This window comes from Allomuricauda sp. CP2A (genome assembly GCF_001683915.1).
GTDB lineage: Bacteria > Bacteroidota > Bacteroidia > Flavobacteriales > Flavobacteriaceae > Flagellimonas.
This window is the reverse complement of sequence record NZ_LXTT01000165.1, coordinates 1-51,120: the sequence shown is the minus strand read 5'-3', so window position 1 is coordinate 51,120 and position 51,120 is coordinate 1. Positions and strand designations below refer to the sequence as shown.

General features: G+C 43.9%; 46 protein-coding genes and 1 tRNA gene. 30 read left to right on the top strand and 17 right to left on the bottom strand.

Going from position 1 to position 51,120, the window contains the following annotated elements:
* Positions 1-112: 112 nt before the first annotated feature.
* A complete protein-coding gene (locus tag A7D14_RS18575; protein WP_067037817.1) occupies positions 113-484 on the top strand; it encodes an SPOR domain-containing protein in 372 nt (123 codons plus the stop codon).
* A 58-nt stretch (positions 485-542) separates the two neighbouring features.
* Here the strand turns inward: A7D14_RS18575 and infB are convergent, their stop codons facing one another.
* Genes infB through rimP form a run of 3 tightly spaced genes read right to left on the bottom strand, consistent with a single transcriptional unit; the run spans position 543 to position 5,001 of the window.
* Positions 543-3,251, bottom strand: coding sequence for a translation initiation factor IF-2 (gene infB / locus A7D14_RS18570; RefSeq protein ID WP_067037815.1), 2,709 nt, complete (start codon positions 3,249-3,251; stop codon positions 543-545).
* Positions 3,252-3,293: 42 nt separating this feature from the next.
* The gene (gene nusA, locus A7D14_RS18565) at positions 3,294-4,526 is read right to left on the bottom strand and encodes a transcription termination factor NusA (RefSeq protein ID WP_067037813.1); all 1,233 of its coding nucleotides are present in this window, start codon (positions 4,524-4,526) and stop codon (positions 3,294-3,296) included.
* 13 nt (positions 4,527-4,539) lie between these two features.
* Positions 4,540-5,001, bottom strand: a complete 462-nt coding sequence (gene rimP / locus A7D14_RS18560; RefSeq protein ID WP_067037811.1) for a ribosome assembly cofactor RimP — start codon at positions 4,999-5,001, stop codon at positions 4,540-4,542.
* A gap of 418 nt (positions 5,002-5,419) precedes the next feature.
* Here rimP and A7D14_RS18555 point away from each other — a divergent pair, with 418 nt between their 5' ends.
* Both A7D14_RS18555 and A7D14_RS18550 read left to right on the top strand, forming a co-directional pair.
* Entirely contained in the window at positions 5,420-8,851 is a 3,432-nt protein-coding gene (locus A7D14_RS18555) for a PA14 domain-containing protein (protein ID WP_067037809.1), read from the top strand.
* A gap of 175 nt (positions 8,852-9,026) precedes the next feature.
* Entirely contained in the window at positions 9,027-10,037 is a 1,011-nt protein-coding gene (locus tag A7D14_RS18550; protein WP_218058562.1) for a TolB family protein, read from the top strand.
* A 70-nt stretch (positions 10,038-10,107) separates the two neighbouring features.
* Here the strand turns inward: A7D14_RS18550 and A7D14_RS18545 are convergent.
* Positions 10,108-10,179: transfer RNA gene (locus A7D14_RS18545), tRNA-Gln, on the bottom strand.
* 168 nt (positions 10,180-10,347) lie between these two features.
* Between A7D14_RS18545 and A7D14_RS18540 the strand changes: the two genes are divergently transcribed.
* Positions 10,348-13,686, top strand: coding sequence for a DUF2723 domain-containing protein (locus A7D14_RS18540; RefSeq protein WP_067037807.1), 3,339 nt, complete (start codon positions 10,348-10,350; stop codon positions 13,684-13,686).
* Between the two features lie 25 nt (positions 13,687-13,711).
* Here A7D14_RS18540 and A7D14_RS18535 read toward each other — a convergent pair whose 3' ends face one another.
* Positions 13,712-14,008: a thioredoxin family protein gene (locus tag A7D14_RS18535; protein ID WP_036382448.1), complete on the bottom strand. Its 297-nt coding sequence runs from the start codon at positions 14,006-14,008 to the stop codon at positions 13,712-13,714.
* A gap of 113 nt (positions 14,009-14,121) precedes the next feature.
* A complete protein-coding gene (locus A7D14_RS18530) occupies positions 14,122-15,378 on the bottom strand; it encodes a hypothetical protein (protein ID WP_067037805.1) in 1,257 nt (418 codons plus the stop codon).
* A gap of 144 nt (positions 15,379-15,522) precedes the next feature.
* Here A7D14_RS18530 and A7D14_RS18525 point away from each other — a divergent pair, with 144 nt between their 5' ends.
* Both A7D14_RS18525 and A7D14_RS18520 read left to right on the top strand, forming a co-directional pair.
* On the top strand, positions 15,523-16,827 hold the full coding sequence (locus A7D14_RS18525) for a family 16 glycoside hydrolase (protein WP_067037803.1): 1,305 nt from the start codon (positions 15,523-15,525) through the stop codon (positions 16,825-16,827).
* Positions 16,828-16,948: 121 nt separating this feature from the next.
* Positions 16,949-17,416, top strand: a complete 468-nt coding sequence (locus A7D14_RS18520) for a CBS domain-containing protein (RefSeq protein ID WP_067037802.1) — start codon at positions 16,949-16,951, stop codon at positions 17,414-17,416.
* 36 nt (positions 17,417-17,452) lie between these two features.
* Here A7D14_RS18520 and A7D14_RS18515 read toward each other — a convergent pair whose 3' ends face one another.
* Entirely contained in the window at positions 17,453-18,688 is a 1,236-nt protein-coding gene (locus A7D14_RS18515; RefSeq protein ID WP_067037800.1) for a metallophosphoesterase, read from the bottom strand.
* Between the two features lie 54 nt (positions 18,689-18,742).
* Entirely contained in the window at positions 18,743-19,462 is a 720-nt protein-coding gene (locus tag A7D14_RS18510; RefSeq protein ID WP_067037827.1) for a copper homeostasis protein CutC, read from the bottom strand.
* A gap of 41 nt (positions 19,463-19,503) precedes the next feature.
* Between A7D14_RS18510 and A7D14_RS18505 the strand changes: the two genes are divergently transcribed.
* The 6 genes from A7D14_RS18505 (at position 19,504) to A7D14_RS18480 (ending at position 25,252) form a co-directional block, all read left to right on the top strand.
* On the top strand, positions 19,504-20,496 hold the full coding sequence (locus tag A7D14_RS18505) for an isoaspartyl peptidase/L-asparaginase family protein (RefSeq protein WP_067037798.1): 993 nt from the start codon (positions 19,504-19,506) through the stop codon (positions 20,494-20,496).
* A 172-nt stretch (positions 20,497-20,668) separates the two neighbouring features.
* Positions 20,669-23,503 carry a DNA polymerase I gene (gene polA / locus A7D14_RS18500; RefSeq protein ID WP_067037796.1) on the top strand — a complete coding sequence of 945 codons (2,835 nt, stop codon included), beginning with the start codon at positions 20,669-20,671 and terminating at the stop codon, positions 23,501-23,503.
* 93 nt (positions 23,504-23,596) lie between these two features.
* Entirely contained in the window at positions 23,597-23,842 is a 246-nt protein-coding gene (locus A7D14_RS18495) for a type II toxin-antitoxin system ParD family antitoxin (RefSeq protein WP_067037825.1), read from the top strand.
* Positions 23,829-24,116 (top strand): type II toxin-antitoxin system RelE/ParE family toxin, encoded by a 288-nt coding sequence (locus A7D14_RS18490; RefSeq protein WP_067037794.1) that lies wholly within the window; start codon positions 23,829-23,831, stop codon positions 24,114-24,116. Before A7D14_RS18495 ends, A7D14_RS18490 begins: the two co-directional genes overlap by 14 nt.
* 76 nt (positions 24,117-24,192) lie before the next feature.
* On the top strand, positions 24,193-24,519 hold the full coding sequence (locus tag A7D14_RS18485) for a DMT family transporter (protein ID WP_067037792.1): 327 nt from the start codon (positions 24,193-24,195) through the stop codon (positions 24,517-24,519).
* A 139-nt stretch (positions 24,520-24,658) separates the two neighbouring features.
* Positions 24,659-25,252: an SET domain-containing protein gene (locus A7D14_RS18480; RefSeq protein ID WP_067037790.1), complete on the top strand. Its 594-nt coding sequence runs from the start codon at positions 24,659-24,661 to the stop codon at positions 25,250-25,252.
* A gap of 75 nt (positions 25,253-25,327) precedes the next feature.
* On the opposite strand, the gene A7D14_RS18475 is transcribed toward A7D14_RS18480, so the two are convergent.
* Positions 25,328-25,891: a hypothetical protein gene (locus A7D14_RS18475; protein WP_067037788.1), complete on the bottom strand. Its 564-nt coding sequence runs from the start codon at positions 25,889-25,891 to the stop codon at positions 25,328-25,330.
* 218 nt (positions 25,892-26,109) lie between these two features.
* On the opposite strand from A7D14_RS18475, the gene A7D14_RS18470 reads away from it, so the two are divergent.
* Positions 26,110-26,859 carry a sulfite exporter TauE/SafE family protein gene (locus A7D14_RS18470; protein ID WP_067037786.1) on the top strand — a complete coding sequence of 250 codons (750 nt, stop codon included), beginning with the start codon at positions 26,110-26,112 and terminating at the stop codon, positions 26,857-26,859.
* On the opposite strand, the gene A7D14_RS18465 is transcribed toward A7D14_RS18470, so the two are convergent.
* Positions 26,844-27,290 (bottom strand): MarR family winged helix-turn-helix transcriptional regulator, encoded by a 447-nt coding sequence (locus A7D14_RS18465; protein WP_067037784.1) that lies wholly within the window; start codon positions 27,288-27,290, stop codon positions 26,844-26,846. The genes A7D14_RS18470 and A7D14_RS18465 overlap by 16 nt on opposite strands.
* Positions 27,291-27,467: 177 nt before the next feature.
* On the opposite strand from A7D14_RS18465, the gene hppD reads away from it, so the two are divergent.
* The 7 genes from hppD to hisC all read left to right on the top strand — a co-directional run bounded on the left by hppD (position 27,468) and on the right by hisC (position 33,870).
* Positions 27,468-28,601, top strand: coding sequence for a 4-hydroxyphenylpyruvate dioxygenase (gene hppD / locus A7D14_RS18460; RefSeq protein ID WP_067037782.1), 1,134 nt, complete (start codon positions 27,468-27,470; stop codon positions 28,599-28,601).
* Positions 28,602-28,663: 62 nt separating this feature from the next.
* A complete protein-coding gene (locus A7D14_RS18455; protein WP_067037823.1) occupies positions 28,664-29,821 on the top strand; it encodes a homogentisate 1,2-dioxygenase in 1,158 nt (385 codons plus the stop codon).
* A 128-nt stretch (positions 29,822-29,949) separates the two neighbouring features.
* A complete protein-coding gene (gene fahA / locus A7D14_RS18450; protein WP_067037821.1) occupies positions 29,950-31,170 on the top strand; it encodes a fumarylacetoacetase in 1,221 nt (406 codons plus the stop codon).
* Between the two features lie 122 nt (positions 31,171-31,292).
* A complete protein-coding gene (locus A7D14_RS18445; protein WP_067037780.1) occupies positions 31,293-32,162 on the top strand; it encodes a flavin reductase family protein in 870 nt (289 codons plus the stop codon).
* An 86-nt stretch (positions 32,163-32,248) separates the two neighbouring features.
* Positions 32,249-32,473: a type II toxin-antitoxin system ParD family antitoxin gene (locus A7D14_RS18440; protein ID WP_067037778.1), complete on the top strand. Its 225-nt coding sequence runs from the start codon at positions 32,249-32,251 to the stop codon at positions 32,471-32,473.
* Positions 32,470-32,766, top strand: a complete 297-nt coding sequence (locus tag A7D14_RS18435; RefSeq protein ID WP_067037776.1) for a type II toxin-antitoxin system RelE/ParE family toxin — start codon at positions 32,470-32,472, stop codon at positions 32,764-32,766. Before A7D14_RS18440 ends, A7D14_RS18435 begins: the two co-directional genes overlap by 4 nt.
* Before the next feature lie 6 nt (positions 32,767-32,772).
* On the top strand, positions 32,773-33,870 hold the full coding sequence (gene hisC, locus A7D14_RS18430) for a histidinol-phosphate transaminase (protein WP_067037774.1): 1,098 nt from the start codon (positions 32,773-32,775) through the stop codon (positions 33,868-33,870).
* Positions 33,871-33,875: 5 nt separating this feature from the next.
* On the opposite strand, the gene A7D14_RS18425 is transcribed toward hisC, so the two are convergent.
* Both A7D14_RS18425 and A7D14_RS18420 read right to left on the bottom strand, forming a co-directional pair.
* Positions 33,876-34,337 carry a lipocalin family protein gene (locus tag A7D14_RS18425; RefSeq protein WP_067037771.1) on the bottom strand — a complete coding sequence of 154 codons (462 nt, stop codon included), beginning with the start codon at positions 34,335-34,337 and terminating at the stop codon, positions 33,876-33,878.
* A 69-nt stretch (positions 34,338-34,406) separates the two neighbouring features.
* Positions 34,407-36,965: a DUF5916 domain-containing protein gene (locus A7D14_RS18420; protein ID WP_141673445.1), complete on the bottom strand. Its 2,559-nt coding sequence runs from the start codon at positions 36,963-36,965 to the stop codon at positions 34,407-34,409.
* Positions 36,966-37,304: 339 nt separating this feature from the next.
* Here A7D14_RS18420 and rplM point away from each other — a divergent pair, with 339 nt between their 5' ends.
* The 10 genes from rplM (at position 37,305) to A7D14_RS18370 (ending at position 47,989) form a co-directional block, all read left to right on the top strand.
* Complete coding sequence (gene rplM / locus A7D14_RS18415; protein ID WP_067037769.1) at positions 37,305-37,760, top strand: 50S ribosomal protein L13; 456 nt, start codon at positions 37,305-37,307, stop codon at positions 37,758-37,760.
* Complete coding sequence (gene rpsI, locus A7D14_RS18410) at positions 37,761-38,147, top strand: 30S ribosomal protein S9 (RefSeq protein WP_067037768.1); 387 nt, start codon at positions 37,761-37,763, stop codon at positions 38,145-38,147.
* A gap of 214 nt (positions 38,148-38,361) precedes the next feature.
* Complete coding sequence (rpsB, locus tag A7D14_RS18405; RefSeq protein WP_067037766.1) at positions 38,362-39,540, top strand: 30S ribosomal protein S2; 1,179 nt, start codon at positions 38,362-38,364, stop codon at positions 39,538-39,540.
* Between the two features lie 75 nt (positions 39,541-39,615).
* The gene (gene tsf / locus A7D14_RS18400) at positions 39,616-40,440 is read left to right on the top strand and encodes a translation elongation factor Ts (protein ID WP_067037764.1); all 825 of its coding nucleotides are present in this window, start codon (positions 39,616-39,618) and stop codon (positions 40,438-40,440) included.
* Between the two features lie 144 nt (positions 40,441-40,584).
* The gene (gene pyrH, locus A7D14_RS18395; RefSeq protein WP_067037762.1) at positions 40,585-41,292 is read left to right on the top strand and encodes a UMP kinase; all 708 of its coding nucleotides are present in this window, start codon (positions 40,585-40,587) and stop codon (positions 41,290-41,292) included.
* A gap of 41 nt (positions 41,293-41,333) precedes the next feature.
* Positions 41,334-41,888 carry a ribosome recycling factor gene (gene frr, locus A7D14_RS18390; RefSeq protein ID WP_067037760.1) on the top strand — a complete coding sequence of 185 codons (555 nt, stop codon included), beginning with the start codon at positions 41,334-41,336 and terminating at the stop codon, positions 41,886-41,888.
* A gap of 74 nt (positions 41,889-41,962) precedes the next feature.
* A complete protein-coding gene (locus A7D14_RS18385) occupies positions 41,963-44,359 on the top strand; it encodes an efflux RND transporter permease subunit (RefSeq protein ID WP_067037758.1) in 2,397 nt (798 codons plus the stop codon).
* A gap of 90 nt (positions 44,360-44,449) precedes the next feature.
* Entirely contained in the window at positions 44,450-45,883 is a 1,434-nt protein-coding gene (asnS, locus tag A7D14_RS18380) for an asparagine--tRNA ligase (protein ID WP_067037756.1), read from the top strand.
* A gap of 46 nt (positions 45,884-45,929) precedes the next feature.
* Positions 45,930-47,387 carry an RNA polymerase factor sigma-54 gene (rpoN, locus tag A7D14_RS18375; protein ID WP_067037754.1) on the top strand — a complete coding sequence of 486 codons (1,458 nt, stop codon included), beginning with the start codon at positions 45,930-45,932 and terminating at the stop codon, positions 47,385-47,387.
* The gene (locus A7D14_RS18370; protein WP_067037752.1) at positions 47,387-47,989 is read left to right on the top strand and encodes a hypothetical protein; all 603 of its coding nucleotides are present in this window, start codon (positions 47,387-47,389) and stop codon (positions 47,987-47,989) included. Before rpoN ends, A7D14_RS18370 begins: the two co-directional genes overlap by 1 nt.
* Here A7D14_RS18370 and A7D14_RS18365 read toward each other — a convergent pair.
* From A7D14_RS18365 to A7D14_RS18345, 5 genes are all read right to left on the bottom strand, one after another.
* A complete protein-coding gene (locus A7D14_RS18365; RefSeq protein WP_067037750.1) occupies positions 47,984-48,691 on the bottom strand; it encodes a porin family protein in 708 nt (235 codons plus the stop codon). The genes A7D14_RS18370 and A7D14_RS18365 overlap by 6 nt on opposite strands.
* A gap of 71 nt (positions 48,692-48,762) precedes the next feature.
* Positions 48,763-49,245, bottom strand: a complete 483-nt coding sequence (locus A7D14_RS18360) for an ExbD/TolR family protein (protein ID WP_067037748.1) — start codon at positions 49,243-49,245, stop codon at positions 48,763-48,765.
* 14 nt (positions 49,246-49,259) lie between these two features.
* The gene (locus A7D14_RS18355) at positions 49,260-49,865 is read right to left on the bottom strand and encodes an ExbD/TolR family protein (protein ID WP_067037746.1); all 606 of its coding nucleotides are present in this window, start codon (positions 49,863-49,865) and stop codon (positions 49,260-49,262) included.
* 12 nt (positions 49,866-49,877) lie between these two features.
* Positions 49,878-50,330, bottom strand: coding sequence for a hypothetical protein (locus A7D14_RS18350; protein WP_067037744.1), 453 nt, complete (start codon positions 50,328-50,330; stop codon positions 49,878-49,880).
* Between the two features lie 26 nt (positions 50,331-50,356).
* Positions 50,357-51,085, bottom strand: a complete 729-nt coding sequence (locus A7D14_RS18345) for a MotA/TolQ/ExbB proton channel family protein (RefSeq protein WP_067037742.1) — start codon at positions 51,083-51,085, stop codon at positions 50,357-50,359.
* Positions 51,086-51,120 lie beyond the last annotated feature (35 nt).

Below are 51,120 nucleotides of genomic sequence, written 5' to 3'. Positions count from 1 at the left end.
AAGGTATTGATAACATCTAATTTATAAAGATTCTAAATAATAGGCAATTCACTGGTTTAGAACTTAAAGAATTACATTTGTGATAAATAAAATGAAATAATATCGGAATCTCATGAAAACTCCCGTATTTGTTGTATTTCTGACAGGCTTGGCCTTTCAACTTTCAGCACAGGAAGGCACGGTTGCCATACAACAGGATCCCAAAATAGACCAACTGGTAAAGCTGTATACCGAGGTCAATTCCAAAGCGGAATTTTACCAAATCCAGGTTGGTTTTGGCACTTATCAAAGGGCACAAGATTTAAAGGACCAGGTTGATATTGATTTCCCCGGATGGTATTCCAAAATTGAATTTGAATCCCCTACCTACAGGGTAAGATTGGGCAAGTTCAGAACAAAACTGGAAGCGGAACGGAAGTATCTGGAGGTCCGGAAAAAATACCCTGATGCCATGCTTTTAAAACCTGAAGCAGATTCCAAATAATAAAAAATCCCGCTTTTGCGGGATTTTTTATGTTCAATCAATATCTCTTTGATTTCAATTACAGCTTTTTCTTCACTGCTACTTCCTGGAAGGCTTCTACGATATCTCCTTCCCTGATGTCGTTGTAATTTTTGACCTGTAGTCCACAGTCGTATCCTTTGGATACTTCCTTCACATCATCCTTAAATCGTTTTAAGGAGGCCAACTCCCCGGTATAGATGACCACACCATCACGAATAAGTCGTATCTGGGAATTTCTGAAAACCTTACCACTGGTTACCATACAACCTGCAATGGTTCCAATCTTGGAAATCTTGAAGGTTTCCCTGATTTCAGCAGTACCGGTAATTTCCTCTTTTATTTCAGGAGAAAGCATACCTTCCATGGCATCCTTCAGGTCATTGATGGCATCATAGATAATGGAGTACATTCTGATATCAATTTCCTCCTTGTCCGCAATGGTACGGGCATTGCCCATTGGCCTAACATTAAAGCCAATGATGATTGCATCAGACGCACTGGCCAACAACACATCGGATTCCGTAATGGCTCCCACTCCTTTATGAATAATGTTCACCTGGATTTCATCCGTGGACAATTTCTGGAAGGAATCTGTCAAGGCCTCCACAGAACCATCCACATCACCTTTAAGAATAATGTTCAACTCTTGGAAATCACCCAAAGCGATTCTTCGGCCAATTTCATCCAGCGTAATATGTCGTTGTGTGCGAACGGATTGTTCCCGTTGCAATTGGGAACGTTTAGCAGCAATTTGTTTTGCCTCACGTTCGTCTTCAAGCACGTTGAATCGATCACCCGCCTGAGGTGCGCCATCCAATCCCAATATTGAAATTGGTGTGGAAGGACCAGCACTCTGTACATTCTTACCGCGTTCATCCTGCATGGCCTTAACTTTACCACTACAGGTTCCCGCCAATACATAATCTCCAATTTTCAGGGTACCACTTTGCACCAATATTGTGGAGACATAACCTCGCCCTTTGTCCAAAAAGGCTTCCACTACGGTACCTGCGGCCAATCTATCAGGGTTTGCCTGCAATTCAAGTAATTCTGCCTCAAGCAACACTTTTTCAAGCAATTCCTTTACGCCTTGACCGGTTTTGGCCGAAATATCATGGGATTGGATCTTACCACCCCAATCTTCCACCAAAAGGTTCATTTGGGCAAGACCTTCTTTGATCTTATCTGGATTGGCTGTTTGTTTATCCACTTTGTTAATGGCAAAAACAATGGGAACTCCTGCCGCCTGGGCATGACTGATGGCTTCCTTGGTCTGTGGCATAATATCATCATCCGCTGCAATAACAACAATGGCTATATCGGTAACTTGTGCACCACGGGCCCGCATTGCGGTAAAAGCCTCGTGACCTGGAGTATCTAGGAAGGTGATTTTTTGTCCATCCTCCAAACTAACGCCATAGGCTCCGATGTGCTGGGTAATCCCACCGCTTTCACCTGCAATCACATTTTCCTTCCGGATATAATCCAGCAAAGAGGTCTTACCGTGGTCAACGTGTCCCATAACCGTAACGATGGGCGCCCTTGGTTTCAAATCTTCTGGGACATCCTCTTCTTCGTGTATGGTTTCTTCTATTTCTGCGGTAATGAATTCCACTTCATAGCCAAACTCATCGGCAACTATGGAAAGGGTCTCGGCATCCAAACGTTGGTTCATGGTAACCATGATCCCCAAGGACATGCACGCCGATATAATTTGTGTGGTGGACACATTCATCAAGGTAGCCAATTCGTTCACGGTCACAAACTCGGTGACCTTGAGGATTTTGCTTTCCAGCTCCTGTTGTTCCAGATCCTTTTCGGTCTGTTGGCGGTGCTGGTCCCTTTTTTCCCTTCGGTATTTGGCCCCTTTGCCCTTACTGGATTTTCCTTGGAGTTTTTCCAAGGTTTCCCGTACCTGTTTTTGTACTTCTTCCTCAGTAGGCTCTACCTTGGGTGCCGAAGTTCGCTGCCCTCTTCTTCCCTGGCCGCTCGCCCCTCTGCTGGGACGTCCGTTTCCAGATTGGGGACCATTTTTAACGATACGCCTTCTGCGCTTTTTCCGATCAGAACTGCTATCGGAAGATGACGCACTGGGCTTTTGTTGTTCTTCCTTCTTTTTCTTCGGCTTATTGAATTGGGAAAGGTCAATTTTATCACCGGTAATCTTGGGTCCGCTCAGCTTTTTATACTGGGTCTTTATGGTACCGGATTCTTCAGAACCCTCCTCCTTTTCAGGTTGTTCTTCGGCTTTTGGCTGTTTGACCTCCTCTACTTTTTCGGGTTTGGGCTCGGCTTTTGGGGTTTTAGGCTCTTCGGCCTTAGGTTCCTCCGCCTTTTGTTCAGGTTGTTCAGGTTCCTCAGCTTTTGGAGTTTCCGGCTTTTTGTCCAGATCGATCTTACCTACCGTTTTTGGTCCCGAAAGCTCTGCTTTGGCTTTGATTACTTGTTGTTCGGCATTCTTTTTTTCCCTGGCCAGTCTACGCTCCTCCTGCTCCTGTTCCATTTGGATTCTGATAGCCTCCTTTTCCTTCCGCTTTTCCTCGCTGACTTCTTTGGAAGCTACCTTTTTGCTTTTATCCGTTTGAAACTCATCCAACAGGACTTGATACACTTCATCTGTGATCTTTGTGGTAGGGCGGGCCTCTACCTCATGTCCTACGGATGTGAGATAATCCACTGCCCGATCTAGTGAAATGTTCAATTCCCTGAGAACTTTATTAAGTCGTATTGTTGGGTTTCCTGCCATAAATTGTCTTACTTGCCCTAAATTTCGCTGCTAATATATAGTTTAATCTTCAAACTCTTCCTTGAGGATGCGAACGACTTCTTGGACAGTTTCCTCTTCCAAATCGGTTCGCTTCACCAAGTCACTTACATCTTGTTCCAAAACGCTACGTGCGGTATCCAATCCTATTTTCTTGAATTCCTCGATCACCCAGCTTTCTATTTCATCCGAAAACTCGGTCAATTCCACATCTTCCTCAACGCCTTCACGGAACACATCTATCTCATAACCAGTTAATTGGCCGGCCAATCGAATATTGTGCCCACCTCTGCCTATAGCCTTGGAAACTTCCTCTGGCTTTAGGTAAACCTGGGCTGTTTTTTTCTCGTCGTTCAACTTAACGGACGATACCCTTGCCGGGCTCAATGCCCGTGTCACCATCAATTGCGGATTGTTGGTCCAGTTGATGACATCAATATTTTCATTGCCCAATTCACGGACAATTCCATGGATACGTGACCCTTTCATTCCCACACAGGCCCCTACGGGATCAATTCTATCATCGTAGGAGTCCACTGCCACTTTTGCTTTTTCACCAGGAATACGGACGGCCTTCTTGATGGTAATCAAACCATCAAACACCTCTGGAATTTCCTGAAAGAACAATTGTTCCAAGAAAACAGGTGAAGTCCTGGACATAATGATCGTGGGCTTGTTTCCTTTCAGCTCCACACTCTCAATGATCCCCCTAACATTGTCACCCTTACGGAAAAAGTCAGATGGAATCTGTTTTTCCTTGGGCAGGATGATCTCATTCCCCTCATCGTCCAACAAAATAATGGCTTTGTGGCGAATGTGGTGCACCTCAGCAGTATAAATTTCACCTTCCAAGTCCTTAAATTGCTTGTAGATGGTGGTATTGTCATGCTCATGGATTTTGGATATCAGGTTTTGGCGCAATGCCAAAATGGCCCTTCTGCCCAAATCAATCAATTTCACCTCTTCGGAAACATCCTCACCCACCTCAAAGTCGGGCTCAATTTTCCTGGCCTCTGACAATGAGATTTCTTCATTGGGTTCCTCAACCTGTCCATCTTCCACAACAACCCGGTTTCTCCAAATCTCCAAATCCCCTTTATCTGGGTTGATGATGATATCAAAGTTATCATCGGAACCAAATTTTTTCTTGAGTGCATTTCGGAACACATCTTCCAAAATGGCCATAAGGGTCACCCTGTCAATAAACTTATCGTCCTTAAACTCCGAAAAGGATTCGATGAGCGCTAGGTTTTCCATTTTTCAACTACAATTAAAATTTTAATATAACTTTTGCTTCTTGTATGTCAGAAAATGCAATTTCCTGCTTCTTCTGTACGGTAACTTTTCCTTTACCCACTGGTTTGGGCTCACGTGCCTTCCACTCCAAGGTAATACTATTTTCCGAGGCCTGGATCAAGGTCCCTTCCAATTTCTCGGCCTCTGTCCTAACCTTTAATTTTCTTCCAATGTTCTTGTTGTACTGACGGGGCAACAGCAATGGCGAGGTGGCTCCGGCCGAGGTTACTTCCAATGAAAAATCCTCGTCCTCACGGTCCAAATTGTGCTCAATGGCCCTACTGATGTCCATACAGTCCTGCAGGTTGACACCTGTATCCCCATCCAAAACCACTTTGATGCTGTTATCGCCACCCACTGTAAAATCAATCAGAAACAAGGATGGATGCACTTCCAATGCCTTGTCCAACAACGACTTTACTTTCTCCTTAAACATAAGAAATATCCTTTACTATGTTTTTAAAAGATTCCGCTTTTCAGCAGAATTAGTTCAACATTTGATTTTTTGCCAAAAAGGCCCAAAAAATAAAGTTTCACTAATAAAAGAGGGGACCTAAGTCCCCTCATGAATACTTTTTATATCCGTTCAGTGGCGCAAATATACGATAATTAATACTGTTTGTGCAACCTAACCCCCAACAAAACACATTTTGCATCAGTATTTTAACAAAAACCCACATGGTTCAATTCCTGATAGAGGCCACAGACAGACCGTTCACGGGAAATTTGCCTAGATTGCCCCTGTAGGAAACACTAGGAATCAGGGGGTAAACATCCCTAATTACCCATTTCACAACAATTATTTTCTACTGGGCCCATCAAAACTAGTTTTGTAAAGTAAATCAACATGAATTATGGGCACAACCTCGTCCTTCAAGGTGGAAATAAAGCAATCTTTGAATGGTCTCATGGTACTTTTGGGATTTTTCCTGATGGGAACTTCACTCACTTTTTCCCAAACCACGATTTGGAGCGAAAACTTCAACAGCTATTCAAATGGAACAGAGAACGGAACAGCATCCGGACCTTCTGCCACTAGTTGGACCACAACCTTAACGGGTGATGTTTGGGTACAGGGCAACCGTATTGAAGCCAACAATTTGGGCACCGAAGGGGTTTGGCAGACCAATGCCATAAACATCTACGGATATACCAGTGTACGTTTTAGCTTGGATGTCGCCACCATGTCCAACACCAGCCAATTTGAACAAGGCCAAGATTATTTAATAGGCGAATATCGTATTGATGGGGCCGGACCTTGGACAGAGTTTGAAAACGCTTCAGGAGATTCCAGCCCATCTGATCCTTTAGATCCATCTTATACGGTAAACCTACCTTCTGCAGGGTCAACCCTTGAAATCAGAATACGTTTTTACAACACTGCGGGCAACGAATATTATTACATAGACAATATTTTGGTTGAAGGCACCCTTCCCTTTTGTTCGGGAGAGGTGGACTTTGAGTTTTATGACAGTGTCCCTGGCGGCAACTCTGTGGACAATATCCCAACAACTGGCGCATTGGGAACTGGAACATACACCAGTTTTGATGTGGATGCCCTTCAAAACCAAGAAGACCCCGGTGATACGGACAGCTTCAGTATTCGATATGATGGGTATATCCAGATCAATACCGCTGGATCATATACCTTTTACACCTCTTCGGATGATGGATCTAAACTCTACATTGATGGAAACCAAATTGTCAGCAATGACGGGCTTCATGGTACACAAGAAAGATCTGGAACAACAACCTTGACCACGGGCCTACATGATATTCGGGTCCTTTTCTTTGAAAATGGAGGAGGCGAAAATTTACGGGTGCAATACCAAGGGCCTTCCATCTCCAAACAGGACATTCCCTTTTCCGTACTCTATTCCAATTGCAGTGCTCCCGTAGCCGACTTGGATGGCGATGGCATTGAAGACAGTGTGGATGTTGATGATGACAACGATGGCATCCTGGATACCGATGAATGTGGAGGATTGGGAGGCAACTATGTGCTGACGGCAACAAACCTTAGGCATTTTAGTAATGACAGCAACGCAGAAGGAAGTCCCGGCACTACCTTTGCGGCCAATCCCATAACTTATCCCGGTAATAGCTCAAGATTATTGCTCGAATTTCCAGAAGCAATTCCGGTTGGAACTGATGTCAGTGTTTTTCTCGGAGCTGACCCGGCGGTAACTGACACAGACATTCAAATACAACGTACCAACTCATCAGGAACCTCCAGTAGCTGGTTGGCATCTGCCAATAACACCACTCCTGGTTCCATACGGGAAGTAACCTTCACGGTTTCAGGAAGTAGTTTGCAATACATCCGCATCGAAGCATGGCAGACTGGGGCAAGAGTATACGGTGCCACCTACGGTGGCTCTGTGGATTGTACAACCGTGGACACCGACAGTGATGGCGTTCCCAATTACCAAGATTTGGACAGTGATGGCGATGGCATACCCGACAATGTGGAAGCCCAAACCTCACTGGGATATACGGCACCGTCCGGTAACGATTCAGACAATGACGGTCTGGACGATGCTTACGAAACCAGTGGCATTGCGTATGTGGATACCGATGGTGATGGCACTCCCGACTTTATGGACACCGACAGTGACGATGATGGCACAAGCGACACCAGTGAAGCGGCATTGACCCTTTCTGGAACCGATAGTGATGGAGATGGCCTGGACAATAGTATAGACACTACCACGGGTTATGACGATCCGGGAGGTACTATTGACAATCCGTTGAATGCCAATGGAGGGTCACTCATACTGCCAGATTCTGACAGTGATGTGGCCTCTGGGGGCGACCTTGATTTTAGGGACGACGTGGTCAATGCCGATCAACCGCCTTCAATTACCGCGAGCGGAGATCAGATATTCTGTCCCGGCAATGCCATTGCCATTGCGGAAAGTGTATCCATCACAGACCCAGACGACACCACTTTGGATGCCGTTTACATCCAAATTACATCAAACTACGATAACCCAGGGGACCTTTTGACCTTAACAGGAACCCATCCCAACATCACATCGAGCTGGGACGTTTCCGAAGGAAGATTGACCTTGACAGGCCCAACAACCTTGGCCGAATTTGAAACGGCAATTGCCGCAGTTGAATTCCAAACCACAGCAACAGTGACTTCTGGGGACACCCGATCATTTTCAATTGTTTTGAACGAGGCCAACTACCTCGCCTCCACAGGTCATTATTATGAATATGTGCCCTCATTGGGCATTACTTGGACCAACGCACGTGATGCTGCCGCATTGCGAACTTTTTATGGACTGCAAGGCTATTTGGCCACCATTTCCGTACAAGATGAGTCCGACCTTTTGGGATCTCAGGCCCCCGGAGCAGGTTGGATCGGTGCCAGTGATGCCGCCTTGGAAGGCGATTGGTACTGGGTAACCGGGCCCGAGGCCGGGACATTGTTCTGGCGGGGAACTGCTGCAGGCACGGCCTTTGGTTACGAATTTTGGAACGGCGGTGAGCCCAACCAAAGTGGCGATGAAGATTACGCACACATTACCGCACCGGGGGTAGGTTTGCCGGGGTCATGGAACGACCTTTCAAACACCGGTGCAGCCAGTGGAGATTATCAACCTAAAGGATATTTGGTGGAATACGGAGGTATGCCGGGAGACCCATCCTATCCAGACCTAGCGGCCACCACAACCCTTACGGTTGACCCAACAGCACCTACGGCCAGTGCTCCCGCACCCGTGACCGTGTATTGTACTGCGGATATTCCAGCTGCTGATGTTTCCGTTATCACCGATGAAGCGGACAATTGCGACCCAAGTCCTTCGGTTACTTTTATCAGTGATGTAAGTGATGGGGGCAGCAATCCTGAAATCATTACCCGCACCTATAGGGTCACCGACGCCGCGGGCAATACCTTGGATGTGGAGCAGACCATCACCGTAAGCCCATTTACCATATCAACACAGCCCAGCAATCAAAACATTGTAGTGGGCAACAACGGAATTTTTTCAGTGACCACAAATGGCGCGGACACCTATCAATGGGAAGTGAGTACCAATGGCGGCAGTTCTTTTGCGCCCTTGGTCGACGGAGCCGATTATTCCGGCACCCAAACCGCCAACCTTACGGTGACCAGTCCGGACATGGATAAAAATGGCTATATCTATCGCGTACAGGTTTCCAATTCAGGGTCCACCTGTGGTGATTTAACCTCCAATGAAGCCACCTTGAACCTCACCATTGGAACCGTGATCACCAACCGAAGAATTACCTACAGGGTAAATAAAAATTGACTTTAACAAACAACCCAACCAATACCTAAAGGAAGCCCTGCAGATTTGCAGGGCTTTTTTTGGCCCACCTCTTATTTAATGTGGTTGCTGTTTTCACTTTGAATTTATGGTACATTTGAGGGGAAGTGTATTTACATAAAAAACAGCCCATTATGTTGGTTGCAAGCCATTTTGGGTGTATATGGATGTGTTTTGTAGCCATCCAACTAAATTAGTAATAAGCAAAAACCAAGTCAAACCAATAGATAAAGTCATTATGTCACAAATCTCCACAATCATTCATATTGAAAAAAAATACATCTTTCTTCTGCCATTTTCATTAATCATGCTTTTAAGTGCTTGTAATACTAAAAAACAGAATGTAAAGAACAATGATTTATCAACAGAAGAAAATCTTTATTTGGGGCAAGAACCACCTGGATTAATGCCTGAGCCTTTCGCTCCTGGAATGGTAACATCAGAAGATTGGGAGGTTAGTGGTGTCTTTACACCTGACCTGAAAGAATTTTATTTTATTCGATTGGATGCAAACAGGGAAAAACAGGAAATGGTGGCTTTTAAAAACAAGGATGGCCAATGGCATGAAACAGTGATAGCTCCCCGCAGAGGACAGCCTTTTTTCTCTTCAGATGGTAAGACCATGTATTTGAGCAGCCAATACAGGAAACGTACAGAAACTGGTGACTGGTCAGAAATGGAAGCCCTTTCTTCTCCCTTTGATGAGTTACCAACTATGCGTCTTTCCGTGTCGGACAATGGGACGTATTTTTTTGATGAGTTTAAACCGGATTTTACAGGTGATATTTGGTATTCGCGATTGATCGATGGAAAACACGAAGAACCAAAACGCCTTACCCATACCATCAATAACGGTAAAAGCTTCCACCCGTTTATCGCTCCAGATGAGTCCTACCTTATATTTGATAGTGAAAGAGAGGGTGGATATGGGGATTCCGACATTTATATCAGCTTTCGTGAGCAGGACGGTTCATGGGGCAATCCCATTAATTTAGGGGACAAAATAAATACGCAAGCTTGGGAAGCTTGTGCCAGTGTGACACCAGATGGAAAATACCTTTTTTTCAATAGAACCGTGGGCCCCGTCAAGTATGAAAATGATGATTATGAAAATGTAGATATCTTTTGGGTGGACGCTCAAGTGATTGAAAACCTAAAGCACAAATGAAATGTCCAACCCAAACCTTGACTTTTGCGCATAAAAAACCCCGTAAATTACGGGGTTAAAGGGTTTCCTGTTGGCCTACAAGGACTCGAACCTTGAACGACTGAACCAAAATCAGCTGTGTTACCAATTACACCATAGGCCAGTACCACATTTGAGCGTGCAAATTTATAACAAACTTTGGTTTCGACAAATATTTTGACAAGATTACACGCTATTTTTACATCCTTTGCTGTTAAAGCTTTTTCAAAAAGGGTCAACCTTCTCTCTGATATTTACTAAATTCGCCCCAACTTGGTTAACAACCATCTCTATGTTTGCAAAAGACTTCAAAAAATGGGACACCATCCTTGGGTGGGTTTCCTTCGCCATAGCATTTATTGTATACGCTATAACCGTTGAACCCACCGGAAGTTTTTGGGATGCCGGGGAATACATTTCAACCTCTGCAAAACTGCAAGTAGGGCACCCTCCGGGAGCTCCCCTATTACAGATGATCGGTGCCTTTTTTGCCATGTTCGCTTTTGGGGACCCCTCAAAAATTGCACTCATGGTCAATGCCGTATCCGTGGTTTCCAGTGCCTTTGCCGTTCTCTTCACGTTTTGGACCATCACCAATTTGGTTCAAAAAATGATTGCCAAGGACAAAACCATTACCAATAGCAAGGCCATTGCCATCTTGGGCAGCGGTCTGGTCGGTGCGTTGGCCTTTACCTTTTCAGACAGTTTTTGGTTCAACGCCGTGGAAACCGAAGTGTATGCCATGGCCAGTCTCATCATGGCACTTTTGCTTTGGTTGGGCCTTAAATGGACAGACAATCTGGACGACCCAAGGGGACATCGCTGGCTTTTGCTCATCTGCTTTTTGGTGGGACTAACCTTTGGAATCCAGTTTATGGGCTTTTTGGCCATTCCATCCATTGGACTGTTGTACTACTTCAAAAAGTATAAAAACACCACCGTAAAGAATTTTCTTTTGGCCAACATTGTTGTAATTGCATTTTTAATATTGGTCTATAAGTTCTCACTCACCTATGTTTTGGAACTTTTTGGTTGGAGCGAGGTGTTTTTCATCAATGAAATTGGACTGCCCTTCAATTCAGGGACCATCATTATGGGGCTGCTTTTTATTGCCGCCTTTTATTTTGGGCTTCGCTACACCCGAAAAAACAACTACTACTCGGCCAATACCATTGTGCTTTGTATGATGTTTGTTTTCCTTGGTTTCTCTTCCTGGTTGATGCTGCCCATCCGCGCCAATGCCAAAACCGTGGTCAATGAAAACAACCCAGCAGATGCCCGGGCTCTTTTGGCCTATTACAACAGGGAACAATATCCCGGGGTGGAAAGTCCGGTCTATGGCGCCTATTATTCAGATACGTTTGCCCCTGCCGGGGAGGATAAGGATGACAGCCCCAAATATGAAAAAGATCTGAAGCTTGGGAAATATGTCATCGTAAACCACTATAAAGATGCCATTCAAGGTCCCAATAAAAAGCATGTGGGCGTTCTTCCCCGAATGTGGAGCGACCAACATGCCGAAAACTATATGCGCTATTTTGGCCCCTTGGACTTCCGTATAAAATCAGAATATATTTCCAACAATGAGCTGAGGGATGCCGTTAACCAATTTAAGACCGCCTACTCCCAAGGTGAGTTGAATACCGACCAATATATTCGGTTTTTGCGTGAATTTGGGGAGTATATTGAGGTGGAACCTCCAACAGTTTGGCAAAACATAAAATACCTCTTTGAATTCCAATTTGGGTATATGTACATGCGGTACTTTATGTGGAATTTTGTAGGCAGACAGAACGATGTCCAAGGAAGATATGACGAAAACGGACATTGGCTGAGCGGCATTGGTTTTATGGACAGCCTTAGATTGGGCAGCCAGAAAAACCTTCCCAGCGATTGGGAAAACAACAAAGGAAGAAATACCTATTTCTTCCTGCCCCTGCTCTTGGGGATCATTGGTATTGTTTTCCAGATTTCCAAGAACCCCAAACACTTTTGGGTGCTGTTCGTCTTTTTCATGTTCACCGGGCTCGCCATTCAATTTTATACCAACCCCTATATCTTTCAGCCCCGGGAACGGGATTATTCGCTGGTGGGGTCCTTTTACATTTTCTGCATTTGGATCGGTATTGGGGTATATGGATTGTTCGATGAGTTCAAAAAACTCATTGCGCCCAAGATAGCTGCCCCGGTCATCGCCACCCTATGTTTGTTGGCCGTACCACTATTGATGGGCTTCCAGAACTGGGATGATCATGACCGATCAGATCGGTATACGGCTCCAGCAACCGCAAAGGCCTATTTGGATTCCTGTCAAGAAGATGCAGGTGCCATTTTGTTCACCATTGGCGACAACGACACCTTCCCTTTATGGTACGTTCAGGAAATTGAGCAGTACCGAACCGATGTCCGAATAGTCAATACCAGTCTCTTTGCAACGGATTGGTACATTGACCAAATGAAACGAAAGGCTTACGAAAGTGACCCGATTCCCTCACAACTCACCCACGACAAATACCGATACGGTACCCGGGATGCCATTTATTACCGAGGCATTACGGACAGTCGGTGGAGCATCCAAGATTTTATGAACTGGGTGGGAAGCGATAAACCCCAGACCAAGTTTGGACATCTTTTGGAAAGCCAAGGGGCCGATATAAGTCAATACCCCCAAAGCACCTTGGACATTATTTATTACCCCACCAACAAGATCCGTATTCCAGTCAATAAAAAGAATGTGCTGGAAAGTGGATTGGTCAAGGAAAAGGATTCCGCTTTGATCGTGGATTATATCGATATTGACCTTCCGCAGAGCGTATTGCCCAAAAACAGGATATTGATGTTGGATCTTATTGCCAACAACGACTGGAAACGTCCTATCTATTTTTCAGGAGGAAGTTTTGACAGTGCCGAATATATTTGGATGAAAGACTACCTTCAATTGGACGGTCTGGCCTATAAATTGGTCCCCATTAAGACAGAAAATCAGAATTCCTTTGAAATGGGCCGTATTGATAGTGATTTGATGTACGAGATTGTCAAGGATTGGGATTGGGGCAATTCCGGAAGTGAGGACATCTATCACGATCCCCAAACCCGTTCACAAGGATTGTCGTTCCGAAGTAATTTGGCCCGCCTGATGGAGCAGCTGATCAACGAAAACAAAATTGACAAGGCCAAGGATGTCATCAATATTGCCATGACCAACATGCCCGTGGATTACTATGGATTTTACGCCTTTGTGGAACCCTTTGTTGATGGCTATTACAAAGTGGGCGAGACGGAAAAGGCCCGTGCTCTATTTGAAAAACTTAAAAAAGTGTACCAAGAGCATTTGGAATATTATGCCAATGCCCCTTTGGATGAGCAATATGAAAAAATAGACGATATTTTATCCGATATGCAGGCCTATCGCAGGAATATTGATATTCTTATTGAAAATCAAGACCAAGACTTGGCGGAGTCAGAAACGATTATTTTCAATGAGTATATTGATAAGTTCTCACAATTTGTGGGAGAAGAGGAAGAAGAGGCATTGGAAGAACCCATTCTTGAACCCAACCCTGATCTGGAAGATTCCATTCCTTTGGATACCATGGAAGCGGTTCAGGACGGAGCCCAGATAGAACCATAAAAAAAGCGAGGTGGGAACCCTCGCTTTAAATATATTCGTTCAAGATGCCGATCAGTGTATTGGCGTCCTGTTCGCCGCTCTGTCGCCAGACCATTTCGCCTTTTTTATAAATCATTAATGTGGGCAATCCCTTGATCCGAAGTGCTTGGGAAAGCTCTTTGTTCTTGTCCACATCAATCTTTATTACTTTTCCCTTATCGCCAAGAGCTGCTGCTACGTCGCGCAAAACAGGGTGCATGGAGGTGGATTGTTCGTTCCACTCTGCATAAAAATCCAACAATACCGGGACTTTTAAATCTATGAGTTCACCAAACTTAGACATGTATTCTCTGGTTTACAGCCAAAAGTAAGAAAAAATGTGAATGTTTTTATAGCAAGACAGTGCTTTACCTATACTGGAAGCAAAAATTTAAGTCTAGCATTTTTTTCTCAGGATTAAAAATCATCTTGGAAAACGGCTTCGTTACTTTCGTTGGTAAGTTGAACAAAGTCAATCGAGCCTGTTCCTTCAAACACATACGCCAGTCCCATAATATCTCCCAAATCTTCCAGGTAGTGTTCGGTATAAGCCTCTTGTCCGTTCAAAAAGATAGTGGCTTTTTTATCCCTCACCTGTATTTCCAAATCGTTCCAATCGTAAAGGTCGGTTCCCAATTTTGAAAGATTGTTGTCCTTTCCAGATTTGTAGATCTCACCTAACTTGTAGCTGGCACCCGTTTCACAACCAGTTCTGGCAAGTGCAACCGAGAATATATGCTCTGTGGTAATTATAATCACATTCACCCACGGACAATTGGATTCCATTACCCGGTCGAGTTTTATTTTTGTTTTGAAGCCAAAGTTATTGGAAGAAACCCCATAATCATCACTATGTGAAATACGTGACATAAAATAACGAGACGTATCCAGTTTTCGCTTTTTCAGCAGTTCCATGGGCAGATGCAATCTTCCCTCTGCTATAAATGTCTCGCCTTTAAAATCAATAAACCTATCGTCAGCCTCACTGTAATAGACATGGGGCTCCCAACCATCGCTGATAATATGCACGGCTTGGGTGGCAACAACATCAGTGTTGGCAATCAATCTGGCACGGTGGTAACCGCTTTCGTAATAGGTGGAAGCGTAAACCTTTTTTTTAGGGTCAATTTTTTCCTTACGCCACCCATTCCATGATTGTTGGATAAAAAAACTATCGGCCTCAACATGGCTAAGGTCATATTCGAATATAAAAGTATTTGGGACGCCTTTAGCAACCGTTTTGTCCGCACTAAAGCTCACGGGGCCATCAATTTTTACGGTAGAAGCTCCACTTTTTCCAAAGGAAAATACAGCAACCACCATAATGATCACCGCAACTGATGCGGCCAAATAAAGTGGCAATCGGTTTTTTTGCGGACCCTTTTCCTCTTCAATCTTCGCTTTTTGATGTTGAATTTTAAAATCTTGCCAGTTTTTATATCCAAGCACCTCAACAAGGGCATTCAAGGTTGCGACTTGTGGCTGGGTTTTATAATTGCCTTTCCATACTCGTTTCAATGTGGACAGACTAATGTAATACCCCGTGTTTTCCTCAATATATAAAGAAAGTTGCTCCAAATCCTTTTGGGTATAGCCATGCCCATTGCCAAAGGAAAACTTCTCTTCCAGCAATTTTTTGCAGAACTCGATATGGTCGTTTTTAATCCCTGCCATTTAATGGTTCAAGATATTAATATTAGCCCAAAATCGTTCGCTTTTTAGCAGATGACCGAATTTTGAACTCGATTTGGATGGCTTTTGCTTGCCCATCAAGCTTGGTTTAGAGGTAGTTTTGGTTTCAATCAAAAAGCAATTACAATGAAATCATTAAAAGCCGTTACTTCGCAAATCATCCTATTCACCTTTTCGTTTGCCGTATTTGGACAAGCTTATCAGGATCTTGACAAACCGAATAGTTGGGAAATCCATAATAGAAAAGTCTCATTCGATAATGGGGTTATTCATTTGGATAATAATCCTGGGGATGGCATTTTATGGTTAAAAGGCTCCGACTTCCAAAATGGAACGATTGAACTCGACATCAAGGGGAAAAATCAGCCCGGAGCAAGCTTTGTGGGAGTGGCGTTTAACGGAAAGAACCATTCGATTTACGATGCCATATACTTTAGACCGTTCAATTTCAGCAATCCCGACAAAAAGGAGCACATGGTTCAATACATTGCCATGCCCCATTTAAATTGGAAAAGATTACGAGATGGTCATCCCGGAAAGTACGAAACTTCCATTGCCCCCGCTCCAAACCCTAATAATTGGTTCCATGTGAAGTTGAAAATCAATTATCCGAGGGTAGAAGTATATGTAAACCATTCAGAAACCCCAACATTTACCGTAAATGAACAAATCAATGTAAGTGGGCACGGAAAAATAGGACTTTGGGTAGGTGAAAACAGCGAAGGATGGTTCAAGAACATTTCCATCAAAGAAAACAATATGGATCCTTTTACCCATATATTAGTGGATGTAGGCCATGACCAAGTGTTCTGGAACGACCCAAAATCCATGAACATTGAAAATGAGAAAATTGGAAGGGTTTATATGATGACCGAAGAATTATATAAGACCTCGAAAGAAATCAATGCTGTAGTAGACTATGCAAAGGAGGAAATAAATTCCGACATTTTAACAGACAAGGATATTCTATTCATTCATATTCCCAAAAAAGGTTATACAGAAAATGAGGTCAAGGCCATACACGAATTTATTGATAAAGGCGGAAGTCTTTTTATAGTTATGGACAGCGACTATTGGTCATCATTAGGCGAGACCAATGTAAATGAGATAATTGCGCCCTACGGCATTCAGTACGGAGATGCGATACCCGACAAATTACCTGGAGGGCACACCATAAAAGGAGAAATACACGACAACCCTTTAAAAATATCCTACCACGAAGCCAGAAAGGTTTTGGGCGGCAAACCTTTTTGCTATGGCGATGAATTGGGGAAAGGTTATCCTTTCGGAACCTATACAACGACCAAGAAAGGTGGAAAAATAGTGGTAATGGGCGAAGCTATGGTCTCCCTTTATATGAGCAGTTGGGAAGGCGTGGACGATTACCAATGCCAAGAATTTATGCAAGATGTGTTCAACTGGCTTAAATAGTGCCCAATAATACTTTTTTGACCATTGTACACCCACATTCCAAAAGCAGTTAATTTACAATTTTTATGATTTTAAGTCACTGAAATTCAGTATATTTAATAAAGAGTTTAAAAAATTGGATATGGGAATCAAAAATTATATAGAACCAAAAGTAAAACAAATACCAAAAGAAATACCGCTTAAAGTGAGTGATTATATGACTCGGGACTTAATCACCTTCAGGCCAGACCAATCTATAGAGGAGGTCATCGAAGCTTTGATACGGCATAAAATTTCAGGAGGCCCGGTCGTTAACGAAAACAACGAATTGATAGGAATTATTTCAGAAGGGGACTGTATAAAGCACATTAGTGACAGTAGGTATTACAATTTGCCTATGGAGCACAGCAAGGTAGAACTTCGAATGATTAAAAATGTAGAGACCATAGATGGCAATATGAACATCTTTGATGCGGCAAAAATGTTCCTCGAAGTCAGAAGACGCCGTTTCCCTATTTTGGAAGACGGAAAACTTGTTGGTCAAATATCCCAAAAAGACATCCTAAAAGCTACGATGGGAATAAAGGGCCAAAACTGGAAAAAATTGTAAACCGTCAAACACTTCCTGTAAACCCGAAAATCGGATTTACGCCGCCATCCCCTTTTTCTTCAAGGTAATCACCGAAATCTCGGGCCAGATTCCAAATCGGCCTGGGTAGCCGATAAATCCGAACCCGCGGTTTACATTGATGAACTGATCTAACTCCTTATAAATGCCCGCCCAATATTTGTAGCGCCACTTAACAGGGCTCCATTTAACCCAGCCAGGAATCTCAACCCCAAACTGCATGCCGTGGGTATGCCCGCTCAAGGTCAGGTGAAAATGGTAATCATCATGCAGCACCACATCTTCCCAATGCGAGGGGTCATGGCTCAACAATATTTTAAAATCGTCCTTATGGATCCCTTCCTTGGCCTTTTCAAGATCGCCCGCTTTTTTAAAGCCTCCCCGACCCCAGTTTTCCACACCGAGCAAGGCAATTTTCTGACCATCTTTTTCCAAATAGCGGTTGGAATTTAGCATAAGATCAAAGCCCATCTCCTGTTGCAGGGTTTTAAGGTCTTCCAAATTTTGGTGCTTGGCCTCCTCCGTTTCCCAAGTGGCATAATCGCCATAATCATGGTTCCCCAAAATGCTGAACACCCCATCCTTGGCCTCCAAACGGGAAAAAACCTCTTTCCATGGTTTAAGTTCCTCTGAACGATTGTTGACGATGTCCCCAGTAAAGAAAATCACATCACTTTGTTGTTCGTTGACCAGATTAACCCCGTATTCAACCTTTTTATAATCATCAAAACTACCGCTGTGCACATCGGAAATCTGCGTGATCCGATAATTGTGGAAGGCATCGGGCAGGTCATCAAACTCCAGCTCGTACTTCAATACCTGATAATTGTATTTTCCGCGGTACATGCCATACAACAAAGCCCCAAAAGGCAATGCCGCCAAGCCCAGGGCAATACCACTTACAAAAGTTCTTCGCGAAGGGAAATAGCCTCCATCAGGATTGGAAACCCCTGCCACTTTATTGTAACCAAAGCCTATCAATCGCACAATGTCTTCCAACAAAAGGAAGAACCCCAACACCAAGGCCAACAAAAAGAAAGCGGCAAAAATGCTTCCGGCAATAGCTGCGGTGCCCTTGAACCCGTCTCCGGGGTCATAGGTGATTACTTTAACGGTCAAAAAAACCAGGGCACCCAAAAACAATGCAATGTAGGTCCAGTGCATCAATGGACTTTTGAACAACGTGCGGAATGCTTGAAAACCATAAACGGCCAGCACAACATACAGGATTGCCAAAACAATAAATCGGGACATACAATTTTTTTACAAAATTAGTGCTAATATGCTATTATGCAGGACTTTTTAGTATTATTTAACGGCTTCCACAACAGATTTCAAGATAGCTACGTCTGAAATTGCAACTTGATCTTCCACCAAATGTTTTGCTGAATTCATGCTGATTTTCCCTTCCAATTTCATCGAATTCCCAAAGGAAGTACCCGAACAATGGATGGCAACTAGTCCGCCATCCTTAAACTTTGCTGCATTATTGGGATTGATGCCGCCACCTGCCATGATCGTCATGGAAGTCTGTTTTTGCCATTCCTTCAGTGCTTCAATTCCTTTTTCTGCGGATGGATGCCCTCCCGAGGTTAAAATGGTATCCACACCAATGTTTTCCAATTCATGTATTGCCTTGGTAGGCTCAGCCACCCAATCAAATGCCCGGTGAAACGTAAAATGAAAAGGCTTGGCCAGGCCTACCAATTCTTGGGTGCGTTTCACACCCACCGAAAAATCATGTGTCAAAATTCCAGTGACAATACCATCGACACCCAACTCCCTACAGGTCAATATATCAGCTTTCATCACCTCAAATTCTGCACTGGAATAGGTAAAATGTCCACTTCGTGGACGAACAAGGACATGCACAGGAATATCCAACTCCTTTTTTACCAATTTTATCAGGCCCATTGAAGGGGTTATCCCCCCGACCCCAAGCTCGGAACAAAGTTCAATCCGATCTGCTCCAGCGCTCTGTGCATTTAATGCCGATTCGAGGGAATTGGCACAAACTTCTACAAGCATATTGCTATATTTATCACCCTTAAAAGTAAACATCCCTTTCCATGAAGCGACGCAAATTTCTCAAAAATTCCAGCCTTACCACGGTTGGAATTGTATCGGCCTCAGCCCTAGCCTCCTGCAAGACAGAAAACAAACCACAAGAAACCGTTATGGCATCAACAAAACCCATTAAACCCATTGTGGTCTGTACATGGAATTTTGGCAATGCCACCAGCAAGGCCTGGGATGTGCTGAGGAAAGGGGGAAACGCCTTGGATGCCGTAGAACAAGGGGTGATGGTGGAAGAAGCTGATGAGACCAACGAAACCGTGGGCAAGGGTGGTCGCCCAGACCGCGATGGCAACGTCACTTTGGATGCCTGCATCATGGATAAGGATGGCAATTGCGGTTCCGTGGTATACCTTCAGAACATTGTGCATCCCGTTTCGGTGGCCCGAAAAGTAATGGAAGAGACCCCCCATATCCTTTTGGCGGGCAAGGGCGCTGAAAAATTCGCCTACGAACAAGGCTTTAAAAAAGAGGATCTATTGACCGAAAGTACTCGCAAACAATACCAAGAGTGGCTAAAAACTTCCAAATACGAGACCACCATCAACATAGAAAACCACGATACCATTGGCATGCTGGCCATTGATGAAAACGGGGACATTGCCGGGGCATGTACCACCAGTGGGATGGCCTACAAAGTGGCGGGTCGTGTTGGGGACTCCCCCATTATTGGTGCCGGATTATATGTGGACAATGAAGTGGGCGGTGCTACTGCTACCGGTGTGGGCGAGGAAGTCATCCGTACTGTGGGGAGTTTTTTGATTGTGGAATTGATGCGGCAAGGCAAAAGTCCGCAAGAAGCCTGTGAAGAAGGCGTAAAACGCATCATGAAGAAAAATGAGGGCCGTGAAGATTTCCAAATCGGGTTTTTGGCCATCAACAAAAATGGGGAAACGGGCGGGTATTGTGTCCATCCCGGATTTACGTATCGGGAATATAGCGAAAATGGACACGAGAACCGGGAAGTGAAGAGTTTTTACAATTAGACTCTAGACCGCTACGCTGATAGATGCTAGACCCAAGACCGTTGCACTGATGGACAAAAGAACCAAGACGTCTTTATTCTTGGCTCTTTATTCTAGGTTCTTTTGAACAGCAATTCGTACTTTTAGTCCCCTTCATTGTTTATTGAACATTGTTAACTGACAACCGAATACCATGTCTGAACAAAAACGACTTTTCCTGCTAGACGCCTACGCCTTGATTTTCCGTGGGTATTATGCCTTGATAAAGAATCCACGAATCAATTCCAAAGGAATGGACACCTCCGCCATAATGGGGTTTGTGAATTCCCTTTTTGATGTCATCAAACGGGAACAACCCGACCATTTGGCCGTCGCCTTTGACAAGGGGGGCAGTGTGGAACGCACCGAGCTTTTTGAAGCGTACAAGGCCAACAGGGATGAGACCCCGGATGCCATCCGGATTGCCGTTCCCTATATTCAACAGATTTTAAACGCCATGAAAATCCCCATTGTGGAATTGGAAGGCTACGAGGCCGATGACCTTATCGGGACGATAGCCAAACAAGCGGAAAAAGAGAATTATAAGGTCTTTATGGTGACTCCCGATAAAGATTTTGGGCAATTGGTGAGCGAAAATATTTTTATGTACCGCCCCGCCCGAATGGGCAACGGAATAGAAATTTGGGGGATTCCTGAAGTTCAAAAACGCTTTGGTGTGGAACGCCCAGAGCAGGTTATTGACTACTTGGGCATGATGGGCGATGCCAGCGATAATATTCCCGGCCTACCTGGTGTGGGCGACAAGACCGCCAAAAAATTTCTGGAGCAATTTGGCTCATTGGAAGGTCTCTTGAGCAATACGGATCAGCTCAAGGGGAAAATGAAGGAAAAGGTGGAGGAAAATGCCGAATTGGGGCGACTTTCACGCCAATTGGCCGAGATCAAAACCGATTGCGAGGTCACTTTCCATGCCGAGGATTATGAAATGTGCCCTCCCGATGCCGAAGAAGTACAAAAAATCTTTGAAGAACTCGAATTCCGAAGGTTGAAGGAACAGTTCATCAAAATATTTTCAGGTGAGGCGGAAGCCACCACCCAAGTGACCAGTACCGAAACGGCCAAACAAGAGGCCAAAGTGGCCGGAAGCGGTCAGTTTACCCTTTTTGGGGGCGACCCTACCGAGGCTGCGGCGACGATCAAGGATGTAAGCGGCAGAAAGACCATTGCCGATGTCACTCACTTTTACCAAATGATTCAGAATGGTTTGGGCATGGAACTGTTCTTGGAAAATTTGATGAAGCAAACCTCGGTCTGTTTTGATACCGAGACCACGTCCATCAATCCCCTGGAAGCTGAACTGGTGGGCATTGCCTTTAGCTGGGGTGTTGGAAAGGGCTTTTATGTTCCTTTTCCCGAAGGGAAAAATGATGCCATGCCGCTGATTGAAAAATTGCGGCCCTTCTTTGAATCCGAAGAGATCGAAAAAATCGGGCAGAACTTAAAGTACGATATCAAGGTAATGCTCAACTACGGGGTGGAGGTCAAGGGCAAACTCTTTGATACCATGTTGGCCCATTACCTCATCAACCCCGATATGCGCCACGGCATGGACGTTCTTGCCGAAACCTACCTTAACTATACCCCGGTTTCCATCACGGAACTTATCGGCAAAAAGGGAAAGAACCAATTGAACATGCGGCAGGTGCCTTTGGACAAACAGACCGAATATGCGGTGGAGGATGCCGATGTCACTTATCAATTGGCGCAAAAGTTCAGGCCAGAGTTAAAAGAAGCAAAAACCGATAAACTTTTTGAGGAAATTGAAGTGCCACTGCTCCGTGTTTTGGCCGACATGGAACGGGAGGGCATCAACCTGAATGAGGATTATTTGAAGGAGCTCTCCATCCAACTGGATAAGGATATCAAAGATCTGGAGCAAAAAATTTATACGAATGCCGGGGAGGAATTCAACATAGCTTCGCCCAAACAGTTAGGCGACATCCTCTTTGGAAAGTTGAACTTGGTTGACAAGCCCAAAAAGACCAAAACAGGACAGTATTCCACTTCGGAGGATGTGCTTTCCTATTTGGCCAAGGATCATGAAATCATAAGAAATGTATTGGATTACCGCGGATTGACCAAACTAAAGAGCACCTATGTGGATGCCCTGCCCAACGAGGTGCAAAAACACAGTGGTCGGGTGCACACAGACTATATGCAGACCGTGGCCGCCACAGGTCGATTGAGTAGCAATAATCCCAATCTGCAGAACATCCCCATCCGAACCGAACGGGGCAGACAGGTGCGGAAAGCCTTTATCCCACGGGATGAAAACTACGTTTTGCTGGCGGCGGATTACTCCCAGATAGAACTGCGCATTATTGCGGCATTGAGCGAGGAGGACACCATGATCTCCGCTTTTAAAAATGGGGAGGACATTCACGCTTCCACGGCATCCAAAGTATTTAATGTGCCGATTGACGAAGTGACCCGCGAGCAACGGAGCAATGCCAAAACGGTGAACTTTGGAATCATTTACGGGGTGTCGGCCTTTGGGTTGAGCAACCAAACGGATTTAAGCCGTACTGAAGCCAAGGAACTCATCGATACGTATTACAAAACTTACCCGAAATTGCGCAACTACATCAGCGAGCAGATTGATTTTGCCCGCGAGCACGGCTATGTGCAGACCATTTTGGGGCGTCGCCGCTATTTAAAGGACATCAATGCAGGCAACCAGGTGGTGCGTGGCGCTGCGGAACGCAACGCGGTTAATGCGCCCATTCAGGGAAGTGCCGCGGACATCATCAAAATTGCGATGATCAACATCCATAAAAAGCTTTCCGAAGGAAAATACAAGACCAAAATGCTGTTGCAGGTACATGATGAATTGGTGTTTGATTGCTACAAACCGGAACTGGAGGAAATGAAGGAACTCATTAAATCCGAAATGGAAAACGCCTATAAACTTTCTGTGCCGTTGGATGTGGAAGTGGGTATTGGGGAGAATTGGTTGGAGGCGCATTGATGTTTGATTATTGATAAATAAATCCTCAGATACCACAGACAGCCTCCAAATTGATTCATTTTTGATGTATATTTGCACCAATTAATGGTTGTTATGGCAAGACAGAGCATTTCCCTTACAGAACCCAATGATGAATGGTTAAAATCCCAAGTGGACAGCAAAGAATATTCCAGCAAAAGCGAATTGGTAAACGACCTTATCCGGCAGGCACGGAACCAACAGGCACAATTCGACTGGATACGGGGCAAACTCACCAAGGCCGAAAACAGCGGGTTCACTACGGATAGCAAGGATGAGATTTTAAAGCAATCCAAATCCTCTTTGGGTGGCCCAGTATAGATTAAGCAACGAGGCCAAGGAAGATTTGATTCGCATTCACCACTATGGCGTTGTAAAATTTGGCATGGCACAGGCCGACACCTATTTTCATGCTTTTTTTGAACATTTTGATCGAATTGCCCAAAACCCCTTTTCCTTTGAAACCGTAGATCATATCAAAAAAGGGTATAGGCGTTGTGTCTGTGGTTCGGACAGTATATTTTTTAGATTGAACGATGATATTGTTGAAATCATGGCCATTGTGGGAAGGCAGGATTGGGGCAACATCCTCTAAATACATGAAATTCCTAGTGATCAACCATCTTTAATCCATGGACATTAAACTCGCCAAAACCCTATTTTAGTATCACATGAACTGGATCGTATTGATTATTGCCGGATTGTTTGAAGTTGCGTTTGCCTTCTGTCTGGGAAAAGCAAAAGAGACCACCGGGACCGAAATGTACCTATGGTACGCCGGGTTTCTGGTGACGCTTACCCTGAGCATGGCCCTTTTGATAAAGGCCACCCAAACTTTGCCCATAGGCACGGCCTATGCCGTTTGGACAGGAATAGGTGCGGTTGGGACCGTTCTGGTCGGGATTTTTGCATTCAATGAACCGACCACTTTTTTGCGATTGTTCTTCCTATCGACCTTGGTCATCTCCATTGTGGGGCTTAAAATTGTAACGCATTAAAAGAGACCGCTTAACGGATTATTTTTCAATTTTTTCATTGGTTGGGACAGCACTTTTGCAGACAATTTGCCCCCAAAAAATTCCTTCAAAACCAATCCAACTATTTTATACCTTCAATTAAAAATTCAATAGGTATATAATGATTCATCCCGATACGGAATTACGCTTTATCAGCAGTGAAATGGGTTATGGCGTGGTGGCCACCCAATTCATTCCCGCCGGCACCATTACATGGGTGCTGGACAAGTTGGACCGCGAGTTCACTTCCATGGAAGTACAGCAAATGGACCCAACGTACCAGACAATTTTGGAAACCTATTGTTTCCGGAACAACATGGGCAACTATGTCCTCTGCTGGGACCATAGCCGCTTTGTCAACCACAGTTTCAACTCCAATTGCATGAGCACGGCCTACGATTTTGAAATTGCCATTCGCAATATCTATCCCGGAGAGCAATTGACCGACGATTATGGCTACCTGAACATCTCCGAGCCCTTTATGGCTGTTGACGAGGGCACCTCCAGAAAAATTGTGTATCCAGACGATTTGCTGAAATATCACGGTGTCTGGGACAACAAAGTCAAAAAGGTCTTTGGCAACATCACCAAATTGCAACAACCCCTACGCCCCCTTTTTAAGAAAGAATTATGGGAGAAAATTGAGGGTATTGCAAAGGGCAAAGAGGAACTGGATTCCATCCTCACCAATTTTTATGACCAGAATAGCGCTTGATTAACGTCAAAACAAACCCAAATAACAAAAAAGGCACCTCTTCAGGTGCCTTTTCCATTCCAATTCATAGCTATATTAATTCCCGAAACTGTTCGCCAATCGGGGTCTTGGGCTTCTGTTTCCTTTGAAAAGGTCCAAAAATGGTTTAAAGTGACTGCTCCATTTAAACGGAACAAAGTCGAACCACAATTTCACCTCCGGTGCTTCATTTCCTTCAATTTGAAGCCCATTTTCAATGCTAAAATCCAAACGGCCAAAATGATCAGCCGATTCTTGCACACCGTCCCAATATCGAAACTGGCTTCCTTCTTTTGCCAAATAGAATCGTAGGGCAGTATACTTTCCTTCAGGTAGCGACACCACATTCTTGGAGCGCAAAAACTGTCCAGATGAAATGCCCTTGAGAGTCACTGCACTTTGGCCTGGGAAATTGGTAACAATATGTTCATTGCCCTCAGCATCAATAGCTGAAAACTTGGTGATGCTCAACATCATCTTAGAAACATGTAGCTCTGTTGCGGCTTCATTTTTCAAGATCAATTCCTTGACCGGCTTTCCTTGGTTCTCCATTTGATTTAAAAGATCAAATGAAAAAGGAACGGTCTGCCACATATTCGGATATATTCTTTTTCTTTCCATAACACTGTATATTTAATTATACACTGCAAAGTTGCGGCTGATTTTCTGCCTGTACGTCCATAAAATTCACCAGTTTCTATGCTATATTGTCCTAAATATGAATTTTAAGGTTTTTTTAGGTTAAAATTTTACAAAACAATCTTTCATGATTTATGTGAAAACCTTATGGAATTCAAGTCCACTAAAAACTGTAACTTTTCACTTTTTCAGGCACTTTCATGAAGATCAACTATATCTTTTTACTACTGGCCTTGCTTGCCGAGATCATTGGGACCATTGGCGGTTTTGGGTCTTCGGTCTTTTTTGTGCCTCTGGGCAATTTTTATTTTGATTTTTATTCCGTGCTGGGCATGACGGCCATTTTTCACTTGTCCAGTAACGTCAGTAAGATCTTCCTCTTTAAAAAAGGGTTGGACAAAAAGCTACTACTGTACATTGGTGCACCTTCGGTACTGTTTGTGATTATGGGCGCATTTCTGTCAAAAATTGTGGATGGTCTCCTGCTAACCATATTTTTAGGAGTGTTTTTGGTGGTCTTTAGCCTTTTTTTCTTGATTAAAAGTAAAATTGTGGTGCTGCCGAATAAAAAGAATGCCATTATTGGAGGTACACTATCCGGATTTTCTGCTGGATTATTGGGAACGGGAGGTGCTATTCGGGGATTGACCATGGCTGCTTTCAATCTGGAGAAGAATGCCTTTATTGCCACTTCGGCCTTTATTGATTTTTTGATTGATTTTTCCCGAACCTTTGTCTACTACGATAATGGGTATATCGGCAAACAAGAGTTGACCTATCTCCCTTTCCTGTTTGCCATTGGTTTGGTGGGCACTTATTTGGGCAAACGAATCCTGCACTATATCCCCCAGGAACGGTTCCGGAAACTGAGCTTGCTTTTTGTTCTGCTCATTGGGTTGGCCACCATTGTACAACTGACCATAAAACATTGGGATCAACTCGCTTCGTAATTTTCCCCAATCTGGTCCAAAACGCGTAAAAAAGTTACAAATTCAGCGGCCTCCATATTTTTCACGGCCAGTTTTCGTAGTTGAAGTGCTTTGGGCATAACCAAATCAATCACCTCCTGCCCCTCTGGGGTCAGTTCCAGCTTGAACCGTTTTTGGTCGCCATCAAAACGGGCTTTGCTTACCCACCCCTTGCGTTCCAATCCGCCGATTACCCGAGATGTGGTGGCCCGGTTACGGAAGTTGCTCTGTACAATATCGCGTTGACTGGCTTCGTCACCCAGCTCATAAATTCTGTGCAGGATTACCCATTGCTCAATGGTCATCTCCACATTCAGCTCTTCAAAAGCACGCAAATAGGCATTTTGGATTTTTCGAAGCACCAAGTCCAAGTGCAATCCTATCCCCTGTATTTCATCTATGTGATTGAGCATTTCTAAACGGTTCCCACAAAAATAGGGATTCATTTTGGATGGGATTCTGTTGCACCCAGCCCAACTATGCCAATTTTAACCTAAAATTTTGTTCAGAAATACACAACATGATCCAAAAAAAGTTATTTTTGTTGCATTAGCAACAATATTTAACGCGACACATAAAAATATACTGACATGGAAACAGCAGCAATTCCAAAATCATCCAACAAAGCACAAGATTTTATGCCCATCAATGGCACGGACTATATTGAGCTATATGTTGGCAACTCTAAACAGGCAGCCCATTTCTACAAGACCGCATTTGGGTTTCAATCCTTGGCCTATGCCGGACTGGAAACCGGTTTAAAAGACCGTGAAAGCTATGTGGTGGCACAGGATAAGATTCGCTTGGTGCTCACCTCTCCCCTAAAGAGTGGCACCGAAATCGGCAAGCATATCGACAAACATGGTGATGGTGTAAAAGTAGTGGCCCTCTGGGTGGATGATGCCACCTATGCGTACAACGCCGCCATGGAAAGAGGTGCCAAATCCTATATGGAACCCAAAGTGGAAAAGGATGCAACCGGAAAAGTGGTTCGCTCTGGTATCTACACCTACGGTGAGACCGTCCATATTTTTGTGGAACGAAAAGATTACAACGGCACTTTTCTCCCAAGTTTTAAAAAATGGGTGACCCCAGATTACAATCCAACCCCCACCGGACTTAAATATGTGGACCACATGGTTGGTAATGTGGGTTGGAACAAAATGAACCACTGGGTGAATTTTTATGAAGATGTTTTGGGTTTTAAAAACATCCTTTCGTTTGATGATAAGGACATTTCCACCGAATACACGGCTTTGATGAGCAAAGTGATGAGCAACGGCAACGGACGTATCAAATTCCCGATCAATGAACCTGCAGAAGGCAAGAAAAAATCCCAAGTAGAGGAGTATCTTGATTTTTACGAAGGTGAAGGCGTTCAACACATTGCTGTGGCCACGGATGATATTATCAAAACCGTTCGTGACCTTAGAAGCCGTGGGATTGAGTTCCTTCGTGTGCCAGATACCTACTATGAAGCCGTTACGGACCGTGTTGGCGAGATTGATGAGGACATCGCTCCCCTAAAAGAGCTGGGCATTTTGGTAGATCGCGATGACGAGGGCTATTTGCTGCAGATTTTTACCCGGCCTGTGGAGCCCAGACCCACCATGTTCTTCGAAATCATACAAAGAAAAGGCGCACAATCATTTGGAAAAGGTAACTTTAAGGCACTGTTCGAAGCCATTGAGCGCGAGCAAGAGCTTCGCGGCACTTTGCACTGACATGTGGTTCAAAGTTTTTGAGCTTGAACTTGATTCTTGAATTTGAACTTAAATGTAACACCATGCCTATTTATCACAGACTCGGGAAAATTCCGCAAAAAAGGCACACCCAATTTGAAAAACCGGGTGGAGGGCTGTATTATGAGCAGCTTTTTGGCACCATCGGTTTTGATGGCATGTCGTCCTTGCTGTACCATATCCATCGCCCTACGCAAGTGAAGGAAATTGGAAAAGCCTTGGATGTTAGCCCCAAAGTTGCGGTGGAGAAGAACATCACCAGCAGAAAATTGATTGGTTTTGATGTAAAGCCCAAAGATGATTTTTTGGATGCCCGTGAGCCCCTTTTGGTGAACAGTGATGTCCACATTGGTCTTGCAGCGCCACTAAAGTCGATTACATCATATTTCTATAAAAATGCCGATGCGGATGAAATGCTTTTTATCCACAAAGGTTCTGGAACCCTAAAAACCTTTTTGGGTAACATCCCGTTTGAATATGGAGACTACCTCATCATTCCTCGGGGGATGATCTATCAGATTGAATTTGATACCGAGGACAACCGCATCCTGTATGCCGAGTCCTTTCATCCCATATATACCCCAAAACGGTATCGAAATTGGTTTGGACAATTGTTGGAACATTCTCCCTTCTGCGAGCGCGATTACAAATTGCCCCAAGATTTGGAGGCCCACGATGAAAAAGGCGAGTTTTTGATGAAAATCAAAAAACAGGGCATGTTGCACCAGCTCGTTTACGCCACACATCCTTTTGATGTTGTGGGTTGGGACGGTTACAACTTCCCCTACGGATTTTCCATCCACAATTTTGAGCCGATTACGGGACGTGTGCACCAACCGCCACCCGTGCACCAAACCTTTGAAACAGGTGCTTTTGTGGTTTGTTCGTTCTGTCCAAGGTTGTACGATTATCATCCCAAGGCCATTCCCGCTCCTTATAACCATTCCAACATAGATTCTGACGAAGTGCTGTATTATGTGGATGGTGATTTTATGAGCCGCACAGGAATTGGACAAGGGTACATTTCCCTGCATCCAGCCGGAATTCCGCATGGACCCCACCCTGGAACCTACGAGGCCAGTATCGGTAAAAAAGGAACCGAGGAGTTGGCCGTGATGATTGACACCTTCAAACCCCTGAAAATTACCGAAAACGCTCTCAAGATTGATGATGGAACCTATTATAAATCTTGGGTGGAGTAAAAATTGAATCAGTGTCATTTCGAGCGCAGTCGAGAAATCTTTGTAATAGGATTTCTCAATCGCTCTCGACTGCGCTCGAGCTGACAAAAAAGATTCCTGCCTTCGCAGGAATGAAAAAAACACAATATATGATCATAAACATACCTGAAAATTCAGATTTTTCAATTCACAATATCCCTTTCGGAATTTTTTCAACAACAGATAGAAGTCCGCGCGTAGGAGTGGCCGTGGGAGACCATATTTTGGACCTGGCTGCCGTGGCCGAATTGGATGTTTTTGAGTTCAACACTGCGGTGTTGGAAAAGGATACGCTAAATGATTTTATTTCCCTCGGAAAAGAGATTACCACCCGAGTACGGAAAAAAATTCAATATTGGCTTAAGGACGATACTTCCGATCTGGCCGGAAAACCAGAACTTTTCGTGAAACAATCCGATGCCCGGATGCACATGCCCATCCATGTTGGGGATTACACCGATTTTTATTCGAGCATAGAACACGCCACCAATGTTGGCAAAATGTTCCGCGATCCGGAAAATGCCCTTTTGCCCAACTGGAAGCACATTCCCGTCGGCTATCACGGCAGGGCCAGTTCCATTATCGTAAGCGGACAGCCCATCCATCGACCTAAGGGACAAACCTTGCCCAAAGATGCCGATACTCCCGTTTTTGGCCCTACGCAACGCTTGGATTTTGAACTTGAAATGGGATTTGTCTGTGGAAAGGACACCAATTTGGGGGAATCCGTTTCCACTGCCAAAGCTGAGGATTACATTTTTGGTTTGGTCTTGTTCAATGATTGGTCGGCCCGCGACATTCAAAAATGGGAATATGTGCCATTGGGACCCTTCTTGGCAAAAAACTTTGCTTCATCCATGTCTCCTTGGATTGTGACCTTGGAGGCTTTGGAACCTTTCCGGGTGGCCGGTCCCAAACAAGAACCAAAGGTTCTTCCGTATTTGGAATATCCGGGCAACAAAAATTACGATATTGATTTGGAAGTGTCCATCACCCCAGACGGAAGTGAGGAAACCACCGTTTGCCACAGCAATTTCAAACATATGTACTGGAACATGGCCCAACAACTGGCCCACCATACCGTCAATGGCTGCAACATTCATGTGGGTGATGTGATGGCCTCCGGAACCATTTCAGGAAAGGATGAAAACAGTTATGGCTCCATGCTGGAATTGGCGTGGATGGGCACCAAACCTGTGAAAATGAAAGATGGCACCGAACGGAAATTTATTCATGATGGGGATACGGTTACGCTTCGGGGTTACGCTAAAAATGGCGATATTCGGGTTGGATTTGGAGAAGTTTCGACCAAAGTATTGCCAGCGAACTAAAATCGGTAGCTGAGCGTAGTCGAAGCTACCGAATCTAACATTGTGAATTCGAATTAGCTCAATCACCTAAGCTAACAGTAAGATAGATTCCTGCCTTCGCAGGAATGACAAAAACTAACTTAATGATCAAAACCATAGACCCAAGCCAAGTATCCCAACCCGAACTTCATAGTATTCTATTGACAGCAGTGGCGCCACGGCCCATCTGTTTTGCCAGTACGGTGGACAAGGAAGGGAACGTTAACCTGAGTCCTTTCAGCTTTTTTAATGTGTTCAGTTCCAATCCGCCGGTGATGATTTTTTCGCCTTCACGAAGTGGCCGGGACAATACCCTAAAACATACCCATGAAAATATCGTGGAAGTACCCGAAGTGGTCATCAACATTGTCAACCATGACATGGTGGAACAGATGTCGCTCTCTAGTACGGCGTATGACAAAGGGATAAACGAATTTGTAAAGGCGGGGTTTACCCAAGTCCCCAGTGAAAAGGTGAAACCACCCCGCGTGGGCGAAGCTCCGGTTTCATTTGAGTGCTCCGTAATGGAAGTCATTGAGTTGGCCCAAACCCCAGGAGCGGGGAATTTGATCATCGTGAAAGTAGAGCTTATTCATGTGAACGATGACTATTTTACCAATGGCATCCTCGATACGGAAAAATTGGATTTGGTAGGCCGTATGGGTGGGAGTTGGTATATCCGTGCCATAAAAGATGCCCTGTTTGAAGTCCCAAAACCCCTCCGCACCCATGGTATTGGGGTGGATGCCTTGCCGAAGGGGATTCGGGAGAGTGAGGTACTTACAGGAAACAACTTGGGTCGATTGGGAAATTTGGAACGCATACCTGCTACAAAGGAAATTAAGGTGATTATTGAAAAGGAAGGTCTGCAAAACGCTTCCAAGACCGAATTGCACACCTTGGCGAAACAGCTTTTGGAAGAGGGTGACACCATAAAAGCGATGGCTTTGTTGCTATATGGGGAGAGTTTATGACATTGAAATTGTGATTTCATTGCATGTCCATATTTGCTAAATATAGACACATTTTGTATTTTTGATGAATTAATGATGAATTTGAAATGAACATAAGTTTCACAAAAAAACAGGAAGAATACATCGCCCAACAAGTCGCGACCGGGGAATATCAAAACAATAGCGAGGTTATTCGAGACGCCTTACGTTTGCACAAAATTTACAGGGATAAAGTCATTGATGACCTTAGAAAGGAAATAGAAAAGGGCTGGAACGGGCCGGACAGTGCCAGAACAATGGAAGATATCATTGCCTCAAAGAAAAATGCATGATAAATGGTTACGTTCTATCACAAGAAGCGGACAATGACATTGAAGATATTTTCGAATACGGCGAACACCAGTTTGGCACCTCTCAAGCCATTGAATACTTAATTGGCCTGAACAATCATTTCAATGCAATTGCCACTAACCCTCATATCGGGAAGGAAAGAAAAGAAATTAAGGATGGGCTGTTTAGTTTTCCTTATATCTCCCATATCATATTCTATCGCAAGATGAGTGGATATGTGCGTATAGTGCGAGTGCTATACGGAGGAAGGGATTTGATAAAATTCTTAACCTGAAGTTAAATGAAAAAAGATATCCAATCCATTTTCAAACCCCATTTGATGCCCAAAGAGGTATATAAAGGTGGTAAAAACATCCCTCCTTCGGATAAAAAAATCTATAAGCTCTCCTCCAATGAGAATCCATTGGGGGCTTCGCCCAAAGCCGTGAAAGCTATGAAGGCTGCCATTGGTAAAATCGACCTTTATCCCGATCAAACGGATATGCGGTTGCGGGAAGCCTTGGTCCAAGATTTTGATGGACAGTTGACCGCCAACCAGTTTATCTGTGGCAATAGCGGCTCGGAAGTTATTGATATGATTCTGCGGGCCTTTATTAACGAAGGGGATGAGGTCATCTATTCCAATCCTTGTTTTTTGCCCTATTCGGTTTTTTCCCGTTGGTATGGTGCCGAACAAATTGATGTTCCCCTCCTCCAACCCAACTATGATTTGGATGTGGAAGGCATCTTAAATGCCATTACGGAGCGGACCAAAATCATCTTTTTGACCAGTCCCAACAATCCCACGGGCACGTATATTCCAAAACCGGTTTTGGATGATTTTTTAAATCGAATACCAAAAAATATAGTGGTGGTCTTGGATGAGGTCTACCGCCATTTTGCCGATGCCGATGATTATGTCACCGCCCTACCCTATGTGTTGGAAGGACATAATGTGATCGGCCTCAACAGTTTTTCCAAAACCTACGGTTTGGCTGGACAACGCATCGGGTATGGCTACACCACGGAAACGATTGCAAATTACATCCGCTTGATTCAAAAGCCCTTTTTGCTTCCGCTGACTTCCATTGAAGCTGCCATTGGTGCCTTGAACGACACAGATTTTATTGCCGAAACCGTAAAAACCGTTTTGGAAGGCAGGAAATACCTCGCCAAAGCATTTGATGAATTGGGAATCCGCTATTGGCCAAGTCAGGCCAACTTTTTTATCATTGACCCACCCTTACCCGAAATGGAATTCACGGACAAAATGATGGAAGAAGGCATCATGGTACGGCCGGTTTCCCAATTTGGTGCTCCTGGAAAGGTGCGCATTACGGTAGGTAATCAAGAGGCGAATGAGGCCCTTATAAAAGCATTGCGTAGGCTAATGCCTTAACTTGACTATCTTCTTTCGAAAATCAGGGTTACCTCACCAAAATCTTCATCATCTCCTTCAACGATCAACCTATCTTGGGTTACGGTTACCGTGGCTTCCACTTCGCCATCCTCGTCGTTTGTAGTCAAGGTGTTGCCATTCAACGCATAGGTGCCAGAGGTGGTTTCCACACCGTCACATGTGATGGAAAAACTATCCTCATTAGCTTCAAAATATATTCCAGTGGTTGCCGTGGAATATCCGCCGTCAGCCGTAAAAGTTACGGTAGAGGCAAAACAATCCAATTCATCCAACAAGTTTTCAGAAGCCGTGCCATCTTCATTAAGGTCGACCCCAGCAGCCATATTAAACTCAACGGCATCCCAGGTACCCACTATGGATGCACTGACAGAACCATCTCCATCATCAGAAGAACAAGAGGAAATAAGGATAGCTGCCAATAAGAGTGTAAAAAAATTCTTTTTCATGAGGTTTGTTTTAGTGATACACCTCCAAAACGTTCAAAAAAACGACGTAGTATTTTTACTACCCGAATTTCACAGTACAAACCGATACGTGGCCTTCAACAGAAAAATGTTCTGGGGTTTTTGTCCAAAAATATTATCTCCCAAACTGGGCAAGAGTCCGTTGGATGGGTCGCCATCCCGGGACACATCTTGGGACCACACCAGAAATATCTCCGAACCGGGGATGTACTCCCACCGAATCACCAGATTGGACCGAAATTGCACAAAGGAGAAATCCGGATCATCAAAACTAAAGTCTTCCGTGCCGTTCATGTCCTCGTCCACAGCGAACACTCCATCGGCCAATGAAACTTGATCGGCGCCGTAGGCCATAAACCTATCTTCAAATCGCTTTTCCGTAGGGTTGGTGATGTGCTTAAAATTGGAATAGCGCCCCCTTGAAATAAAAGGCTGGCCCCAATACTGAATGGTTAAATTGGGATTTATGGTATAATTTAAACGAACCGACATGCTCAAGGTACGCTGGTCAATCTCCCCGTTCAGATATCGTGGTGAACCATTGACATCATCAAAATTATCAATGAACTGAAGTTTATCATGGTTGATGTTCAGTGAAGGAAATACCGAAACCCGAAGGGCATTTATGGGCTGATAGGTTACGCCCCCTTCCATATAATAGGACTTATAGGAGTTGTCCAAGGCTTTTCTGCCGTTATGGAAAAAGGAAAAACGGATTTTTTTCCGATTATCCGTTTCCGTATTGTTCCAAAAGCTTACCCAAGGGGATAGTCTCAATCTAGGTCCGCCTCGCAAGGCAAAGTTAGAGTACTCAATCGGAGCATAATTGAATCCAATATTGGTAAACCAATTTCCTTTCCAGTTTTGCCAGCTATTGGTGTTGAACTGCATATAGTTGTGATTGCCCCCGAAATCCCATGCCGTCCAATGGTTGTAATTAATGCCCACTTGCCGAAAAGTATTATCGGGTTTTAGGGTTTGGTATCCTATCCATGTGTAATGCCGAATGTCATCGGATTGTCGTTGAAACCCAATGTCGTTGAGTTCAAGCTCGGGGGAACGCCAGGTTGCACCACTTTCAAATCGAAAATTACCATTTCCAAGTTTCCCAATTTGAAGATTGCCCCCGGTACCCGTTAAAGCGGTTCTGGTGGAATCCAACTCCAGATAATCGGCATCCACGCGCTGGAACAAATGGGTAATGGATTCTTGGGTATTTTTGATGGCCTCTTCACTGCCCTGCACATGACTGAAGGTGACATTTCCTTCCAAATACCAGTCCCTGTTGTTCCATTGGTGTTTAAAATCCACCCCACCTGTAAAGGCCGACTTGTGGAGGAAATTCAATTCTTGGGGCAGTTGCTCCCTATTGGTGGCCGTGAAAATTCCACCGACATATGAATTTCGGTCATTGAAATCTTTCTGCAACCTTCCCACAAAATAATTGGTCAACGGTTCCACCATCTCTTTTCGGGGCTCTCCGTTATCCGAGACGATGGTGGCCGTCCGTTGGGCCGTTACACTTTCCAATACGCCAATGGCCCAGCCGTTTTTAGTCTTTCCGCTGAACTTGGCCGCACCAATGATGGGTGTATTGTCCGGTTGGTCCACAAATTCACCATCATCGGTATCGGGGTACCCCTGCGGGCTCCTTCCAATTCGCCTTGAATAAAAAATATTGTCCGAACCGAAGGTATTCCCTGCTTCGGATTGCGACACATTGAAATCGAAAATGTTCTTGTTCTCCACAAAAAATGGACGTCGCTCCTGAAAGAAAATCTGAAATCCATCCAACGCAATGGCAGAAGGGTCTGCATCCACCTGTCCAAAATCGGGGTTAACGGTCAAGTCCAAGGTAAGATCATTGGTAATTCCAATTTTGGCATCCAATCCTACGGTAATATTACTGTCATTGCCATCTTCAAAAGGGTTTCCCTCCTCTGGCTCAAAAGTTTCGGTCTTGGCCACGGTATAAGGTTGTATTTCCAATTGTTTTTGCGGCTCAATATTCTTGAGTCCGTGCAACTCCCCAAATTCACTGGTCCATCCGGCCACATCACGAGGAAGGCGTTGCCAAACCGAGCGTTCCTCATTTCTAAAATAGCGCCTCATGATTTGCAGGCCCCAAACTTGGTCTTCCGCGCGTCCAAATTTAATCTGGCTGAGGGGTATTCGCATTTCAGCGGTCCAACCTTCGTCATCGGTATGGGTCTTCACATACCAAATGGGATTCCAACTGTCATCCTCATTATTCCCATTATTGGAACCCAGCACATCGCCCTTAACCCCAGCTGCGGTGACAATGAACCCAAATGATGTACGCTTATCGTGATAACTGTCTATGAAGATGCCTATCCAATCTCCGTCAAAGCCATCACGTCTGGACAAGCGTTTTACAATTTTCTCCGGTTCGGTATCAAAACATCGCATCCCTACATAAAGTGATTTTTCATCATACAGTATTTTAAAAGCCGATTGCTGGGCGGGCGGTGTATTTTCATCAGGGCGTTGTTCAATGAAATCATCACCCCAGTCTACCAAATCCCAAGCGGAATCATTCAAAAGCCCATCAATAACAGGGGCCGTTTCGGAACCCAAGGACTGGGTCATGTATATTTTTTTGGGCACTACGTTGGTGGAATCCTGGGCCTTCGCTAAAAGAGAAAAAAAGATACAGATGAGGAAAAGGCAGAGTTGCTTCACTGGTTTGTGTTGATTTGATTGATGTAACTGATAGACCTGCAAAAATTTAAACTGTTACATTTACAGACTTTTTTAAGCTTTTTTTAACAGAAGAACCAAAGGTTGACCTCTTAATTTGAACTCCTCAAACCAGAAATGAAAAAAGAGAAAAAATATTCCCAATCAACCATTTGTAATTCAATCTAATAATTGTACATTTGCAGCCCGTTTATCGGGATAGGTTATTAAATCAATATTTTTAGAGAAGTGGACACATTAAGTTATAAGACTATTTCCGCCAATAAAGCTACCGTTGACAAGCAGTGGTTATTGGTTGATGCTGAAGGACAGACCTTGGGAAGATTGGCGTCTAAAGTAGCTAAGTTGCTTAGAGGAAAACACAAGGCCAATTTTACTCCCCACGTAGATTGTGGTGACAATGTAGTGGTCATTAATGCCGAAAAAATAAATCTATCCGGCAATAAATGGGACGATAAGGAATATATCCGATACACAGGGTATCCAGGCGGACAGCGTTCTGCTACTGCCAAAGAGGTTTTGGCGAAGCATCCAGAGCGTATTATTGAAACCTCCATCAAAGGGATGTTGCCCAAGAACAAATTGGGTGCAGACCTTTTTAGGAACCTTAAGGTATATGCCGGTGCTGAACACGGTCAAGAAGCACAAAAACCAAAAGCAATAAACTTAAACGACTACAAATAAATGGAAGTGGTTCATAAGATAGGTAGAAGAAAAACTGCCGTGGCAAGGGTATATGTTTCCGAAGGAAAAGGGAACATCACCATCAACAAAAGAGACTTGAATGAGTACTTTACCACTGGTACATTGCAATATAAGGTAAAACAACCTTTTACCTTGACCGAGACTGAGGACACCTACGATGTGAAGGTAAATGTTTATGGAGGTGGAATCACTGGTCAGGCAGAAGCCATTCGCTTGGCATTGTCCAGGGCAATGTGCGAAATTGATGCTGAGAACAGGGCTGTTCTTAAACCAGAAGGTCTATTGACCAGGGATCCAAGAATGGTGGAAAGAAAGAAATTCGGTCAGAAGAAAGCCCGTAAGAAATTCCAGTTCTCCAAACGTTAATATTTCGGTGTCTTTGGCACCTTTGTATATAAAAGTTCATTGAAAACCCTGAAAAATACTGTTTCAGGGTTAAATTTTTAACCAAGTTGTCGTTGTTCCAAAAAGGAAAAAAATCGACTTTTTGGAATTTAGTTTAGCATCTAAATGGATAGGGCGAGCTTATGCGACCACCAATCCATTGCTACTCCAACGGAACGTAAACTAATTACAAAAAATGGCAAGTAAAATTGAAGTAAAAGACTTACTGGAAGCAGGTGTACATTTTGGACACCTAACACGAAAGTGGAACCCCAACATGGCGCCCTACATCTACATGGAGCGTAACGGTATCCACGTAATCAACCTTTACAAAACGGTAGCAAAACTTGAGGAAGCCAATGAAGCCCTCAAAAAAATCGCTGCCTCTGGAAGAAAAATCCTTTTTGTAGCCACAAAAAAACAAGCCAAGGATATTGTTGCAGACAAAGTATCCAAGGTAAACATGCCGTACATCACCGAAAGATGGCCTGGTGGTATGTTGACCAACTTTGTCACTATCCGTAAGGCAGTTAAGAAAATGGCCGCTATTGACCGTATGAAAAAAGACGGTACGTTCAACACACTTTCCAAAAAGGAACGGTTGCAAGTTGACCGTTTGCGTGCAAAATTGGACAAAAACTTGGGGTCTATCGCCGATATGACCCGCTTGCCCGGTGCCATCTTTATTGTGGACACCATGCGTGAGCACATCGCGGTAAAAGAAGCCCAAAAATTGAACATTCCAATTTTTGCCATGGTCGATACCAATTCAGACCCAAGGCCCATTGATTTTGTGATTCCCGCCAATGATGACGCCGGTAAATCCATCGAAGCCATCTTGACTGAAGTCACCAATGCTGTTGCCGAAGGTTTGGCCGAGCGAAAAAACGACAAACAGAACGACAAGGAGGAAGAAGAGGATGAAGTAGTTGCAAAAAAAGTTGTTGCCGATGACTCTGAGGAGGATGAAGTAGTTGAGAAAAAAGCAACGAAAAAAGCTAAGCCCGCTCCTAAAAAAGAAGAGAAAACTGAAGCAAAGAAGGAAGAGAAAGCTGTAGAAAAGAAAGAGGAAAAAGCAGAAAAACCTGCTGAGCCTGCAAAAAAAGAGGAAGCTGCCAAAGCAGACGACCTGACCAAAGTTGAGGGCATTGGTCCTAAGGCCGCCGAAGCTATTGTGAACAGCGGCATTGGAACTTACGCTGAATTGGCAAAAGCGGACCCTGAGAAAATCAAGGAAATCTTGACCGAGGCCAGTTCCAATTTGGCCCATTTAGACCCAACTTCTTGGCCAAAACAGGCAAAAATGGCTGCTGATGGCAAGTGGGATGAATTAAAAGAATGGCAAGACAACGCCAAAGGTGGGGTTGAAGCCTAAGATTGATTTAACATTGTCCTAAAACAAAACACTTTAATAGTGTTTTACTTTACATAAATTTTAAAAAAAGAAAAAATGGCAAAGATTACCGCCGCAGAAGTAAATAAATTAAGAAAGACCACCGGAGCTGGAATGATGGATTGCAAAAAAGCTTTGGTTGAAGCTGATGGTGATTTTGATAAAGCAATAGAAATCCTTAGAAAAAAAGGACAAAAAGTAGCTGCCAAGAGAGCTGATAGGGATTCCTCAGAAGGTGCTGCCATTGCAAAAGTGAATTCAGACAGCACAACAGGTGTCATCATTTCATTGAACTGTGAGACCGACTTTGTAGCTAAGAATGAGACCTTTGTGAAATTGGCTACTGATTTGGCAGATTTGGCCCTTGGATTTGATAGCAAGGATGATTTTCTTGCCGCTTCTTTCAATGGCATGACCGTTGCCGATAAATTGACCGAGCAAACCGGTGTCATCGGTGAAAAAATAGAGATTGGTAGCTTTGAGAAATTGAGTGCTCCCTTTGTTGGATCATACATTCATGCGGGTAACAAGATTGCTACTTTGGTCGGATTGTCTGCCAATGTGGACGGTGCCGCCGAAGCAGCCAAGGACGTTGCCATGCAAGCTGCCGCAATGAACCCGGTTGCCTTGAATGAAGAAGGTGTTGATCAATCTGTCATCGACAAAGAGATTGAAATCGCAAAAGACCAATTGCGTCAAGAAGGAAAACCTGAGGAAATGTTGGACAACATTGCCAAAGGTAAATTGAAGCGTTTCTTCAAGGACAACACTTTGGTGAACCAAGATTTCATCAAGGACAGTAAGCAGAGCGTTGCCCAATACGTTAAATCCGTGAATGCCGATTTGACCGTTACCGGTTTTTCAAGGGTAGCTTTGGGCTAATTGCCCCCATAACACAAAATCAAAAAAACCGCTCCAAAAAAGGAGCGGTTTTTTTGTGCGCTGTTCAAAAGCAATCAACCTACATGTTCTTCATTTCCCATAAATAATTTTGATTATTTTTGTCCGAACTTCAAGAAGCCTTTAATGCAATACAAAAGAATCCTGTTAAAACTTAGTGGTGAAGCCCTAATGGGCGAACAGCAATATGGCATTGATGCCAAACGATTGGCGGAATATGCCGAAGACATTAAATCTGTAGTGGAAAAAGGAGTTGAAGTGGCCATTGTAATTGGAGGCGGCAATATTTTTAGGGGACTTTCCGGAAGCAGTCAGGGAATGGATCGAGTACAGGGAGACCACATGGGTATGTTGGCCACCGTAATCAATGGTTTGGCACTACAAAGTGCCTTGGAGCATCTAGGTGTAGAGACCCGACTGCAATCTGCCATCAAAATCAACGAAGTGGCTGAGCCTTTTATCCGAAGAAGGGCTGTCCGTCACCTAGAGAAAGGAAGAGTCGTGATTTTTGGAGGGGGTACCGGAAACCCATATTTTACCACGGATTCAGCCGCAGTTTTGCGAGCTATTGAAATTGGTGCAGATGTCATCCTAAAAGGCACTAGGGTCGATGGAATCTATACCTCCGATCCAGAAAAGGACAAAAATGCGACCAAATTTGATTCCCTCTCCTTTAAAGAGGTACTTTCAAAAGGGCTTAAGGTCATGGACACCACGGCCTTTACCCTAAGTCAGGAAAACGAACTGCCCATTGTTGTTTTTGATATGAACACACGCGGCAATCTTATGAAAATAATTTCCGGTGAAAATATCGGAACAGTGGTCAATATTTAGATTGGCACAGGCTTTGATTTTGGATATTAAAATTTAAACATATGGACGAAGAGGTTAAATTTATTTTGGACAGCACTAAAGAAAGTATGGATGCGAGCATTTCCCACTTGGAAACAGCTTTGGTAAAAATCCGTGCCGGTAAAGCAAGTCCAATGATGCTTTCCACGGTAATGGTAGAGTATTACGGTTCCCAGACCCCCCTTTCACAAGTGTCCAACATTAATACCCCAGATGCAAGGACCATCTCCGTGCAGCCTTGGGAGAAAAGTCTTCTGGGCGAAATTGAAACGGCCATTATGAACGCCAATTTGGGCTTCAACCCCATGAACAATGGTGAAATGGTTATCATCAATGTGCCACCATTGACCGAGGAGCGTAGAATACAATTGGTAAAACAGGCCAAAGCTGAAGCCGAAGATGCCAAAGTAAGTGTTCGAAGTGCACGACAGGATGCCAACAAAGAACTCAAGGCTTTGGATATTTCCGAAGATTTGTTGAGCAATGCCGAAGTGGATGTACAGGAGCTCACCGATTCATACAGCAAAAAAATAGATTCCATCCTGGCCAATAAGGAAGCGGAAATCATGAAGGTATAAAACCCCATATTGATTGTTGCGTTTCCTAGGAACACAGCCGATCATTTTCTACCTTTGCGCCCAACAAAACCCAAATGGTAGCAAAGCTCACTAAAGGATTTTGGCCAAAGGTCGCACGTATTATTCTCCGCAATAGGATTCTGATTCTTATTGCCATTGCCGGGTTCACTGTTTTTTTGGCCTTACAGTGGAAAAACATGCAATTTTCCAATACCGAGGCCAACATCCTTCCTGACGACCATCCTGCCTCCATTGAATACAATGCCTTTACCAGAGTATTTGGAGAAGAGGGCAATGCCATTGTGATCGCCATTCGCGATTCGGCACTGTTCACGCCCACAAACTTTAACCGTTGGAACAAGCTGAGCAAGCAATTGGAAGCCTTTCCCGAAATTGATTTTGTGGTATCCACGGACAATCTTCGGGTTTTGGTCAAGGACAATGAGGAGCAAGCTTTTGTCATGGAGCCTTTCATCAAAGATCCCCCGAAGACCAAAAAAGAGGTGGATACACTCATAAACCATCTGTTCAACGAGCTCCCTTTTTATGACAACTTGGTCTACAATCCAAAAAGCGGTACCATACAGACCATTGCCTATTTGGATAAGGACATTATGAACACCGAAGTTCGCAATCAGTTTATCCTTAACGACCTTGGTGATCTGGTTGAAGGTTTTGAGGAAGAAACGCAGTTGGATGTCCATGTCTCTGGAATGCCCTACATCCGAACCTGGAACACCAAATCCATTGTGGATGAAATTGGAATTTTTATCGTGGCCGCCCTAGTGGTCACCTCCTTGATCTTCTTCTTTTTCTTTAGAAGTTTCAGGGCCACCTTCATTTCCATGTGTGTAGTGATCATTGGAGTGATGTGGGCCTTCGGTTTCTTGGGGTTGTTGCAGTATGAAATAACCATTCTAACTGCTCTTATTCCTCCACTGATCATTGTTATTGGAATTCCCAATTGCATTTTTCTCATCAATAAGTATCAGCAAGAAGTCAATAAACACGGCAATCAGGCCCTTTCACTGCAACGGGTCATCTCCAAGATTGGGAACGCCACCTTGATGACCAATATCACCACGGCCTCTGGATTTGCCACCTTTATTATTTTGGACAGTGACCTGCTCAAAGAATTTGGTATTGTGGCCTCCATCAACATTGTGGGGATTTTTGTTCTTTCCCTATTGATCATTCCCATCATCTATAGTTTTATGCCGCTTCCCAAAACCAAGCACTTAAAACACCTCAACAAAAAGTGGATCGACTTTTTTGTGAGTAGGATGGAAAATATTGTCCGAAATCATAGGATAGCCGTTTATATCGTTACCGTTGCAGTACTGGTGTTGAGCATTATTGGCATTTACCAGATTAAAATTACGGGGAGCCGGATTGAAGATCTTCCCAAAAACACCCATTTTTTTAAGGATATCCGCTTTTTTGAACAAGAGTTTGACGGCATTATGCCCATGGAAATCGTGGTGGATACCGAACGAAAAAACGGGGTCATTAAACCCGCCACCCTAAAACGAATGGATCAGTTGGGAACCGTCATCGATGAAATCCCAGAGCTTTCTAGGCCGTTATCCGTTGTGGATTTGATCAAATATTCCAAACAGGCCTTTTACAACGGCATTCCAAAATACTATCAACTCCCCACATCACAAGAGAACACATTTATCATGGATGTGGCCCGAAAGTCATCCAGTGATGGTGATCTTCTAAAAAGTTTTGTGGACAGCACGGGGCAAACTGCCCGTTTGACCACCTATATGCGCGATGTGAAAATAGACCGCATGGAAGAAATTGAAAAAGACGTGCAACAGGCCATCGACAAGTTTTTTCCTTCGGAACGGTTCAAGGTTTTTATGACCGGAAAGGCCTTGTTGTTTTTAAAAGGCACCAAATATTTGGTCAAAAATTTACTGCTCTCCCTGGCTTTGGCCATTGGATTGATTTCCCTTTTTATGGCCTATTTGTTCCGCTCGTTCCGAATGGTCATCATCTCATTGGTCCCCAACTTGCTCCCATTGGTGATTACAGCCGGTGTAATGGGGTACTTGGGCGTGCCCATAAAGCCATCCACCATTTTGGTATTTAGTATTGCCTTTGGTATTTCGGTGGACGACACCATCCACTTTTTAGCAAAATACCGACAGGAACTGGCCACCCATAAATGGCACATTAAACGTTCTGTATATGCCGCTTTACGAGAGACCGGAGTGAGTATGTTCTACACCTCCATTGTGCTTTTCTTTGGATTCTCGGTCTTTATCATCTCCAGTTTTGGTGGCACCAAGGCTTTGGGGGGATTGGTATCGGCCACTTTGCTCTTTGCCATGCTCTCCAATCTTATTTTATTGCCTTCCCTACTCCTCTCGTTGGAAAGAAGCATCGCCAATAAACAGGTACTCAAAAAACCGCAAATCGATATTTTGCCAAAAGAAGAGGTCAATATCAAGGACAAATAATCCGTGAAACTACCATAAATATGGTGATTCCATTGCTCTCGTTTTTTATCAAAAACCTATCTTTACCGCCTAAATTACGATAGCTTGACAATGAAATCTTATTCCATAAAAGAATTGCTGGAAAAGCAGCCCTTAGGAGAACCTGTTGAAGTAAATGGATGGGTAAAAACATTTAGGAGCAACCGATTTATAGCCTTGAACGACGGTTCAACCATACATAACATACAGTGCGTTGTGGATTTTGAGAATTTGGATGACACCGTTCTGAAACAAATCACCACTGGCGCCGCCCTAAAAATATCCGGCACCCTCGAAGAAAGTCAAGGAAAGGGACAAAGCGTGGAGATCCAGACTTCGGATATCTTTGTGCACGGTACCGCTGACCCGGAAACTTATCCCATTCAGCCCAAAAAGCACTCCTTGGAATTTTTGCGCGAAAAGGCCCATTTACGGGTTCGCACAAATACATTTTCAGCGGTAATGCGCGTGCGTTCCGCATTGTCCTTTGCCATTCACAGTTACTTTCAGCAAAATGGATTTTATTATATGCATGCCCCTATCATCACGGGTTCCGATGCCGAAGGTGCTGGTGAGATGTTCAGGGTGACCACATTGGATGATAAAAATCCTCCAGTTGATGAACAGGGCAACGTGGATTATTCCGAAGATTTCTTTGGCAAGGAGACCAACCTTACCGTTTCCGGTCAGTTGGAGGCCGAGACCTATGCCATGGGCTTGGGCAAAGTGTACACCTTTGGCCCCACGTTTCGAGCAGAGAACTCCAACACATCACGGCACTTGGCCGAATTTTGGATGATCGAGCCCGAAATGGCCTTTTATGATCTGGATGCCAACATGGATCTGGCTGAAGATTTTATTAAATGGATCATTCGATATGTGTTGGACAACTGCACAGATGATCTTGAATTTTTGGAAAAACGCCTTTTGGATGAGGAAAAAACCAAACCCCAAAATGAGCGTTCGGAAATGAGCCTGACCGACAAGTTAAGGTTTGTCGTTGAGAACAATTTTAAGCGGGTTTCGTATACCGAGGCCATCGATATTTTACGGAACAGCAAACCCAACAAAAAGAAAAAATTCCAGTACCTTATCAATGAATGGGGTGCCGACCTGCAGAGCGAGCACGAACGCTTTTTGGTGGAAAAACACTTTAAATGTCCTGTAATCCTATTTGATTATCCGGCCAATATCAAGGCATTTTACATGCGCTTGAACGAGGATGGAAAAACGGTGCGCGCCATGGATGTCCTCTTCCCGGGCATTGGTGAGATTGTGGGAGGCTCCCAGCGTGAGGAACGTTTGGATGTGCTTCAGCAAAAAATAAAGGAGCTGGACATTGATGAAAAAGAGCTCTGGTGGTACTTGGACCTAAGACGGTTCGGTACCGCGGTCCATAGTGGGTTTGGACTTGGCTTTGAGCGAATGGTCCAGTTTGCCACCGGTATGGGCAATATTAGGGACGTAATCCCTTACCCCAGGACGCCGCAAAACGCGGAGTTTTAATTGGAATTCTTACATTTATAAGAAGGACGGTTGTAAATCGATCTGTATGCTGAAACAACATCTACAGTTTAAGCTTTCACAAAAACTGTCTCCACAGCAGATCCAGCTCATGAAGCTCATTCAATTGCCCACGCAGGCTTTTGAACAGCGACTGAAGCAGGAGTTGGAAGACAACCCTGCACTGGAAAGTGGAAAGGCGGAAAGCGAGACCATGGAGGATTCCTATGAGGATACCTTTGATGATTCTGTGGACAATGAGACCATTTCGGCAGAGGATATCAATATTGATGATTATCTGAGTGATGACGAAGTCCCTGATTATAGGACCCAGACCAACAACTACAGTCCTGATGATGATGAAAAGAGCATTCCATACGCTGCCGGAATATCCTTTAACCAATATTTGATCAACCAACTCAACACAGTGTATCTGGATGATGAGCAATGGGCCATTGCCGAGTTTTTGGTGGGTAGTGTGGATGAAAGCGGCTACATCCGAAGACCCATTTCGGATATTATGGACGATTTGGCCTTTACCCAAAACATCTATGTTGAGGAGGAAAAGATTGAATCTGTGCTCAAGGTGGTCCAAGAGTTGGATCCTCCCGGTGTCGGTGCGAGATCATTGGATGAATGTTTGATCATCCAATTAAAAAGGAAGGAACGGAAACCTGCCGTTGAGCTGGCCATAAACATTTTGGAGAAGTCTTTTGATCAGTTCACCAAAAAGCACTATACCAAGCTAATCCAAAAGCACCATATTAGTGAAGAGGAGCTTAAGGAGGCCATTTCAGAAATAGAAAAACTGAATCCCAAACCCGGGGGTTCCTATTCGGGCAATAACCGAATCGTTGAGCATATTGTCCCTGATTTTTCCATTAAAATTGTAGATGGGGAGCTCGAACTCACCCTAAATGGGAGAAATGCCCCTGAACTGCATATTTCAAAGGAATACAGCAATATGCTGGAGGGGTACAAAAATGCCAAGGAAAAGTCCAAATCGCAAAAGGACACCGTTCTCTTTATCAAACAAAAACTGGATGCCGCCAAATGGTTCATTGATGCCATAAAACAGCGCCAACAGACACTGTTCATTACCATGAACACCATTATGAACTATCAGCGGGAGTACTTTATGACCGGGGATGAGCGAAAATTACGCCCCATGATCTTAAAGGATATTGCCGACAAAATTGATATGGATGTCTCCACCGTATCGCGGGTGGCCAACAGCAAATATGTGGACACTCCTTATGGCACAAAACTCATAAAAGACTACTTTTCAGAATCCATGAAAAATGAGCAAGGTGAGGATGTATCCACAAAGGAGATCAAGAAAATATTGGAAACAGTAATTAAGGACGAAGAAAAGCGAAAACCTTTGACGGATGATAGGCTGGCAAAAATTCTCAAGGAACGCGGCTACCCCATAGCCCGGAGAACCGTGGCCAAGTACAGGGAGCAATTGGGAATTCCTGTGGCCAGGCTAAGAAAGGAGATCTAATGCGCCATTTCTTCAACATTGTATCTTACCTCTTCCACCCCTTGTTCATTCCCATTGGAGGCACCATCCTCTATTTTATAGTGGCCCCTTATAGCACCCTTGAGATGCAAAGTGGCAATATTCTGCCCATTTTTATTTTGACCGTGATCATCCCCATTATCTTTTTTCTGATCTTGAAGAACCTTGGGGTGATACATTCCATTTTTTTGCCCACCTTGGAAGAACGCAAATATCCCCTTTACATCAGCTGTATTTTATTTTTGATGATATTGTACAAAGTCATCCCAAATAATTACGTAAACGAGCTGTTTTACTTTTTTACAGGGCTTTTAACGGCCACTGCTACCGCACTTATTCTCCTTTTCCTAAAATTCAAGACCAGTATGCACCTATTGGGCATGGGCAGTATTTTAATGTTTATGATCGGGCTCAGCATTCATTTTGAGGTCAACATTACGCTCGCCATAAGCATCTTTACCCTTTTTACAGGTTTGGTAACAACATCAAGATTGTACCTTAAAGCCCACAGCAAGTCCGAATTATTCATCGGGTTCCTTATTGGGTGCTGCTCCCAATTGATTATTTTGAAGTATTGGTTATAGGATATAAAAGATTACGCCGATACGTAGGACATTCAGATCAAAAGTTTCTCCTGTCTGTATTGCGGCACCTTCTTTTAATAGCGGATTTAGACTATAATAGGCATGTACGTTCCAGGTATTATAGCCAAAGCTGAGGATAAGGCCGTACTGAAATTTTTGAATATCGGTATTTGAGAACACCATGTTCCCGTTATCGGTCACAGTACGTGATCTTCCTGAAAAGACATAGCCTAATTTGGCTCCGGCATAAATTCTCCAAAACCTGTATTCTTCGGCAGTGGAGGTTCTCCATCTAAGTTCAAGGGGAACTTCAAGGGAATGGGTTTCGAATTTACTCCTGTTGAATTCTGATGTGCTGCGTACCTCGTAAGTAATATCGTCACCGGTCTCGGCAGCAACAATACTGCTGTAATAGGAGTTGACCGCATAGCCCAAGCCAAGCCCCACACCAAAGTTTCTTCTGGCATTCAAGGGAATATCCTTGATAAAGCCTGCCTGTAGATTATAGGACAAATTTCGTTGAACGGCCTCTGAAGGTTTATTCAGTAACAAATTATACCCAAAACCAATATAGAATTGGTCTTCGAGATATTTGGAAAACTGCTCCCCTTCTAGTTTCAAGCTATCAGATTGGGCTCTGATTTGTGTTGAAAACAGTATAAAAAGAAGAATAACCAAGTACCGTTCCACGCTATATAACATCTATTTTATTAAACAAAAAACGCCCCAAATAGTACTATTTGGAGCGTTTCCCACTAAATCTAAGCTATTGCCTACTGTAGATTGTTAAAAGCATCCCCTTCATAGGTCGTATAGTTGACCTTTAAGGCGTTTACTTCCCTTAGTTGTTGCTTAATATCGGTAATTAAACCCATACTGGCATTCTTATCAACCTTAAGTGCAGTAGTCAATACGTTTTGAAGTTCTTGAGGTTTTTTTGCTCGCTCAGCCAAAATGTATGAACCTACTTCGTCCACACTGGCAAACTTATCGTTCAACTGAATCCTTGGTTCTGTCCCGAACACCTTTTGGTATTCTTGGGTTGGTTTTCCAACATAGATATAGATTACACGATCTTTCTTCTCCAATTTCTTAATTTCACTTGCATTGGGAAGTGTGTTTTCAACCAACAACGAACTATCTTTCATAGTGGTCACTGTCATAAAAAAGAACAGCAACATAAATACAATATCCGGCAGCGAAGCTGTAGATACCGCTGGCAAATCACCATCCTTCTTTTTTGTAAACTTAGCCATACTAAATTTTAGTTTTAATTGGTTGTTGTTTCAGCCTCTGAGAGCTTTTGGGGAAACATATCTTGAATACGCTTCACCTTATCTTTTAGATCGTCCCTTACCGATGAAGGTGTTTCTGGGTTCAAGTACTCTGCTTCCATTTTTGTAAAATCCCTACCATATAGTCTTTGGGCTTCACGATTACGAAGGTCGTTATAGGCACCTACCAATTCGTTCTGAACGGTAATGTAGGTACTGTACTTGGTTTCCCTATCGTTCTTCAAAGAAATAATGGCCTTTGAAGGATTATCCGAAGACTCTGGATTCTTTTTTCCTTTGCAATAGTTGCACGATCCATCTGCATTGTTCTCAAGAAATGACACAGCAGCTTCCCTCAAATTCTTGAGGTCCATTAGATTATCTTCTACAAGCAATTGTCCATTCCTATTGATGTTGACCGTAAAAATGTTCTTCTGCTTAATGATTACGTCTTCTTCTGGCGGTTCAATGGGTGGTAACATACGGTCCAATCCTGCATCAGTTTCTATGGTTGTGGTAACCAAGAAAAAGATAAGCAGCAAGAACGCAATGTCCGCCATGGAACCGGCATTTACTTCCGGAGCTCCTTTTCTTCTAGGCATAATTCAACTTTTTTACTTAACAAACATTTTCTTCAAACCTGGCAAAACCATAAGAAGCACGGCAATGACCGTAAGGATGAAGAAAACGTTCAATCCCATTCCTATGTTTTTTACAGTACCTACAGTTGTTCTAAGATCTGAGGAGGTTTTGTCCTCAAAAACCTTAACTACGGCCTCTGCCTCCTCTGTTGAGGAAAGTCCATAGGATATAGCAACTATAATGGCCAATCCACCAAGGCCAAAAAGGGCCTTCTTAATACTTCCGGGTGTGGTGAACAGTTTGGTGAGCCCAAAAAACAATGCAGCCACAACCGCAATGGCCAACAAGATGTACATGATCACGAACATGAAGTTCATGGCACCACTGTTGATGGCATCTGGATCATCAGCTGATGGCAAAGAGAACCAAAGAACGGCTGCTATCAACCCGATGACTATGAGTATTATTTTAATTATCTTATTCATGATTCTCGATAGTTTTTAATTCGTAATTACTTTTTGTGAGCTGCCAACATATCAATCAAGGCAATGGAAGAATCTTCCATATCGTTTACGATACTATCGATTTTAGCAATGATATAGTTATAGAAAATCTGAAGGATAATGGCAACGATCAAACCAAATACCGTTGTCAATAACGCCACCTGAATATCACCAGCGATCAAAGAGGCACTCAAGTTACCCACCGCAGCAATTTTCTGGAAGGCCTGGATCATACCGATTACCGTACCCATGAACCCAAGCATGGGCGCAATGGCGATAAACAAAGACAACCAGGAAACGTTTTTCTCCAACTGTCCCATTTGCACACCTCCGTAGGCAACAACAGCTTTTTCAGCGGACTCCAATCCTTCTCCAGCTCTATCCAAACCTTGGTAGTAAATGGAAGCAACGGGTCCTTTGGTATTTCTACAAACTTCTTTTGCGGCTTCAACACCACCGGAAGCCAAGGCATCTTCTACCTGTTGCTTCAATTTGGCGGTATTGGTGGTTGCCAAATTCAAATAAATTATTCTTTCAATGGCAACTGCCAATCCCAAGATCAAACATAGAAGTACAATTCCCATAAAGGCAGGGCCTCCTTGGATAAACTGTTCTTTCAATACTTGGGTGAAACCTTTGCTGGCTTCAGCTTCTTCTTGCAACATTGCTGCAGATGCAGTGGTAGTTCCCAAAACAAACATTCCGGCAGCAGCCAGAGTAAAGGATACTTTTTTCATTTTTCTTAAACTTAAATTTAGTTAGTTAATAATGT

Excerpts from the sequence above, each read along its gene's own strand:
- A7D14_RS18505 (WP_067037798.1), top strand. The coding sequence starts at position 19,504 with ATGAAGCGACGCAAATTTCTCAAAAATTCCAGCCTTACCACGGTTGGA.
- A7D14_RS18425 (WP_067037771.1), bottom strand. The coding sequence starts at position 34,337 with ATGAAAAAGAATTTTTTTACACTCTTATTGGCAGCTATCCTTATTTCC.
- tsf (WP_067037764.1), top strand. The coding sequence starts at position 39,616 with ATGGCAAAGATTACCGCCGCAGAAGTAAATAAATTAAGAAAGACCACC.
- frr (WP_067037760.1), top strand. The coding sequence starts at position 41,334 with ATGGACGAAGAGGTTAAATTTATTTTGGACAGCACTAAAGAAAGTATG.
- infB (WP_067037815.1), bottom strand. The coding sequence starts at position 3,251 with ATGGCAGGAAACCCAACAATACGACTTAATAAAGTTCTCAGGGAATTG.
- A7D14_RS18485 (WP_067037792.1), top strand. The coding sequence starts at position 24,193 with ATGAACTGGATCGTATTGATTATTGCCGGATTGTTTGAAGTTGCGTTT.
- A7D14_RS18440 (WP_067037778.1), top strand. The coding sequence starts at position 32,249 with ATGAACATAAGTTTCACAAAAAAACAGGAAGAATACATCGCCCAACAA.
- A7D14_RS18515 (WP_067037800.1), bottom strand. The coding sequence starts at position 18,688 with ATGTCCCGATTTATTGTTTTGGCAATCCTGTATGTTGTGCTGGCCGTT.
- hppD (WP_067037782.1), top strand. The coding sequence starts at position 27,468 with ATGGAAACAGCAGCAATTCCAAAATCATCCAACAAAGCACAAGATTTT.
- A7D14_RS18465 (WP_067037784.1), bottom strand. The coding sequence starts at position 27,290 with ATGCTCAATCACATAGATGAAATACAGGGGATAGGATTGCACTTGGAC.
- fahA (WP_067037821.1), top strand. The coding sequence starts at position 29,950 with ATGATCATAAACATACCTGAAAATTCAGATTTTTCAATTCACAATATC.
- polA (WP_067037796.1), top strand. The coding sequence starts at position 20,669 with ATGTCTGAACAAAAACGACTTTTCCTGCTAGACGCCTACGCCTTGATT.
- A7D14_RS18355 (WP_067037746.1), bottom strand. The coding sequence starts at position 49,865 with ATGCCTAGAAGAAAAGGAGCTCCGGAAGTAAATGCCGGTTCCATGGCG.
- rimP (WP_067037811.1), bottom strand. The coding sequence starts at position 5,001 with ATGTTTAAGGAGAAAGTAAAGTCGTTGTTGGACAAGGCATTGGAAGTG.
- rpsI (WP_067037768.1), top strand. The coding sequence starts at position 37,761 with ATGGAAGTGGTTCATAAGATAGGTAGAAGAAAAACTGCCGTGGCAAGG.
- A7D14_RS18520 (WP_067037802.1), top strand. The coding sequence starts at position 16,949 with ATGGGAATCAAAAATTATATAGAACCAAAAGTAAAACAAATACCAAAA.
- nusA (WP_067037813.1), bottom strand. The coding sequence starts at position 4,526 with ATGGAAAACCTAGCGCTCATCGAATCCTTTTCGGAGTTTAAGGACGAT.
- A7D14_RS18365 (WP_067037750.1), bottom strand. The coding sequence starts at position 48,691 with ATGTTATATAGCGTGGAACGGTACTTGGTTATTCTTCTTTTTATACTG.
- A7D14_RS18540 (WP_067037807.1), top strand. The coding sequence starts at position 10,348 with ATGTTTGCAAAAGACTTCAAAAAATGGGACACCATCCTTGGGTGGGTT.
- A7D14_RS18535 (WP_036382448.1), bottom strand. The coding sequence starts at position 14,008 with ATGTCTAAGTTTGGTGAACTCATAGATTTAAAAGTCCCGGTATTGTTG.
- A7D14_RS18435 (WP_067037776.1), top strand. The coding sequence starts at position 32,470 with ATGATAAATGGTTACGTTCTATCACAAGAAGCGGACAATGACATTGAA.
- A7D14_RS18345 (WP_067037742.1), bottom strand. The coding sequence starts at position 51,085 with ATGAAAAAAGTATCCTTTACTCTGGCTGCTGCCGGAATGTTTGTTTTG.
- A7D14_RS18530 (WP_067037805.1), bottom strand. The coding sequence starts at position 15,378 with ATGGCAGGGATTAAAAACGACCATATCGAGTTCTGCAAAAAATTGCTG.
- A7D14_RS18480 (WP_067037790.1), top strand. The coding sequence starts at position 24,659 with ATGATTCATCCCGATACGGAATTACGCTTTATCAGCAGTGAAATGGGT.
- A7D14_RS18420 (WP_141673445.1), bottom strand. The coding sequence starts at position 36,965 with ATGACCCAGTCCTTGGGTTCCGAAACGGCCCCTGTTATTGATGGGCTT.
- rpoN (WP_067037754.1), top strand. The coding sequence starts at position 45,930 with ATGCTGAAACAACATCTACAGTTTAAGCTTTCACAAAAACTGTCTCCA.
- hisC (WP_067037774.1), top strand. The coding sequence starts at position 32,773 with ATGAAAAAAGATATCCAATCCATTTTCAAACCCCATTTGATGCCCAAA.
- A7D14_RS18445 (WP_067037780.1), top strand. The coding sequence starts at position 31,293 with ATGATCAAAACCATAGACCCAAGCCAAGTATCCCAACCCGAACTTCAT.
- A7D14_RS18575 (WP_067037817.1), top strand. The coding sequence starts at position 113 with ATGAAAACTCCCGTATTTGTTGTATTTCTGACAGGCTTGGCCTTTCAA.
- pyrH (WP_067037762.1), top strand. The coding sequence starts at position 40,585 with ATGCAATACAAAAGAATCCTGTTAAAACTTAGTGGTGAAGCCCTAATG.
- asnS (WP_067037756.1), top strand. The coding sequence starts at position 44,450 with ATGAAATCTTATTCCATAAAAGAATTGCTGGAAAAGCAGCCCTTAGGA.
- A7D14_RS18525 (WP_067037803.1), top strand. The coding sequence starts at position 15,523 with ATGAAATCATTAAAAGCCGTTACTTCGCAAATCATCCTATTCACCTTT.
- A7D14_RS18475 (WP_067037788.1), bottom strand. The coding sequence starts at position 25,891 with ATGGAAAGAAAAAGAATATATCCGAATATGTGGCAGACCGTTCCTTTT.
- rpsB (WP_067037766.1), top strand. The coding sequence starts at position 38,362 with ATGGCAAGTAAAATTGAAGTAAAAGACTTACTGGAAGCAGGTGTACAT.
- A7D14_RS18350 (WP_067037744.1), bottom strand. The coding sequence starts at position 50,330 with ATGAATAAGATAATTAAAATAATACTCATAGTCATCGGGTTGATAGCA.
- A7D14_RS18455 (WP_067037823.1), top strand. The coding sequence starts at position 28,664 with ATGCCTATTTATCACAGACTCGGGAAAATTCCGCAAAAAAGGCACACC.
- A7D14_RS18510 (WP_067037827.1), bottom strand. The coding sequence starts at position 19,462 with ATGCTTGTAGAAGTTTGTGCCAATTCCCTCGAATCGGCATTAAATGCA.
- A7D14_RS18470 (WP_067037786.1), top strand. The coding sequence starts at position 26,110 with ATGAAGATCAACTATATCTTTTTACTACTGGCCTTGCTTGCCGAGATC.
- A7D14_RS18495 (WP_067037825.1), top strand. The coding sequence starts at position 23,597 with ATGGCAAGACAGAGCATTTCCCTTACAGAACCCAATGATGAATGGTTA.
- A7D14_RS18385 (WP_067037758.1), top strand. The coding sequence starts at position 41,963 with ATGGTAGCAAAGCTCACTAAAGGATTTTGGCCAAAGGTCGCACGTATT.
- A7D14_RS18360 (WP_067037748.1), bottom strand. The coding sequence starts at position 49,245 with ATGGCTAAGTTTACAAAAAAGAAGGATGGTGATTTGCCAGCGGTATCT.
- A7D14_RS18555 (WP_067037809.1), top strand. The coding sequence starts at position 5,420 with ATGGGCACAACCTCGTCCTTCAAGGTGGAAATAAAGCAATCTTTGAAT.
- A7D14_RS18370 (WP_067037752.1), top strand. The coding sequence starts at position 47,387 with ATGCGCCATTTCTTCAACATTGTATCTTACCTCTTCCACCCCTTGTTC.